Source organism: Salinivibrio sp. VYel1 (assembly GCF_009377945.1).
Taxonomy (GTDB): Bacteria; Pseudomonadota; Gammaproteobacteria; order Enterobacterales; family Vibrionaceae; genus Salinivibrio; species Salinivibrio siamensis.
This window is the reverse complement of record NZ_RSAM01000010.1, coordinates 1-57,671: the sequence shown is the minus strand read 5'-3', so window position 1 is coordinate 57,671 and position 57,671 is coordinate 1. Positions and strand designations below refer to the sequence as shown.

Annotated in this window: 44 protein-coding genes and 1 pseudogene (1 of these 45 running past the window's edge); 28 read left to right on the top strand and 17 right to left on the bottom strand. The window is 50.3% G+C overall.

Annotated features, from left to right (window positions below; all coding sequences use genetic code 11):
• From rbfA to rpsO, 3 genes are all read left to right on the top strand, one after another.
• A protein-coding gene (gene rbfA / locus EHW58_RS10740) for a 30S ribosome-binding factor RbfA (RefSeq protein ID WP_046075120.1) crosses the window boundary here: on the top strand, nt 1-340 show its 3' portion. The gene continues 53 nt to the left of window position 1, outside the view; 340 of the gene's 393 nt are visible here — the last part of the coding sequence; its start codon lies off the left edge, out of view; it ends in the stop codon at nt 338-340.
• Nucleotides 341-343: 3 nt separating this feature from the next.
• Nucleotides 344-1,300 carry a tRNA pseudouridine(55) synthase TruB gene (gene truB, locus EHW58_RS10735; RefSeq protein ID WP_046075121.1) on the top strand — a complete coding sequence of 319 codons (957 nt, stop codon included), beginning with the start codon at nt 344-346 and terminating at the stop codon, nt 1,298-1,300.
• Between the two features lie 153 nt (nt 1,301-1,453).
• The gene (gene rpsO, locus EHW58_RS10730; RefSeq protein ID WP_046075122.1) at nt 1,454-1,723 is read left to right on the top strand and encodes a 30S ribosomal protein S15; all 270 of its coding nucleotides are present in this window, start codon (nt 1,454-1,456) and stop codon (nt 1,721-1,723) included.
• Between the two features lie 138 nt (nt 1,724-1,861).
• Here the strand turns inward: rpsO and metE are convergent, their stop codons facing one another.
• Entirely contained in the window at nt 1,862-4,132 is a 2,271-nt protein-coding gene (gene metE, locus EHW58_RS10725) for a 5-methyltetrahydropteroyltriglutamate--homocysteine S-methyltransferase (RefSeq protein WP_152796351.1), read from the bottom strand.
• A 101-nt stretch (nt 4,133-4,233) separates the two neighbouring features.
• Between metE and EHW58_RS10720 the strand changes: the two genes are divergently transcribed.
• The 7 genes from EHW58_RS10720 to EHW58_RS10690 all read left to right on the top strand — a co-directional run bounded on the left by EHW58_RS10720 (nt 4,234) and on the right by EHW58_RS10690 (nt 18,363).
• Nucleotides 4,234-5,130 (top strand): LysR family transcriptional regulator, encoded by an 897-nt coding sequence (locus tag EHW58_RS10720; RefSeq protein WP_152796349.1) that lies wholly within the window; start codon nt 4,234-4,236, stop codon nt 5,128-5,130.
• Between the two features lie 222 nt (nt 5,131-5,352).
• A complete protein-coding gene (locus EHW58_RS10715) occupies nt 5,353-10,755 on the top strand; it encodes an Ig-like domain-containing protein (RefSeq protein WP_152796346.1) in 5,403 nt (1,800 codons plus the stop codon).
• A 63-nt stretch (nt 10,756-10,818) separates the two neighbouring features.
• Entirely contained in the window at nt 10,819-12,981 is a 2,163-nt protein-coding gene (locus EHW58_RS10710) for a type I secretion system permease/ATPase (protein ID WP_370517855.1), read from the top strand.
• A complete protein-coding gene (locus tag EHW58_RS10705; protein WP_227986309.1) occupies nt 12,981-14,375 on the top strand; it encodes an HlyD family type I secretion periplasmic adaptor subunit in 1,395 nt (464 codons plus the stop codon). The genes EHW58_RS10710 and EHW58_RS10705 overlap by 1 nt, the downstream gene beginning before the upstream one ends.
• 25 nt (nt 14,376-14,400) lie before the next feature.
• Nucleotides 14,401-15,792, top strand: coding sequence for a TolC family outer membrane protein (locus EHW58_RS10700; RefSeq protein ID WP_370517854.1), 1,392 nt, complete (start codon nt 14,401-14,403; stop codon nt 15,790-15,792).
• The gene (locus EHW58_RS10695; protein WP_152796345.1) at nt 15,789-16,391 is read left to right on the top strand and encodes an OmpA family protein; all 603 of its coding nucleotides are present in this window, start codon (nt 15,789-15,791) and stop codon (nt 16,389-16,391) included. Before EHW58_RS10700 ends, EHW58_RS10695 begins: the two co-directional genes overlap by 4 nt.
• A 37-nt stretch (nt 16,392-16,428) precedes the next feature.
• A complete protein-coding gene (locus EHW58_RS10690) occupies nt 16,429-18,363 on the top strand; it encodes an EAL domain-containing protein (protein WP_152796342.1) in 1,935 nt (644 codons plus the stop codon).
• Here EHW58_RS10690 and rimI read toward each other — a convergent pair.
• The 3 genes from rimI to EHW58_RS10675 are packed head-to-tail and all read right to left on the bottom strand — an operon-like array spanning nt 18,360 to nt 19,624.
• Nucleotides 18,360-18,821, bottom strand: coding sequence for a ribosomal protein S18-alanine N-acetyltransferase (gene rimI / locus EHW58_RS10685; protein ID WP_152796340.1), 462 nt, complete (start codon nt 18,819-18,821; stop codon nt 18,360-18,362). The genes EHW58_RS10690 and rimI overlap by 4 nt on opposite strands.
• Nucleotides 18,814-19,206 carry a DNA polymerase III subunit psi gene (locus tag EHW58_RS10680; protein WP_046075130.1) on the bottom strand — a complete coding sequence of 131 codons (393 nt, stop codon included), beginning with the start codon at nt 19,204-19,206 and terminating at the stop codon, nt 18,814-18,816. Before EHW58_RS10680 ends, rimI begins: the two co-directional genes overlap by 8 nt.
• A gap of 13 nt (nt 19,207-19,219) precedes the next feature.
• Nucleotides 19,220-19,624 (bottom strand): GNAT family N-acetyltransferase, encoded by a 405-nt coding sequence (locus EHW58_RS10675; RefSeq protein WP_152796338.1) that lies wholly within the window; start codon nt 19,622-19,624, stop codon nt 19,220-19,222.
• Nucleotides 19,625-19,958: 334 nt separating this feature from the next.
• Between EHW58_RS10675 and EHW58_RS10670 the strand changes: the two genes are divergently transcribed.
• Entirely contained in the window at nt 19,959-22,067 is a 2,109-nt protein-coding gene (locus tag EHW58_RS10670) for a bifunctional diguanylate cyclase/phosphodiesterase (RefSeq protein ID WP_152796336.1), read from the top strand.
• Between the two features lie 87 nt (nt 22,068-22,154).
• On the opposite strand, the gene nlpI is transcribed toward EHW58_RS10670, so the two are convergent.
• Entirely contained in the window at nt 22,155-23,033 is an 879-nt protein-coding gene (gene nlpI / locus EHW58_RS10665; RefSeq protein ID WP_046075133.1) for a lipoprotein NlpI, read from the bottom strand.
• Nucleotides 23,034-23,101: 68 nt separating this feature from the next.
• Nucleotides 23,102-25,240 (bottom strand): polyribonucleotide nucleotidyltransferase, encoded by a 2,139-nt coding sequence (gene pnp, locus EHW58_RS10660; protein WP_370517853.1) that lies wholly within the window; start codon nt 25,238-25,240, stop codon nt 23,102-23,104.
• A 416-nt stretch (nt 25,241-25,656) separates the two neighbouring features.
• On the opposite strand from pnp, the gene prfC reads away from it, so the two are divergent.
• The 8 genes from prfC to EHW58_RS10625 all read left to right on the top strand — a co-directional run bounded on the left by prfC (nt 25,657) and on the right by EHW58_RS10625 (nt 33,908).
• Nucleotides 25,657-27,246: a peptide chain release factor 3 gene (gene prfC / locus EHW58_RS10655; protein WP_046075135.1), complete on the top strand. Its 1,590-nt coding sequence runs from the start codon at nt 25,657-25,659 to the stop codon at nt 27,244-27,246.
• Between the two features lie 152 nt (nt 27,247-27,398).
• Nucleotides 27,399-27,545: a hypothetical protein gene (locus tag EHW58_RS15685; RefSeq protein WP_158010268.1), complete on the top strand. Its 147-nt coding sequence runs from the start codon at nt 27,399-27,401 to the stop codon at nt 27,543-27,545.
• Entirely contained in the window at nt 27,538-28,308 is a 771-nt protein-coding gene (locus tag EHW58_RS10650) for a TatD family hydrolase (protein WP_194163218.1), read from the top strand. Before EHW58_RS15685 ends, EHW58_RS10650 begins: the two co-directional genes overlap by 8 nt.
• 209 nt (nt 28,309-28,517) lie before the next feature.
• Nucleotides 28,518-29,804: a NupC/NupG family nucleoside CNT transporter gene (locus EHW58_RS10645; RefSeq protein ID WP_069362769.1), complete on the top strand. Its 1,287-nt coding sequence runs from the start codon at nt 28,518-28,520 to the stop codon at nt 29,802-29,804.
• A gap of 161 nt (nt 29,805-29,965) precedes the next feature.
• Nucleotides 29,966-30,136 carry a XapX domain-containing protein gene (locus tag EHW58_RS10640; protein WP_046075138.1) on the top strand — a complete coding sequence of 57 codons (171 nt, stop codon included), beginning with the start codon at nt 29,966-29,968 and terminating at the stop codon, nt 30,134-30,136.
• 366 nt (nt 30,137-30,502) lie between these two features.
• A complete protein-coding gene (gene deoC / locus EHW58_RS10635) occupies nt 30,503-31,279 on the top strand; it encodes a deoxyribose-phosphate aldolase (protein WP_046075139.1) in 777 nt (258 codons plus the stop codon).
• Between the two features lie 65 nt (nt 31,280-31,344).
• Nucleotides 31,345-32,676, top strand: coding sequence for a thymidine phosphorylase (deoA, locus tag EHW58_RS10630; protein ID WP_046075140.1), 1,332 nt, complete (start codon nt 31,345-31,347; stop codon nt 32,674-32,676).
• Between the two features lie 11 nt (nt 32,677-32,687).
• Complete coding sequence (locus EHW58_RS10625) at nt 32,688-33,908, top strand: phosphopentomutase (RefSeq protein ID WP_152796332.1); 1,221 nt, start codon at nt 32,688-32,690, stop codon at nt 33,906-33,908.
• 110 nt (nt 33,909-34,018) lie between these two features.
• Here the strand turns inward: EHW58_RS10625 and EHW58_RS10620 are convergent, their stop codons facing one another.
• Nucleotides 34,019-34,603 carry an AhpA/YtjB family protein gene (locus tag EHW58_RS10620; RefSeq protein WP_077578328.1) on the bottom strand — a complete coding sequence of 195 codons (585 nt, stop codon included), beginning with the start codon at nt 34,601-34,603 and terminating at the stop codon, nt 34,019-34,021.
• A 130-nt stretch (nt 34,604-34,733) separates the two neighbouring features.
• On the opposite strand from EHW58_RS10620, the gene serB reads away from it, so the two are divergent.
• Nucleotides 34,734-35,705: a phosphoserine phosphatase gene (gene serB / locus EHW58_RS10615; protein WP_152796330.1), complete on the top strand. Its 972-nt coding sequence runs from the start codon at nt 34,734-34,736 to the stop codon at nt 35,703-35,705.
• A gap of 82 nt (nt 35,706-35,787) precedes the next feature.
• On the opposite strand, the gene EHW58_RS10610 is transcribed toward serB, so the two are convergent.
• Entirely contained in the window at nt 35,788-38,145 is a 2,358-nt protein-coding gene (locus EHW58_RS10610) for a PilZ domain-containing protein (RefSeq protein WP_077606452.1), read from the bottom strand.
• 123 nt (nt 38,146-38,268) lie between these two features.
• Between EHW58_RS10610 and radA the strand changes: the two genes are divergently transcribed.
• A complete protein-coding gene (gene radA / locus EHW58_RS10605; RefSeq protein ID WP_152796328.1) occupies nt 38,269-39,645 on the top strand; it encodes a DNA repair protein RadA in 1,377 nt (458 codons plus the stop codon).
• A gap of 94 nt (nt 39,646-39,739) precedes the next feature.
• Here radA and EHW58_RS10600 read toward each other — a convergent pair whose 3' ends face one another.
• The 3 genes from EHW58_RS10600 to ettA form a co-directional block, all read right to left on the bottom strand.
• A complete protein-coding gene (locus EHW58_RS10600) occupies nt 39,740-40,744 on the bottom strand; it encodes a M23 family metallopeptidase (RefSeq protein WP_046075146.1) in 1,005 nt (334 codons plus the stop codon).
• A 49-nt stretch (nt 40,745-40,793) separates the two neighbouring features.
• Nucleotides 40,794-41,174 (bottom strand): PilZ domain-containing protein, encoded by a 381-nt coding sequence (locus tag EHW58_RS10595; RefSeq protein WP_046075147.1) that lies wholly within the window; start codon nt 41,172-41,174, stop codon nt 40,794-40,796.
• 233 nt (nt 41,175-41,407) lie between these two features.
• Nucleotides 41,408-43,075 carry an energy-dependent translational throttle protein EttA gene (gene ettA, locus EHW58_RS10590; protein ID WP_077458796.1) on the bottom strand — a complete coding sequence of 556 codons (1,668 nt, stop codon included), beginning with the start codon at nt 43,073-43,075 and terminating at the stop codon, nt 41,408-41,410.
• A 225-nt stretch (nt 43,076-43,300) separates the two neighbouring features.
• On the opposite strand from ettA, the gene sltY reads away from it, so the two are divergent.
• Together sltY and trpR are read left to right on the top strand one after the other, a co-directional pair.
• Complete coding sequence (sltY, locus tag EHW58_RS10585) at nt 43,301-45,307, top strand: murein transglycosylase (protein ID WP_227986308.1); 2,007 nt, start codon at nt 43,301-43,303, stop codon at nt 45,305-45,307.
• A 41-nt stretch (nt 45,308-45,348) separates the two neighbouring features.
• Nucleotides 45,349-45,669, top strand: coding sequence for a trp operon repressor (trpR, locus tag EHW58_RS10580; protein WP_046075150.1), 321 nt, complete (start codon nt 45,349-45,351; stop codon nt 45,667-45,669).
• 57 nt (nt 45,670-45,726) lie between these two features.
• Here the strand turns inward: trpR and yjjX are convergent, their stop codons facing one another.
• Both yjjX and EHW58_RS10570 read right to left on the bottom strand, forming a co-directional pair.
• Nucleotides 45,727-46,242, bottom strand: a complete 516-nt coding sequence (yjjX, locus tag EHW58_RS10575; protein ID WP_046075152.1) for an inosine/xanthosine triphosphatase — start codon at nt 46,240-46,242, stop codon at nt 45,727-45,729.
• Nucleotides 46,190-47,086 carry a sterol desaturase family protein gene (locus EHW58_RS10570; RefSeq protein WP_152796326.1) on the bottom strand — a complete coding sequence of 299 codons (897 nt, stop codon included), beginning with the start codon at nt 47,084-47,086 and terminating at the stop codon, nt 46,190-46,192. The genes yjjX and EHW58_RS10570 overlap by 53 nt, the downstream gene beginning before the upstream one ends.
• Nucleotides 47,087-47,252: 166 nt before the next feature.
• On the opposite strand from EHW58_RS10570, the gene eutB reads away from it, so the two are divergent.
• The 5 genes from eutB (at nt 47,253) to EHW58_RS10545 (ending at nt 53,304) form a co-directional block, all read left to right on the top strand.
• A complete protein-coding gene (eutB, locus tag EHW58_RS10565; RefSeq protein ID WP_077578333.1) occupies nt 47,253-48,233 on the top strand; it encodes a hydroxyectoine utilization dehydratase EutB in 981 nt (326 codons plus the stop codon).
• Nucleotides 48,234-48,271: 38 nt separating this feature from the next.
• Entirely contained in the window at nt 48,272-49,219 is a 948-nt protein-coding gene (locus EHW58_RS10560) for a cyclodeaminase (RefSeq protein ID WP_152796324.1), read from the top strand.
• A 266-nt stretch (nt 49,220-49,485) separates the two neighbouring features.
• Entirely contained in the window at nt 49,486-51,393 is a 1,908-nt protein-coding gene (locus EHW58_RS10555) for a S8 family serine peptidase (protein WP_227986307.1), read from the top strand.
• A gap of 13 nt (nt 51,394-51,406) precedes the next feature.
• Nucleotides 51,407-51,811 (top strand): hypothetical protein, encoded by a 405-nt coding sequence (locus tag EHW58_RS10550; protein WP_046075156.1) that lies wholly within the window; start codon nt 51,407-51,409, stop codon nt 51,809-51,811.
• Nucleotides 51,812-52,059: 248 nt separating this feature from the next.
• Nucleotides 52,060-53,304 (top strand): dicarboxylate/amino acid:cation symporter, encoded by a 1,245-nt coding sequence (locus EHW58_RS10545; RefSeq protein WP_152796322.1) that lies wholly within the window; start codon nt 52,060-52,062, stop codon nt 53,302-53,304.
• A gap of 61 nt (nt 53,305-53,365) precedes the next feature.
• Here the strand turns inward: EHW58_RS10545 and EHW58_RS10540 are convergent, their stop codons facing one another.
• From EHW58_RS10540 to EHW58_RS10525, 4 genes and pseudogenes are all read right to left on the bottom strand, one after another.
• Nucleotides 53,366-54,271, bottom strand: coding sequence for a hypothetical protein (locus tag EHW58_RS10540; protein ID WP_152796320.1), 906 nt, complete (start codon nt 54,269-54,271; stop codon nt 53,366-53,368).
• 639 nt (nt 54,272-54,910) lie between these two features.
• Nucleotides 54,911-55,021, bottom strand: a pseudogene (locus EHW58_RS16040) (oxidoreductase); the annotation flags it as partial.
• A gap of 369 nt (nt 55,022-55,390) precedes the next feature.
• A complete protein-coding gene (locus tag EHW58_RS10530) occupies nt 55,391-56,089 on the bottom strand; it encodes an aspartate/glutamate racemase family protein (protein ID WP_152796316.1) in 699 nt (232 codons plus the stop codon).
• A gap of 73 nt (nt 56,090-56,162) precedes the next feature.
• Nucleotides 56,163-57,002, bottom strand: coding sequence for an AraC family transcriptional regulator (locus EHW58_RS10525; RefSeq protein ID WP_152796315.1), 840 nt, complete (start codon nt 57,000-57,002; stop codon nt 56,163-56,165).
• Nucleotides 57,003-57,671: the final 669 nt, after the last annotated feature.

Here is a 57,671-nt window from a genome sequence, read left to right as displayed (position 1 = left end):
AATTGCACTGATACTGCAGCGCGAGATTAAAGATCCGCGCATTGGTATGGTCACTGTCTCTGATGTTCAGATTTCACGTGATTTGGCGTACGCGAAGGTTTTCGTCACGTTTTTAACCGTTGACGAGCAAGCACCGACAGAAAGCCTCAAAGCCCTCAATGAAGCGAGTGGTTATATCCGCTCTTTGGTTGGAAAGGCCATTCGTTTGCGTGTGACCCCAGAGCTGACGTTTGTGTTTGATGAGTCACTCACTGAGGGAATTCGTATTTCCAACTTGGTAAGCAAAGCGGTGCGCAGCGATGATGAGCGCCGTGGTGAAGATGACAAAGGTGAGGAGTAACAGATGGCGCGTCGTCAACGTCGTCGAGGTCGTCCAGTCGATGGTATTATCCTGCTAGATAAGCCCACGGGCATGACCTCTAATGATGCCTTACAAAAAGTAAAACGCATCTTTTTTGCCGAAAAAGCAGGCCATACGGGCGCACTTGATCCACTCGCAACCGGTATGTTGCCCATTTGCCTGGGCGAAGCCACCAAATTCTCCCAGTTTCTGCTCGACTCTGATAAGCGTTATCGCGTGGTCGCAAAGCTGGGTGAGCGGACGAACACCTCTGACGCCGATGGCGACGTGGTGGAAACCCGAGATGTGAAAGTTAACCTAGGCTTACTCGAGCGTTGTATTGCTAAGTTCCGGGGTGAAACCCAGCAAATTCCTTCTATGTTCTCGGCGCTGAAGTACCAAGGGAAACCTTTGTATGAATACGCGCGCCAAGGTATCGAGGTGCCGCGTGAAGCGCGTACCATCAAGGTGTATCAGATCGAATTGCTGCGCTTTGAAGGTGACGAGATAGAAATGGAAGTGCATTGTTCCAAGGGCACTTATATTCGCACTATCGTCGACGATCTGGGTGAAATGTTGGGCTGTGGGGCGCATGTGACGGCCTTACGTCGTACTGGCGTATCAGCCTACCCAACGCGCCAGATGGTGACGCTTGAGCAACTGGAAAGCTTGCTCAATCAAGCCAGAGAGCAAGAGATCCAGCCTAAGCAGTTGCTCGATCCTTTGTTGCTGCCACTCGATACCGCGGTGCAAGACTTACGTGAAATTAACTTGCTGCCGGTGATGGCCAGCTATGCATTGCAAGGGCAAGCGGTTCAAGTGCCCAATGCTCCCACGAGTGGTTTTGTTCGCTTAACGGCGGGCGATGAGCGTCACTTTATTGGGGTGGGAGAAATTGACGCCGATGGCTTGGTAGCACCGCGTCGTTTGGTGGCCAGTCGCCAGCCCGACGCACGCTAGAAACATGATGCCTTCGCGCGTGTTGACGGCAAAAAGAGGCGTGGATAGATTGCTACCTTAGACGAAAGTCAGTAGAATACGCGCCTTCGGGCACCGGCTGAATCAGAGATTGGCTGGTGCATGATAATCACACACTCTTATTAGGAGAGCATTATGTCTCTGACTGCAGAAGCAAAAGCACAAATCGTTGCTGATTTTGGTAAAACTGAGAACGACACTGGTTCACCAGAAGTTCAAATCGCCCTTTTGACCGCATCAATCAACGATCTGCAATCGCACTTCGCTGAGCACAAAGGTGACCACCACAGCCGTCGTGGCCTGCTACGCATGGTTTCACGTCGTCGTAAGCTGCTGGACTACCTGAAAAAGAACAACGTTGACCGTTACTTGGACGTTATCAAGCGTCTAGGCATCCGTCGCTAAGATTCTGGAGAAAAGGGAGCTCAGGCTCCCTTTTCTTTTGCGATAAAAAAACGCGCCACCGGAGTTATCCGTGGCGCGTTTTTTTATTTGATGCTATCTTGATTCTTCGCCTTGCTGACGTAGCGCCATTGACGCTGGTTATTGGCGAAGTGTTTTTGCTGCGGCGACCATGTTTTCTAGGGCCGGGATCACTTCATCCCATTGCCGGGTCTTTAATCCACAGTCCGGGTTCACCCACAACCTTTCTTCGGGGATCCGCGCAGCGGCTTTGTTCATCAAGCCCACAATTTGTGCTTGAGTGGGCGTATTGGGGGAATGAATATCGTAAACGCCTGGGCCGATGTCATTGGGGTAATCAAAGTGATCAAACGCGTCCAGCAGTTCCATATCCGAGCGTGAGGTTTCAATGGTGATGACGTCAGCGTCCATATCCGCAATCGATGCAATAATATCGTTAAACTCGGAGTAGCACATATGGGTGTGGATTTGCGTCTCGTCATTCACGCCATTAGCCGCAATTTTAAACGCACTGATGGCCCAGTCGAGGTAGTGTTGCCATTCACTGCGACGCAGCGGTAGGCCTTCACGCAGGGCTGCTTCATCAATCTGAATGATCTTGGTGCCAGCTTTCTCGAGATCTTGCACCTCTTGGCGGATCGCCAGTGCCAGTTGGTTGCAGGTTTGCGCTCGCGGCTGATCATCGCGGACAAACGACCAGTTGAGAATCGTCACCGGTCCGGTAAGCATGCCCTTGAGCGGCTTATCGGTGAGAGATTGTGCGTACTGCGTCCATTCTACGGTCATTGCTTTCGGGCGTTCGATATCACCAAATAAAATCGGCGGCTTCACACAGCGAGAGCCATACGATTGCACCCAACCGAACTGGCTAAACACATACCCATCCAATTGTTCACCAAAGTATTCCACCATGTCATTACGCTCGGCTTCACCGTGGACCAAGACATCGAGCCCGAGAGCTTCTTGTTTGTCGACCGCATGGGCGATCTCTTTGCGCATAATGTCCTGATAGGTCACCGCATCAATCTCGCCTTTTTTGTATTGCAAGCGCGTTTGGCGAATGGTGCTCGTCTGCGGGAATGAGCCAATGGTAGTGGTCGGGAAGCGTGGCAGTTTGAGCTGCTCGTGTTGCAAGCGAATGCGTTCTGCAAACGGGCGTTGTCGCTTACCCAGATGCGGTGTAATCGCCGCCAATGCAGCTTGCACATTAGGGTTGTGCACGCGTGGTGACTGCTGACGACTCTCAATAGCCTGGCGGTTGTCGGCCAGTGCTTGTTGAACGCTTTGCTTGCCATGGTTGAGCGCGCTGGCAAGTACATCCAATTCATCAAGCTTTTGATGGGCAAAGGCGAGCCAGTTTTTTACTTCAGGATCGAGCTTGTGTTCGCTGGTCAAATCGACGGGCACATGGAGCAATGAACAAGAGGGGGCGAGCCAGAGACGATCGCCCAGTGCTTGGTGAATGGGTTCAAGCCAAGCTAGCGTGGCATTAAGATCGGTTTTCCAAACGTTACGGCCGTTAATCACACCAAGAGACAGGACTTGGTGATCGCCAAGTGCTTCTTGGTACGACGCAACATCCCCTCGGCCACGAATCGCATCCAGGTGCCAACCGTCAACGGGCAAGGATTGCGCCAATTGACGATTTTCAGCTTGCTCGCCGAAGTAGCTTGCCAGCAATAACTTCACGTTGGTTTGGCTTAGCGTCTGATACGTGGTTTTTATTGCTGTTTGCCACGCAGGGGCAAGCTCAGTGACCAAAATAGGCTCATCGATTTGAACCCATTCAACACCTTGTTCTGCCAGCGTGCTCAGGAGCGATTGATAAACTGGCAAGAGTTCATCAAGCAGATCCAGCTTGTTAGAAGCATCTTTTTCTTTACCTAACCACAGATACGTGACGGGGCCGACTAAAACAGGTTTAGCCTGAACACCGGTTTGTTTGGCTTCTTCTATTTGCGCCAATAGACTTTCAGCATGCAAGCTAAAGGTGGTTTGTGCTGTGAATTCTGGCACGATGTAGTGATAGTTGGTGTCAAACCATTTGGTCATTTCACCAGCGTGGACACACTGGCAGCCAGTATCGTTCGCCGAGCGGCCACGGGCGACGCGGAAATAGTTATCGAGGGTGTTATCTTGATGATCAGCCACACGATCAGGGACATTGCCGACTAAAAAGCTGGTGTCGAGTACATGGTCATAAAAAGAAAAGTCACCCGCTGGAACGGCATCGAGCTTACCTTGTTGTTGCCAATGGGTACGGCGTAGAGCCGCCGCAGTATTGGTTAAATCTTGCTGTGATGAATCGCCACGCCAATAACGCTCGAGTGCAAATTTGAGTTCACGTTGTGCGCCGATACGTGGAAAGCCGAGATTATGATTTTTAGCCATCTATACGTCCTCCTTTAAGTTGAGTTCAGCATAGGGCTTTCCCGTTATGAACTAAAGTGGCATTATTTCATTAATCGATGAAATTTTGTCATGGAGTGGGTATGTTAGAACGTCACCATTTGCATATTCTGCGTGCAATTAAAGAGCAAGGATCGCTTACCGCCGCGGCAGAGACGCTTTATCTCACCCAATCTGCCATTAGTCATGCGATGAAAAAATTAGAGAGTCAGATAGGCGTTAGCCTGTGGAAAAAATCAGGCAGACAATTACATTTCACTCAGGCTGGTGAGTACTTGCTGACCCTCTCTGAGCGTATGCTCCCTCAATTTGAGCATGCCGAGCAACAACTTAAACAATTTGCACAAGGTCAGCGCGGCACCCTGCGCATTGGCATGGAATGTCACCCCTGCTATCAGTGGCTGCTTAAGGTGGTTGAGCCTTTCTTGCACCAATGGCCGGATGTGGATGTTGACGTGAAACAAAAGTTTCAATTCGGTGGTCTAGGGGCATTATTTGGTCATGATATTGATGTGCTCGTCACTCCGGATCCCTTGTTTAAACCAGGTATTGAATACGTCTCCGTGTTTGATTACGAATTAGTGCTTGTGACTCATCCACAGAGCCCGCTGGCATCGCAGTCTCATGTCGAACCCCATCAGGTGACACAAGAAGTGCTCATCACCTATCCTGTTGACCAAGCGCGTTTAGATGTGTTCACGCAGTTTCTCGCCCCGGCACATTGTGCGCCACGCAAACACAAAACCATTGAAACAACAGATATTATGCTACAAATGGTTGCGGCAGGCCGAGGCATTGCGGCCTTACCGAAGTGGCTGGCAAAAGAGTACCAACAACAACTTAACTTACATGTTCTGCGTATGGGAAAAAGCGGCATCAATAAAGCCATCCATCTAGGAATACGTGCTGGAGAGAAAGAGGATTATATCGAGGATTTTATTCGGCAGGCGAGTGTGACCAGTATTCATCACAAGCTGTGATGCACATGGCACAAGAAAGTGGAATAACCTCTTCTTTGCGAATAACTTTCGTGTCATCGCACTGCCGTAGTTTAAGTCTCGTTGTTGTCTCATTTTTGAGCCGTATAAAGCGCACATTTCCTAGTAAAATCACTTTCGGATAAGTCTAATTAGACCGATAATGTATTAAGGTTCGCTTTTTCTGAAAGCAGATCACACTTTGTTTAGCTAAAGAGTCCGGCTATGAAATCAATCTCGCTATCTCGCAACGTAATTGTCGAAAATATTCAAGGAAACGCTGTTCTTCTCGTCAATGGCGCGCCCATGACGGTCTCTGAGGGTATGTCTTTCCCGGCAGGGACGGAGCTCGTATTGCCTGACAACAGTGATGCCGTTATTGCATTGAGCAATGGCGTATTGCTCACGTTGGAATCGCAAGACGGCGAGCCTGGCTCCTTGATTGATAACTTGCCACAAGACGTGCAAGACGAAATAGCCGACATCCAACAACAAATCTTGGAAGGTGATGGCGAGATCACCATTCAAGAAGATCAAGCAACTGCTGCTGGTGGTGAAGCAACAGGCAGTGGCTCATGGAGCTATGTCAACTTGGAGCGTGATGGAAGCGAGACCATCGCAAGCTCTGGATTTGATACCGACTCGGTGGCGACCAATGCAGGCACGATTGGTTCTAACGAAGAAGATGGTTTGGGGCGCTTAATAGATACCACTGCTCCTAATGCCCCTGGGGTAACCATCCTCAACGATGCAAACAATGACGGTGTGATTAGCAGCCAAGAAATTGGCGACGGTATTCGTGTATCTATCGACTTGACGGGCACCAACGCCAACCCAGGTGATGTACTAACGGTGAACGGACAAACCTTTACCGTGACAGAAGATAATATTACCGATGGTTCTGTCATCGTCACTCTCCCAGACACACCCGAAGACGGTGAAACCCTCACCGTAGAAGCCACCATTACCGATACCTCCGGCAACACTTCAGCGCCGGGCAGTGATAGTGCGGTAATTGATACTAGCGCAGAAGCGGGCACGGTCAGCGTGAACGACATCACCAACGATGACGTGATCAACGCGCAAGAAGCGGGCGAGACCATCACGGTCACCGGCAGCGCGAGCGGCGGCGACATCGCCGCAAACGATCCGGTCACCATGACCATCAACGGCACCGAGTACACCACCACCGTGGATGAAAACGGCGAATGGAGCGTGGACGTGGCCGGCAGCGACCTGGCGGCGGACACCGAGTTCGAGGTGGTCGTGAGCTCGACAGATGACGCGGGCAATACGGTAGAGAGTACCGCGACGTCTGTTCATTTTGTCGGCCCAGAGATCGAGGTGACGGCGGCGGCTCAGTTCAATGAAAACGACGCCGACACCGACACCGTCGTGGCCACCTTCAGCGCCAGTGACGAAGAAGACGGCACGCCAAGCGTGGACTTCACGCCAGGCAGCAATGATGACGGTTACTACGCGATAGATGGCACCGACGTGGTGTTGACGCAAGCGGGTGTAGACGCGATCAATGCGGGCGAGACCTTGCCAGCGGTGAGCCTAACGGCGACCGATAGCGACAATGCGACCGCTTCTGACAGCGCAACGCCAACGTATGCGGCACAAAACGATGCGCCAATTGCAAGAGGCGATATCGTTTCGGATATAGAAGATACGACGCAGAGTGGCAATGTGCTCACCAATGATTCAGATGAAGAGGGCGGCCTCACCGTCACCACCTTCACCATTAATGGTCAAACCCACGCCGCTGGTGAGCCAGTCATCACGATTGCTGATGTCGGTAAAATTACCATTGGCGAGAATGGAGATTATACCTTTACACCAGCAGAGCATTGGAGTGGTGACGTACCGGCTATCACCTACACCGTTCAAGATGAATATGGTGATACCACGCAAGCGACACTCAATATCAGTGTGACGCCTGTGGCTGATGCGCCTGAGTTATCAGTAGGCGAGCTTGATCTGGACTTTGTATCCACATCTCTTAACGAATCAATTTGGAATTCGGTTGATGTGGGTAGTCCAAATGGTGCAGGTCAAGGTGTTGATGCCGAGACGCTGATCAATGCCGTGAATGGCGCTGGAGAGCCAGACTCTGAGTCAACGACCAACGACGCTTCTGTCGACTCCAGTTCGGGTCTCGATGCGAGCCAGGCCATGGTGACTTCAGGATTAATCTATCTAGAGGCAGGCAAGGTATACAGCTTTGGTGGTTACGCTGATGACAGTGGAGTGATTGTTATTGGTGGGCAAGTGATCGCTGAGGGCCGATTTGGCATCCAAGGGACGTCTCCAAACGGCGTGAGTGGTCATGGACAATTCAGCGGCGAATTTACGCCATCAGAAAGTGGCTACTATTCGTTAGACGTTTATACCCACAACCAGAATGGCCCTGGTGGCTTTGACATTGAGGTCGCCGTAGGCAATGGCGCGGCTATTGACCTAAACGCGAGCAACTTTAATCTCGCGCCAAATGCCGATGCGTTGGAAGATGGTGGCTTAGGTGTTAAGGGGTATCACGGTGATGGAGACGGGGGTTATTACACCCTCAATGCTCCAGGAGAAGGGCAGGCGGGTGAGCCTATTAAGTTACCTGTCATCAGTGCCAGCCTTGTGGATCAAGATGGCTCTGAGGAGCTGACTCTCACGTTAGATAGTATTCCTGCGGGATCAACATTGTCCGACGGCAATCAAGAGATGGTTGTCGACAGTGGCTCTATCTCTCTTGAGGGATGGGACTTGTCTAACCTTTCTATTTCGGTGCCTGAGCAATTTGAGGGCGAGGTTAACCTTAAAGTCACGGCAACCAGCACAGAGACTGTAAATAGTGACACGGCGAGTGTGACGGAATATATTCCAATTTCTGTACTGCCGATCTCGAACGGTTTGTCGGTCTCTGCTTCATTGTCTGAATTGCCTGACGGCTCTCATCCAGCGGATGGATTAATTAATTATGCTGAGGAGCATAACGGTGGATCATCTGAGGACTATGCCCAAATCGTCATTGACACTAGCATCGGTGGTGGATCTGTAACACTCACCGGTGGCGCCGGTGACGATCTCATAATAGGGGGAACGGCAGACGGCAGTTATGATCTACATGGAAAAGGCGTTACCGATTCATCCAGCGGTGATAATGTCTTTGTGTCGCGCAACCCTAATGCCACAACTGCATATTTCGGCGGTGATGGAAATGATGTCGCCTATCTACAAGGTAGATATGACGATTATCAACTGCTACTGCCGCAAAATAATGCTGTCTTGAGCTTGTTATATCAGGAGAATGTTGGCTCGAGTCATAACTTTTATTCCGTGGAAACCATCTACTTTGCCGATGGTAAATATCAAGTAGATAACGGCGAGTTGACCAAAGTTGCGGATATTGTGCAGCTGGATGTTGATGTGACGTTGAACGATAGCGACGGCTCTGAACAAGTTACATCAGTGATTGTATCGGGGCTGCCCGAAGGAGGCAGCGTACCAGATGGCGAGCAGCTTGATTCGGGTGATTGGCAAGTGCCGATTGATGCACTGCAGCCAAATTCTGGCTCAGATGCTGGTTTCTCTGTCACGCTTGAGTTGCCTGAAGGAAGTGCGCCTGATTTATCAGTGACTGTTGGTGCGACAGAAGTTGATGAAAACGGTGATCCTGTCGATTTGCCTGAGTATGCCACTACCCAGCCGGGTATGACGAGCTTGCCGGCATCCTCTCCGAATGCTGATAACCAAGTGAGTGGTGGCTCTGGCGATGATGTCGTGATGGGAGATACCGGTGGCTTCACCATTGAAACGGTGCCAGGTCAAGCTTATAACATTGCCTTGATTATCGACCGCTCAGGGAGTATGGATGAATCGATCACCGGTAATGGTTACAGCGAGCCGAGCCGCCTCGATGTAGTAAAAGAGTCACTGACGAAATTAGTGGATTTACTGGCGAACCATGATGGCCCGGTTAATGTGAATCTCGTTGCGTTTAATAGTGAGGCAACGGGTAACAGTTTTAATTTAGAATCCGACAGTGTTGATGAATTAAAGGCGCAAATTGCGCAAATGTTGGCTGAGGGTAACACCTATTATGATGAGGGCTTTAAAGAAGCGTCTGGATGGTTTGAAAGTGTCAGCCAGGCTAACACTGAAAACCTCGCCTTCTTCTTGACTGATGGTGAACCCAATAGCGATCCGTCAAATAACGAAGAGGCATTCGAGACACTCGCCAACTTGGCTAGCGTGAACGCTATAGGTATTGGCGATGGGATCTCGGTGTCTACACTTGCGAATTACGACAATACTAATTCAGGTGGAAATGAGTCCTTATTCGACTTCTCATCAGGCAACCTTAATGGTGACATTCGTAGCGTGGGAGCAGGAGACGAAATTAAAGTCGATCAATCGGAAAATAGATTAGTATTCACCGATAGTGATTATAGTGGATTACCTGACTCCAGAGATGATCAACCATCATGGGTTAGTGACAAGTTTACCGTAAATAAACCTGGCTTGGTGACCTTGGACGTCGATATTTTCGGTGGCGAGGGCCAAGTTGTTGTCGACATTGTGAGTGCTGACGAAAGGCAAGTCTATGATTTTGAATATAAAAATACGAACGGGAATATTTCACTAAATGTTGAGCAAGCGGGAAGCTATAAACTAAGAGTATGGTATGATCATCAGTATAATATTTTTGACTCTAGCTCATCAGCATCCCTGAGCGGTTTCACGTTTGAGCCATCAGGCGTTGATATCGTTCACTCTGGCGACGAATTAGATATTGCGTTGCAAGGTGGAGAAACCATTCGTCATATTGCCGGTATGGGGAGTGACCAAGTCACTGGAAATGAAGGTGATGATGTGCTCTTTGGTGATTCGGTGAATACCGACAACTTACCGTGGGGTATCGATGGAAATCCAGAAAGACCTGCTGACCTACCCGATGGCGCGGGACTTGAGGGGCTGAAAGTCTTCCTTGAAGCGTCGCAGGGGCATGAGCCTTCTGATATCGAGCTGTATCAGTACATCAAAGACAACCACGCGTTGTTTAATGTCGACGGTGATACTCGCGGAGGCGACGATACTCTCGAAGGCGGAGAGGGTAATGATATTCTCTACGGCCAAGGCGGTGATGACACACTCATTGGTGGGCGAGGTGAAGACACCTTAATTGGTGGAGCCGGTAGCGATAAATTCCAGTGGTCGTTGGATGATATGCCATCGTCTGCCGATGGCGATGGGACGGAAACCGATGTGATCATTGATTTTGACAACCAAGGTGATTCACAAGATACCCTCGCGTTTGTCGAGGACTTAACTCAGCTCATTAAAGATGGTCAAGTATCTATCTCATGGCAAACCACAGACAGTGGTGAGGCTGAGGGCACGTTAACTATCGGTATTGATGCCGACGGCGATAGCCAAATGGATCAACATATTGATATTGATATTGAAAGCCTGAGCGTCGTCACCAACGGTGGTCAACAAGAAGTCGTGATCAACACCTTGATTGGTGGTCAAGAAGGAGAGCTACGATTGACGCAAGGTGATGATCATGCTGAACTTTCAGTAGGAGACAGCCAAGACCTCGAAATCAAAGTGGATACGGCGGACTGGTGATCGCCATCAGGCAGCGGCTATGATGTTGCTGCCTGTTATTTTTCGGTCAAAAGAGAGATGTAAGTGACTGACCAATCAAGTAATAATCAATCCGTGCAATGGAAGATAGCCGCGGGTGAGCAGCCTACCGACGATCCCTTGCTGGATTGCTTGGTATTGCTTACCGAACACTATGGCACACCCTGCTCGGGCGATGCGTTAGTCGCGGGCTTGCCGATGACCAATGCGTTACTCACTCCGGATATGTTTCCGCAAGCGGCAGGACGTGCCGGTTTGGCCGCACGCTTGTCACGTCGCAACCTGGATAATTTAGGGCCACTGCTCTTACCCTGTGTGCTCTTGCTCGCCGATCAAAAAGCCTGTGTATTACGAGAGATCGATAATGAAGCGGGTACCGCGTTGATTCAGTTACCAGAAAATGGTGGCGAACAAACCATGCAACTCGAAGCGCTCGAGTCGATGTACGTGGGCTACTGCTTTTTGATTAAGCGCCAGTACCGCGGCGATCAATCAGTCGACTTACATCTGCATGACAATAAGATCCATTGGTTTTGGCAAACGGTCAAAGACGCAGCACCTATCTATCGCGATGCGTTATTAGCCTCTGTGCTAGTGAACCTATTCGCGCTGGTCTCGCCGCTTTTCGTGATGAACGTCTACGACAAAATTGTCCCTAATTTGGCGTTTGAGTCCTTGTGGGTGTTAGCCAGTGGCGCGACGCTTGCTTATTGTTTTGACTTTTTAATGCGCAAGCTTCGTTCATATATGATTGATATGGCGGGTAAGAAGGTCGATATTATCGTCTCCTCTCGCCTGTTCGCGCGGCTGATGGGCACACCGCTCGTTAACCGAGGAAACAGTGTCGGTGCAACCGCAAAGCAATTGGGTGAATTTGACTCAGTGCGCGATATGCTGACGTCAGCGACCATCACGACCTTGGTGGACCTCCCGTTTGCCGTCTTTTTTGTTGCCATTATCTATTTGGTGGCCGGGGATCTTGCGATCGTCCCTGTCGTGGCGGGTTTATTGATCTTAGGGTATACCGTCTCGGTGCAGCCTAAACTACGTGCGGCCATTGAAGAGAGTAACAAGTACGCGTCCGAGCGCCATGGCCACTTGATCGAAAGCCTCTCGGCACTAGAGGGCGTTAAAGCCAGTGGTGCGGAAGGGATTGTGCAGCGTAGTTGGCAACAAATGACCGCGCATACAGCTAATTGGAACTTTAAAGTTAAACAAATCACCAATAATGTCTCTTACATTGCTACCTTTATCACCCAAATGATGGCAATCGCGGTGGTGATCCTGGGGGTATACCGGGTGGCGGACGGGGATATCTCCATGGGCGGGATCATCGCTGCAGTGATGCTTTCCAGCCGGGCGGTGTCACCGATGGCGCAAATGGCCAGCTTGCTCAATCGTTGGAATCAAACCAGTACGTCACTGCGGCAGCTAAATGCGATGATGGAGCAAGAGGACGAATTTGCTGACAAAGGACACTTGGTCAGTCGCAAGCGCTTAAAAGGCGAGCTCAGTGCGGATAATCTAGCTTTTAACTATCCAGAGACAGAAAAGCCTGCCCTATATCCGCTTAACTTTCGGATTCAACCGGGAGAGGTGATTGCCATCTTAGGGAAGAATGGCTCAGGAAAAACGACCTTACTGAAGCTGTTAGCGGGGCTTTTTCAACCTAACCAAGGTAGCTTACGGTTTGATGGTGTGGATAGTCGCCAGATACATCCATCAGACCTGCGTCGCAACGTGGGCTATTTGGCCCAAGATGTGACGCTGTTCCACGGCACTATTCGCGAAAACATCATGTTTGGAACACGCCAAGTGACCGAACACCAACTGATGCGTGCGGTTCAGCTGTCAGGCGTGAGTTTGTTTACTGCGCAAGATCATGAAGGTTTAGACAAACAAGTTGGGGAGCGCGGTGAAAGACTGTCTCGCGGCCAACGGCAAGCGGTTTCCTTGGCGCGAGCATTACTTAACGAGCCCCCCATGCTCGTCATGGATGAGCCGACGGCCAGCCTAGATGCACATGCCGAAAACCAGTTTATTAAAGCGATGGAAGTCGCGGCGAAGTCGCGCACCTTGGTCATGGTGACACACAATATGGCCCTCCTTAACATGGCGCAGCGTGTGATTGTGATGGATAAAGGTCGAATTGTAATGGATGGCCCGCGCGATAAGGTATTGAGCAAGCTCAATAAAGGAAGTGTGTAATGGGCAAAATGGTTAAAAAAACGAGTCAACCCACCGATCTCGACATGGTTGATGACGTTTATGGCGCCATGATGACAGACACGCCGCTCAAGTACAGAGCCGTCGTTTGGGTGGCTTTGCTCCTTATCGTCAGTTTTATTGTTTGGGCCGCTTTTGCTGAGCTTGATCGTGTGACGCGCGGCAATGGCAAGGTGATTCCGCCGTCTCATGTTCAGCTTATTCAGAGCCTAGATGGTGGCATCTTACAAGCCATGTATGTGGATGAAGGTCAACTGGTTGAAAAAGGGATGCCTCTAGCGCGTATTGATGACACACGCTTTCGCTCTGACCTTGCTCAACAAGAGCAAGAGGTCGATAGCCTGCGCGCGTCGGTGACGCGGATGTATCATGAGCTTGAGAGTGTCACGCTACAACCGGCCAGTAAGCCGTGGCAACAACAAATCGATGTCACCATGCGGCCGATGACGTTTCCTAATGAATTAACCAGCAGAAAACCGAATTTGGTTGCACGACAAAAATCGGAATACCGCAGTCGACTTGAGAGTCTCAGTAACCAATTAGAAATCCAAGCGCGTCAAATTGTACAAAAAAAGCAAGAGCTGGAAGAGGTCGCCTCTAAGATAAAAACCTTAAACAACTCGATGTCAATTATGCAGCGTGAGATCAATATCACACGTCCTTTAGTGGAAAAGAAGATTGTCTCAGAAGTGGAACTTCTCAAACTAGAAAGACAGATCAATGATATGGACGGTGAGCTGACCAACTTAAAGCTTTCGCGGCCAAAGATAAAAGCCTCATTGGATGAAGCGATATTGAAACGCCGCGAAGCGGCTTTGCAATTTATCAGTGAAACACGCGCTAAACTGAGTGAAACAGAAGCACGTTTATCACGATTAACAGAAGCGAAAGTAGGCGCTCAAGACAAGGTGAATAAAGCGGTTATCACCTCTCCGGTTGATGGCACGGTGAAAACAATACATATCAATACCCTCGGTGGGGTTGTGGATCCGGGCGAAGATGTGATTGAAATTGTGCCAACAGAAGATCAGCTGCTCGTCGAAGTGAAAATTTTGCCAAAAGATATCGCCTTTCTTCATCCTGGCCTGCCAGCGGTGGTGAAAGTAACCGCCTATGACTTTACTCGTTACGGCGGCCTGGACGGCACCGTCGAGCACATCAGTGCGGATACGACGCAGGATGAAGAAGGCAATAGCTTTTATTTAGTACGGATAAGAACGGAATCATCACACTTAACCAGGGAAGATGGTACGCCTATGCCGATTATCCCCGGCATGTTGACGTCCGTGGATATTATAACCGGGAAGCGTACCGTGCTTGAGTACATACTCAATCCTATCTTACGAGCAAAAGAAAACGCACTACGTGAGCGCTGAGAAATAGACTAGTAGGAGTAACAACGTGCTGAATTTCTCGCATGTGGTCAATAAAAAGCGTATCGCGACGCTTACCCTGGCAATGAGCTTAAGCTCGCCGGCCGTGATGTCGCAAACCCTAGAGCAAGCGGTGGCGCGCTCTTTGGAATCTCATCCGCAAATTCGCCAAGCGTTTGCACGATATAAAGCCAGAGAACAGGCTGTCGAACAAGCACAAGCGGGGTATTACCCTACCTTGGATGCAACCGCGGGTATGGGCTGGGAGCGCACAGATTCACCAGGCACTCGCCGAGATACCACCACCGACGATGAGGTTGATTTGACGCGCCGTGAACTGGGCGTGTCGTTGCGTCAGGTACTTTTTGATGGCTTTCGCACACAAAACGAGGTCTCTCGCACCGAGAATGAAGCCACTGCTGAACAGTGGGCACTGATAGCAACCGCTGAAGACAAGGCTTTGGAAGTGGCACGCGTGTATTTAGATGTGCTTGTGGCTGATGAAGTGGTGACGTTGGCGGAGAAAAACTTGGAGAATCACCAAGAGATTTACGATGCCATAAAAGAGAGCAACGAAGGTGGATTTGCTAAAGCCAGTGATTTATCGCAGGTAACAGGGCGTTTAGCGCGAGCTAACGCTAATTTAATGTCTGCACGTAATAATCTAGCGGACGCGCGCAGTGCGTTCACTAAAATGGTGGGTGTAGCCCCTGAAGATCTTCACCTGCCGAGGCCAGATGAATCCATGTTGCCTTCGTCATTAGATGCGTTGCTGGCGCGCGCACTGGAGACACATCCAAGGCTACGCTCGGCACAAGCGGATATTGCGGCGGCGAATGCGGCTCGTGACGGCTCGCGTGCGGCTTACTTGCCTGAGTTCAATTTAGAAGTAGACGCTAACTGGAACGATAATGTGGGGGGAGAAGACGGTGCCGGCCCGCCAGATGTTGGCGGAGAGAATAACAATATCCAGGCAATGGTGCGTATGCGTTACAACTTGTTCAACGGTGGCGCTGACCGAGCGCGTGAACGACAAACGGCCTATCAAACCATTGAGGCGCGTGAAATCAATGAAATGGCGCATCGTGATGTCATTGAGGGCGCAAAGTTGGCTTGGAATGCTCGTACCTATCTTGAACAGCAACGCGATTTTATGCGTCAACATGTCGAGGCGGCGACCGATACGCGTGATGCCTATCGCGAAGAATTTCGCTTGAACGCCCGTACTTTGTTGGATGTGCTGGATTCGCAAAATGAGCTGTTTGAAACACGCCGAGAGTATCTGAGCAAAGAAGCGGACGAACGTTATGCGCAGTATCGTATTTTGAACGCAACAGGGCAGCTTTTAGCCTCGCTACGGGTCGATGTGCCTGCAAGTTGGGATACAGAGTCTTTGACGGGCCAGGAGCGTGAACAATGAAACAGCTAAGCATCGTTTTAATCACTGGACTATTGCTTGCTGGCTGTGCCCGGCAAACTGTTGAACCCATGGAAGACACTGTGACGCAAACTCGTGATTTAACGGATAGCGATAAAGACGGCGTGATTGCCGCTCGCGATCAATGTGGTGACAGTGTTGAACAAGCCAAGGTGAACAATGAGGGTTGCCCAAGTCAGCGAATCGAGCAAGAGTCGTTTGAACTCAACGTTCAGTTTGCGACTGCGTCTGCCCAAGTTCGCGAAGATCAGTATGCAGATATTCGCCGTCTTGCTGACTTTATGCGTCGCTATCCCCAAGCAACCGTGACGATAGAGGGTCATGCGAGCAAGGTGGGCAATGCAGAATACAACATGGCGCTGTCTCAGCGACGGGCGGAAGCCATTGCCAATGTGTTAGTGACACAGTTCTATATTGATAAAAACCGCGTAGATGCGAAGGGATTTGGGGAAACGCAACCGCTGATTGATGACGAGAGTGACCGAGCGAATGAACAAAATCGCCGTGTGATAGCGTCTGTGTCAGGCGAGCATGGGGTAACAGAGAAACGATGGACTATATATTCGTCAGAAGAGCAATAGTTCAGCGAGATAACCTAAACATGAAAAGAGGCGTGGAATGACGCTCCATCAACGTGTGCTCTCGTTTGTCATCACCACTGCCGTGGTCATCCTTTTGGTGACCACGGCAGTGGTCTTTCATTTTGGTGTCGAACAGATAGAGCGAGAGCAGCAACAACACTCAGGTTTATTAAGCCAGTCACTCGCAGAGGCGTTACCTGTGGTGCTTGAACAGGGTGATACGCAAAGGCTCAATAAACTGGTTTCTCACTTTATCACGATGCCTCAGGTGGAGAAGATTATTGTCAAACCTATGCTCTCGGGAGACCGTCAAGTGTGGGAGTCTGACTCACCGAGCCTGGACGCACCGGGATGGTTTACACAACTGACGGGGCTCACAACCCGTACCCGCTCAGTCTCAGTGACTAATGGTTGGACTCAGTTAGCGCAATTGACCATAGCGATAGGGCCACAGCGAAACATTGAGACCCTGTGGAGTCGGCTTTTACAGCTGGTCCTAGGGTTAATGGCAGTGAGTGTACTGATAAGCTTAGGGGCGTCGGTCATGTTCCTTAGCGTGACTGCACCGCTGGGTGAGCTACGAAAACGGTTGAAAGCATTAGGTCATGGTGATTTTCATCCCGCGCGGGCTAGGACGCGTGTCAATGATTTGGTGGCCTTACAAAGTGCGTTTAACCTTGCCGGTCAGCAAGTTGTCAAACTTCAGCAATCGCAGCAAGAAGAATTGGCACGCTTGCGCGATAAATTGATGGTTGATCCTGTCTCAAGATTACCTAACCGAGGCTACTTCCAGCATCAGTTACAAAGTTACATAAAAGACGGCGTGGGTTGTACGCTTGTGCTCATCGAAGTCTCTTGGTTATCGCGACTGCGCGCACGTTATGGTTACCAATATCGTGATCAGTGTTGGCGCTTGCTGGGAGAAGCGTTAACACAAGGGGAGCTGGCACAAAGCCATCAATTAGTGGCGCGTCTAAGTCATAACGAGATCGCGATACTGCTGACGATTGATGAAGAGCGCATAGTGCGTCGCTACTTGAGGCAACTATTGCGCGCCATAAACCAAGAGCTGGAGCATATTGCTTTGCCTGCTAACCAAGGGTTTCATCTTGGTTTAGCGCAAACCCGTACGGATGATACGGCCAGCCTGATGGCCAAAGCGGATAATGCTTTACAACAAGCTAAGCGCCAAGGTGACGTCTATTTCTGGCCCTCTGACGAACAAGCTGACAGTCGTACTCGAGAGCAATGGCGGCAGATATTACTTGATGCGCTGAATAAAAATCCACTCGCGCTTTATGCCCAGCCGGTTCGCCATCGCGATAATCAACATAACTGGCACCAAGAGGTGTATGCGCATCTTTGGGTTGATGAGAGTTGGCTGGCCGCGGGGCAATTGTTGAACCGTATCTCGATGTACGCACTGGGTGAAGAGTTTGATAAGCATGTGTTGGCTCGGGTCGATGAATACGTAAAAGCCAACCCTGTTACGGATAAGTTAGCGGTCAACCTAACGTTAGAAAGTGTTAAAAGCCAAGCCTTCCATGATTGGCTGCAAAACTTTTTGTTGAAAACCTACTTGGCCAATAAATTGACATTTGAGGTGGCAGAAAGGACAGTGCATCAAGACCTAGAAGCTTGCCAGGCGTTGTTTCAACTCATTCGTGATCAAGGCTTTGAGGTCGGCGTGGACCACTTTGGGCGCGATATGGATAACGTCGAATACATAAAAAATGTTGAGCCTGACTACGTGAAGCTCGATATTGGTTTTGGCCAGCCGTCGAGTGATGTTGACGATGTGTTTATTCGTATGTTGGTGAATATTGCCGCGTCTCGGGAAATAAAGGTGATTGCCACGGGAATCGAGCAGTCAGAGCAGCATCAGTATTTTCATCAGTTGGGCTGCCAAGGGTACCAGGGATATATTCTTCCCCCCCTTCGCCTTGATAATGAGCACGAGTGTCGCGACTAAGTCAGTCGCTTTTCCATTATCCAAGCATCTTCACGGTGACCGTCGGCACAGCGGTAATATTGTTGCCGGCGGTGAACTACTTGGAAACCATGCTTTTGATAAAGTGCTTTGGCAGGTATGTTACTCTCTCGTACTTCTAGCCAAATACTGTCCGCCCCAACATGACGTAGTGTCGTTATCATCCCGTTTAAAAGTACCCATCCCCATCCTTGCCCCTGATAATCAGGATCGATGGCGATATTCAACAGCTCTCCCTCACCCGCGATACAGCGTGCATAAAAATAACCGATGATGGTTGAGGGCGTAGTGGCCAAGCGCAGCACGTAGTGATAGTCAAACTGGCGAGGCGAAACCGCCAATTGTGACGCAGACCATGGAAAGAGGTGGGCGCGCTGCTCGATAGCGCTGATCCTCTCAATATCGTCATGATCGAGTGGGGTAATCTGGTAATCACTCATACTGACAAATCTGACGCCAAAGATCGCGCTTAGCCATCGGGTTATCGTGCATCTGCGCTAAAGGAAGTGAATACAAGCTCTTGACGCCATCGACAATGATCTCGGGCGAGTCAATATACCAACACCAGCTAAGATGATGATCACCCAACGCAGCCAAGGCGGCATGGGGGAGTTGACGAGCTTGATCAGCGCTTAGTTTGATACTTTTGAGAATATTGCCAAATAGCCATGCGTCTTGATCAGTGAGTACGTGATCGCAGACCAACAATAATTGGCAGTGGTCAGGCAATTGAATCACCTCTTGCTCTCGGCCGTAGATTTCTGGGTGTCGCAATTGCCACACATCGAGATCCATGGCTTGTAAACGTTGGATATCCGTTAACATGGTTTGGTGACTCTTACGTTGAAGTCGCGGCGGCGAGTTGTTTATACCACCAAGTATCATCCGGGTTTAAGGGGGCAAATTCTGCCTTTTCGGCAACGTCACTGGGCGCAATTTTTAACAGGCTATAGCCCAGTTCAAACAAAGTAGACTCAGCCTCGTCTAACAGTGGCATCACCAAGTTTGCATCTGGGCTATGCCATAACGTAATTTCTTGGGTGTTATTGGCGGTTTGAGCGTCGGTGATGGCAATGTGCCCTAATATCTCTCCCATATCATCAGTTGCAAGGAGAGAAAGCGAGATCTGCCCCGTTTCGCGCAGCTGTTGGAGCTGATCGGCTTGCATGGGGCGCATTAGCGTCTCTCGCCACCAACCGTCTAGTCGAACCAGGTCGGCGGGCGCTTCTGTACGTATCATCATCACAGAGGTAGTGGTTATTAAATGGTGTAGCCAGAATAACGGATTCCCGATCCCGTGCAAGAGGAGACTGTCGTTTGTGTTTGATGCTTACGCAGCTAAATGCATAAATAGTCAGCAAATTGTGCAATATGGCGACACAGTCTCCCCTGTTTGCTGATTTTGAGTCCTTTATCTATTTTTACAGTAAAATATGCGGTATATAGTGAGAAAAGCTTGAACCCATGACGCGTGCCTCATAAAGTGCTACTGACAACAAAGTTAAAAGTGTCTAATATATGAGACGCTTGTCTCGACAATGAGATGGTCGAGAGTGATTCCCAGATGTGAGCTTTTCATGCCAATATCGTCGTTAAATGATTGGTTCTACTGCTTAACCGATAACAGTCCGTTTCTTTTTGCCATTCTCGACAGCAATGATTGCTATCTTTACGCCAACCAACGCTACAGCGAGCTGTCTGGCCTGGCCTTGCCGTCGTTAAAAGGGTTATCCGATATCGATACCCTAGGTGAGGCGTTTTATCAGTCGGTCAAACCGCATTATGACAAAGCCAGACGGGGTGAATGCGCCGAGGGAGAGGTGCTTCTTACTGACAACTACCATAGTGCTAGCTTTCACTTCAGTGTTGCACCATTACCAAATGTCGCTGATGAAAGTGGTAAGCCCTGCGTGATCTTTCATGCCGCAGATACATCCGAACGCCAAGTATTAGCCAGTGCGCTCGAAGAGGCGGAGGAAAAATACCACCATCTTAGTCAACTTATCGATGACGGCTGCTGCGTGGTTGAAGATGGCTGTATCTTATCAGCGAACCCTGCGGCGGCTGGGCTACTGGGCGTCGGTAGTATCGACGCGCTGATGGGTGAACCTTTATCAGACTATCTTGTGGTGGCAGAGGCAACGACCACCACTATTGACAGCCTATTGCGTGCGCCCCATGGGCAAGGTGTGTCGGTGGTGAGTGCAAAAAACAGCGCGCCGCTGACCGTGTGCCAATCACCGATCCATCTTTTGGGCAAAAAAGCGCATATGCTGCGCCTACAGCCGACAATCACTGACTCGTCGGTTAAGCGCTTAAAGCCCACCGAAAAAGAGGATGTCAGCAAAGTCGGTGAGCAACAATCCGCTTATACGGATGCATTAACAGGTCTTTATAACCGCTACGGGTTCAGTCGAGAGCTGGATAGGCTGATCAAGGCACAAACGCCATTGGCCATGTTGTACCTTGATGTCGATAATTTTAAAAATATCAATGATTCTCTCGGACACCATGTCGGCGATCGTGTGCTTCAGGATATTGCTCAGCGCTTACGCGCCTTGCTCTCGGCAGATACTATCATTGGCCACTTAGGCGGTGACGAGTTTGCGGTGTTGCTTCCTAAGCCTGCAACGAAAGATGCACCTGATCAGTTGGCTGACAAAGTGGTCGGGGCCATTAGTCAGCCTTTTGAATTGCATTATTTTAGTAAGTACTTGGCGTGTTCAGTGGGGATGGTGCGTTATCCCGACGATGGTAAAGACGCCCGCCAGCTGCTGCAAAATGCGGATACCGCGATGTATGAGGCCAAAGAGCAAGGTCGAAACCGTGTGGTCGCCTATCATGACAGCATGAGTAAAGAGGCACGGATGCGGCTGTGGTTGGAAATCGAGCTACAAAAGGCCTTACAAAATAACGGCCTGGAAGTGTGGTATCAACCTAAGGTCAGTGCCAGTGATTATCGTATCAACGGTGCTGAAGCCTTAGTGCGTTGGAAACACCCAGTTGAGGGCTATATCAGTCCTGGGCGTTTTATTCCGGTCGCAGAGCGCTGCGGACTGATTGAAGCGCTCGGCCGTCATGTGATGCGCGAGGTCTTCCAAAACGTGCGTCGCTGGCGTCAACAAGGCATATTGCCGGGACGGGTAGCGATTAACTTATCGCCAGAGCAATTTAGCAGCCCCAAGCTAACTGAGCACATGGAAAAGCTGATTAAAGCCACGGGGGCGACACCAGAAGATATTACTTTTGAGTTAACGGAAAGCGCGGTGATGAAAAACGATGAGCATGCGCTGAATATGCTCAATGCGATCAAATCACTGGGCTTTGCCCTCTCGATTGACGATTTTGGCACCGGCTACTCATCCTTGTCTTACCTTGCCCGTTTTCCGCTTGATGAGCTTAAGATTGACCGTGCGTTTATTCACGATATGGATGCCTTGAGTAAACAGGTGACGCTGGTGGAAAGCATTATTCATCTCGGCCGAGCCATGGAAATGACCGTGGTGGCAGAGGGGGTCGAAACCCGTCAGCAGGCGTCAGTGCTCACTAACCTGCACTGTGACACGATTCAAGGGTATTATTTTCACTCGCCCATGCCTAAGCATGAGTTTGAAAAGCTATTGCTGAAAAGTAAGCCCCACAAGCAACCACCACAGGCCTTGGCGCCCAGTACGCAGACAAGCTAACCGGATACCTGTTGGTATTACTCATGATCAAAAATAGAGCAGTGATCCTGCTCTATTTTTATGCTTGAGGCACTATCGAGTGAGGCGCTATGGTCGACGGTAGGCGAGTCGGTTGAGCTCAAGTAACGCATAGCGGTGTTCGACAAACTCATACACGTTGCCCGACATGGCAAGCTTATACAATGCCACGGCGCGATCGTTGTCGCCCTGGAATTGATAGCGTTTAGCAAGGTAAAAGTAAGCTTCACATAAACGTTCTGCTAGCAGTTCATTGTCTTCACCTTGCGAGGCAAGTTGCTCCAGCAGCTCACGCTCACTGAGCTTACCGAGGTACATATCGACAAGCTGCCAACCCCAACCCGAAGCTTCTGCATTCGCTTTTCGCGTTGCCAGCGCTTGTTGCGCCTTGGTTTCCCCCTTCCAATCGCGTTCCACTAAATAAAGCCAAATGAGGCGATAAGGATCGTCGCGATCTTCTTGGTAGTGATGGAGTAAGTCTTGATGGGCCAGGCGATAGCGACCGCCGTAGTACAAGGCGATCCCACGATTACGCGCGGCATAGCTGTGGCTATTATCCAGCTCTAACGTTGAGTCAAAGGCCTCGTAGGCAGCATCATAGTGGCCGTTTTGAGTAAAATAGACCCCAAGAATATTGAACACATCAGGTTGATCCGGCTTTAGTGAGAGAGACTGGTTAAAGTCCAATCGTGCCAAATCGCGCATCCCCAAGCTGTCGTGCATCAGTCCACGCTCATAATGCAATTGGGCGCGTGCGTCGTCACTCAAATCATTGCGCGCAAGCAGCTGATCAATCCGTGCTAGGTGCACTTCCTGCTGCAGGGTAGGCTGTAAAGGGACGGCCATAGGAGGAAATGTCCACTGGCTGGTGCAGCCTGTTAATAGTAACAGCGCCAGTATCGCCAGAGGCTTGTAAAACACCGCCCGTGGCTGAATAAAAAAGGTCATGAAGGCGCATCTCCGTGTAAAAAAAAGGGGGCCTCAGCCCCCTTTATATCATGAATGACGATATGACTCTAAGCGTCAGTGCTTGGTGCTTCTTCTGCTGGCGCAGCATCAGCAGCGGGGGCTTTTTCTGCCGCCGCTTCTTTCATGCTCAAGCGGATACGACCTTGACGGTCAACTTCCAGCACTTTCACGTCCACTTCTTGGCCGATTTCGAGATAATCAGACACCTTCTCAACGCGTTGATCAGCGATTTGAGAAATGTGAACCAGACCATCTTTGCCGCCAATTACTGAGACGAAGGCACCGAAGTCAACGATACGCTGAACCTTACCGGTATAGATACGGCCCACTTCGACTTCTGCAGTGAGTGCTTCGATGCGTGAAATGGCATCTTTGGCAGCTTCACCGTCGGTGGCCGCAATTTTCACTGTGCCGTTGTCGTCGATTTCAATGGTGGTGCCAGTTTCTTCGGTAAGCTGACGGATCACGGCGCCACCTTTACCAATGACATCGCGGATCTTATCTGGGTTGATGCTCATGGTGTGGATACGAGGCGCGAACTCAGAGATATCGTCGCGTGCCGAGCCGATGGCTTGGTCCATCACATCCAGGATGTGTAAACGTGCGCCTTTAGCTTGGTTCAATGCGATTTGCATGATCTCTTTAGTGATCCCTTCGATTTTGATGTCCATCTGCAACGCAGTGACACCGTCATCCGTCCCAGCCACTTTAAAGTCCATGTCACCTAAGTGATCTTCATCACCCAAGATGTCAGAAAGCACAACGAAATCGTTGTCTTCTTTCACCAGACCCATGGCGATACCGGCCACTGATTTTTTCACAGGTACACCGGCATCCATCAGCGCCAAGGAGGTGCCGCAGACAGAAGCCATTGAGGAAGAGCCGTTGGATTCTGTGATCTCAGATACCACACGCAGTGTGTATGGGAATTCATCTTGGCTTGGTAGAACCGCTGCAATACCGCGCTTCGCTAGGCGACCATGGCCGATTTCGCGGCGCTTTGGTGAGCCAACAAAACCGGTTTCACCGACACAGTAAGGAGGGAAGTTGTAGTGCAGCATGAAGCCTTCTTGGCGCTCACCCATGATCGAGTCGATGGTTTGCGCGTCACGCTGAGTACCGAGTGTGGCGGTGACCAATGCTTGTGTTTCACCACGGGTAAACAAGGCGCTGCCGTGAGTACGTGGTAATACGCCCGTACGCACGTCGAGGGCACGGACCATGTCTTTTTCACGGCCATCAATACGGGGTTCACCCGCAATGATACGGCTACGCACGACTTTCTTTTCCAGGTCGCCAAGCATGCCTAGGATTTCACGCTCATCCAAGGTCTCGTCTTCGCCGAGTAGTGCAGCCACCACTTCCTGCTTCACCTGACCAATTTGCTCGTAACGGGCCATTTTTTCAGTGATTTGGTATGCTTGAGCCAGTGGGCCCTGTGCCATTTCAGCCACACGGGTTTGTAGCGCAGCGTTAACTTCCGGCGCTTGCCAATCCCAAGTAGGCGTACCCACTTCGGCGGCAAATTCTTTGATTGCGTTGATCGCGGTTTGCTGTTGCTCATGACCAAACATCACAGCTTGCAGCATTTGCTCTTCGCTTAGGCGGTCAGCTTCAGACTCTACCATCAGCACCGCACCTTCGGTCCCGGCCACAACGAGGTCAAGTTTACTCTCGTCTAGCTCTGCTGGGCTTGGGTTAAGCACGAGTTCATCATTGATGTAGCCGACGCGTGCAGAGCCGATAGGGCCGTTGAATGGGATGCCTGAGATGGCCAGTGCTGCCGAGGTACCCAGCATGGCAACGATATCAGGGCTAACCGCTGGGTTAACAGATACGACGGTTGCGATGATCTGTACTTCGTTTTTGAACGAGTCCGGGAATAGCGGACGGATAGGGCGGTCAATCAGACGTGCGGTCAGTGTTTCTGACTCAGAAGGGCGGCCTTCGCGCTTGAAAAAACCACCTGGGATTTTACCTGCGGCGTAGGTACGCTCTTGGTAGTTGACCGTCAATGGGAAGAAGCTTTGGCCTTCAGCCGCTTCTTTTTTACCGACGACAGAAACGAATACCGAGGTATCGTCCATGCTGACCATGACAGCACCATTGGCCTGACGTGCCATCACGCCTGTTTCCAATGTCACTGTATGATTGCCGTATTGGAATGTTTTTACGATTGGATTCACAGATTATTTCCTTGTTGCTAAGGGATAAACCCGTTGGTTTATCTCACTAAGTGTTGGCTTTCAGCTGCTCACCATCGCGACTAATGACAGCACGCTGCGCGGCTGTTTGGCCTTCGTGGGCGGTATGCTGTCAATAGTCGCGACCTTATGGTCGACGTTGTTGACTGTGTTACAGCTGAAAGTGGCGCTAATTATACACGTGCTTGGCCGATAACGACACCACGAGGCGGTCAAATGGCAACATTTGTGATGTGTTTGGCAAGCAATATTGACCCTAAAGGATGCAGATAACACGGCGAAGTCAGATTTGTGAATTGAAGCTGACTACAAGATCAGCGAAAATACGCCACCTTTGTGAATGACCTCCTCAGCTGGCGCCTGATTGCCGCCTGAAGCCAACAAGAAGATAACCTGCTATGTCAAATACACTGCTGCAACAGGAAGTTGATAAACGCCGCACGTTTGCGATTATCTCGCACCCAGATGCGGGTAAAACCACCATCACCGAAAAGGTGCTGTTATTCGGACGTGCCATTCAAACGGCAGGCACCGTGAAAGGGCGTGGCTCTAACCAACATGCGAAGTCTGATTGGATGGACATGGAAAAAGAGCGTGGTATCTCTGTCACCACCTCGGTGATGCAATTTCCTTACAACGACTGCTTAGTGAACCTGCTTGATACCCCAGGGCACGAAGACTTTTCGGAAGATACGTACCGGACACTGACTGCTGTCGATTCGTGTTTAATGGTGATTGATGCGGCGAAAGGTGTCGAGGATCGTACCCGTAAGCTGATGGAAGTCACCCGTTTACGTGATACACCGATCATCACCTTCATGAACAAACTTGACCGTGATATCCGCGACCCAATGGAGCTGCTTGATGAAGTAGAAAGTGAGCTCAATATTGCGTGTGCGCCGGTATCTTGGCCGATTGGTTGCGGGAAAGGTTTCCAAGGTGTGTATCACATTCATCGTGACGAAAGCATTCTATATCAATCTGGCCAAGGCCATACCATCCAGGAAGCACGTATCATCAAAGGCTTGGATAATCCTGAATTGGATGATGCGATCGGTGCAGACATTGCGCAAGATTTGCGTGATGAGCTGGAACTGGTGATGGGCGCGTCTCATGCGTTCGACCATGAGCTGTTTTTAAGCGGTGAACTCACGCCTGTTTTCTTCGGTACCGCACTGGGTAACTTTGGAGTGGATCATATGCTGGATGGCTTGACTGAGTGGGCACCCAAGCCCATGGCGCGCCCGACCCATGACCGTGAGGTCAAGGCTGACGAGGAGAAGTTCTCGGGATTTGTGTTTAAAATTCAAGCCAATATGGACCCACGTCACCGTGACCGGATCGCGTTTATGCGCATTGTTTCCGGCAAGTATCAGCAAGGAATGAAACTGCGCCATGTACGTTTAGGTAAGCAAGTGAATATTTCCGATGCGGTGACCTTTATGGCAGGGGATCGGTCACGGGCTGAAGATGCGTTTGCTGGCGACATTATTGGCTTGCACAACCATGGCACCATTCAAATTGGTGATACCTTTACGCAAGGAGAAGATCTGAAATTTGCGGGGATCCCGAATTTTGCCCCAGAGCTCTTCCGTCGGATCCGCCTCAAAGATCCATTGCGTCAAAAGCAGCTGCTTAAAGGTTTGATTCAGCTGTCTGAGGAAGGTGCGGTACAGGTGTTCCGTCCGTTGCAATCGAACGACTTAATTGTCGGAGCGGTTGGTGTCCTCCAGTTCGATATGGTGGTAGCTCGCTTGAAAGCTGAATACAACGTGGATGCCTTGTATGAGCCGATTAATGTGGCCACCGCGCGTTGGGTGGAGTGCAAGGATGAGAAGAAGCTGGACGAATTTCAGCGTAAAAACCAAGCGAACTTGGCTTTGGATGGTGGCGACAACTTGACGTACATTGCGCCGACCATGGTTAACCTGAACCTTACGCAAGAGCGCTTCCCGGATATTGATCTCAGAGCGACCCGCGAACACTAATCGGTAGAGGGCGAAGACTGAGTCCCCCCGTGTGGCGAAAAACACGCACCAGGGAAAGGTAACGCTCTCCAAGTTCGCCCCCATGCTATACTGCCGTCTGTAACCAGACGGCTTTTTAATGGCATAAGGTTTACAAAGCAAGGATGCCAATAATGATGATTGCGCGTATTAAACGTTGGGTGGCACGTTACGATGCCTGGTGTCAGCGAATGGGGCTGGGCGAGGATAACCGCCGAAGCTGTGTGCCTATCAAGCGCTCAGAAAATACACCCCCCACACAAACGTCTCAGCATGATTGATACCCATTGCCATTTTGACTTTTCTCCGTTTCGAGACGCCCCGGAGCGATACTGGCAGGCGGCACGCGAAAGCGGTGTGATGCGGATGGTGGTCCCCGGTGTTAGCGAGAGTAACTGGTCAGCAGTGCTGTCGTTGACTGAACGCTTACAAGGCGTTTACGCGGGGCTAGGGCTGCACCCATGTTTTCTCGATGTTCACACTGACACCAGCCTAGATAAACTTGATCAGGCACTGGCCGCGCGTCCTGCGCGCTGTGTCGCTGTCGGAGAAGCCGGGCTCGACTTTTTTTTCGCGAACCAGGATGCCGCTCAGCAGCGCCAGCAAGCGCTATTGGAGGGGCAGCTTTGGCTCGCACGCCACTATGATCTCCCCATTATTCTGCATAGCCGCAAAGCGCATAACCAATTATTACGCACCGTTAAAGCCTACCCAGGCGTACGCGGGGTGTTACATGCGTTCAGTGGCAGTGAACAGCAGGGTAAACAGTTTATTGATGCGGGTTTGATGCTCGGGGTTGGCGGCACCGTAACCTATTCTCGCGCGCAAAAAACTCGCCGCGCCATTGCACAGCTACCTTTGGAGCACCTCGTCCTTGAAACCGATGCCCCCGACATGCCTTTGGCAGGATTTCAAGGAAAACTGAACACACCCTCTCAGGTATCACGGGTTGCTGATGTGGTGGCAGCGTTAAAAAGCTGTGACAGAGATCATCTGGTGGCTGAAACATCAGACAACGCTGAAAGATTGTTTGGCTTTGATTGAGCGGGAACGGGCAAAAGACAAACGTTTGCGGTTGCATAAGCTCACAAAACTAGATCAAAGTCATACTTATTGATGCATTACAAAATAGTTTTACAGCGAACTGTGATTGGAATATTACTTTAATGTGACTGTGATGCGTATAATCTCTCCCGGAAACCAAATTCCACTTTGTCGAGACGCCAACTTTTTACTTTGAGGATGCCAATACTATGAGCCTGCTGATGAGCGTGATCGGGATGGTTGTACTGCTAGGGATAGCTGTTCTTCTTTCCGATAACCGCAAAGCCATTAACCTCCGTACCGTGGGTGGCGCATTCGCTATCCAACTCTTTTTCGGTGCTTTCGTACTGTATGTCGATGTCGGACGCGACATTCTGTACGGCGCATCACAATACGTTGCTAACGTCATCGCATACGGTGACGAAGGGATCAGCTTCATCTTTGGTGGGCTGGTTTCTGACAAAATGTTTGAACTGTTCGGCGGTGGCGGTTTCGTCTTCGCACTGAAAGTTCTGCCAGTTATTGTCTTCTTCTCATCACTGATCAGCGTGCTTTACTACCTGGGTATTATGCAGGTTGTGATCAACGTGCTCGGTGGTGGTCTACAAAAAGCACTGGGTACCTCACGTGCCGAGTCTATGTCAGCAACCGCTAACATCTTTGTCGGACAAACCGAAGCGCCATTGGTGATCCGTCCATTCGTACCTCGCATGACACAGTCAGAGCTGTTCGCGGTCATGTGTGGTGGTCTGGCGTCGGTTGCTGGTGGCGTACTGGCCGGTTATGCCTCTATGGGTGTTCCGCTTGAGTACTTGATTGCGGCATCATTCATGGCCGCACCTGGTGGTCTACTGTTTGCGAAAATCATCAAACCTGAAACCGACGAGCCGGTCGAGCAGATGGCTGACGCGACCGCTGAAGGCGCAGAGAAGCCAGCGAACGTGATTGATGCAGCCGCAGGCGGCGCTTCATCAGGTATGCAACTGGCGCTTAACGTTGGTGCTATGCTACTTGCCTTCATTGGTTTGATTGCCCTGATTAACGGCATGCTAGGCGGTATCGGTGGCTGGTTCGGTTACCCAGACATCACGCTGGAGCTGATCTTGGGTTACCTGTTCGCCCCGTTTGCATTCCTTATCGGTGTGCCATGGGAAGAAGCGGTGGTCGCAGGCTCTTTCATCGGTCAGAAGATCGTGGTTAACGAATTCGTGGCTTACTTGAACTTCACGCAATACCTTGGTGATGGTGCGCAAGTTGTTGCAGCAACAGGTATGGAAATGACAGAGAAAACCAAAGCGATTATCTCGTTTGCTCTGTGTGGTTTCGCTAACTTGTCGTCTGTGGCTATCTTGCTGGGTGGCTTGGGTGGCCTCGCGCCAAACCGTCGCCCAGAAATTGCACGCTTCGGTGTAAAAGCGGTGATCGCCGGTACCTTGTCTAACTTGATGGCAGCGACCATTGCGGGTCTATTTGTTACCTTAACCTTGGCGGGCTAATCGTCTTATCGCGATAGCACATCATGTTAATCAAAACGCCACACAGGCTGCCTGTGTGGCGTTTTTTATTGGGCTTACGTTATGAGTATGCTTCAACCACCCGTCCTTGCTGAGGGGTGTATACTCATCAATAGAGGCTTGTGACAACATAAGGTAAAACCATGCAGGAAGTTCTTCTCGCCCTCGTGGCCGGTTTTTTAGTGGGCGTATTGTTTAGTGCGATCAAACTCCCCATCCCCGCACCGCCTGTCTTATCCGGGGTGATGGGCATTGTCGGGGTGTATTTGGGCGGCGTCGGCTATCAGTGGATTGTGGCGCGTTTTTTCAGTTAGAAAGATTGGTTCCACCGCGCAACAGTGTATTTTTCAACATGAACGGTAAAATCTAGTTTTGCTGAAACGGCGTTGGTAAAATAAGTGAACGCCGTCAAAGTTTGCTGGCGCCACAATCCTTATTTTCCTCTCATGGTTAGCAACAAGGTGTGGCTAGCCCAATCAGAAACGTCCAACGGCGAAACCGCAAATACCCAGGTATTTGCACGCGGCAACAAGGATGGTTGGTTGAAGGCGGCGCGATGTCCAGCCTCAAACTTCATGGAGCCAAGTCCGCTGAGCAATGACCGGAAAACAGAACCGGTTGTTAATACAGTGGCCAACCCTATACCTGTTTGGCAAAAGAATGAGGACTGGAGATAACCAATGAACGAATTACAAACCGCGGCCCTACGCGCACTAAAACTGATGGATCTGACGACACTGAACGATGATGATACCGATGAAAAGGTGATCAGCCTGTGTCAGAACGCGAAAACCGCCGTTGGTAATACTGCAGCGATTTGCATCTATCCGCGCTTTATCCCTATCGCCAAGAAAACACTGCGCGAACAAGGCACGCCAGAGGTGCGTATCGCCACCGTGACCAATTTCCCTCACGGTAATGATGATATTGATATTGCGGTGGCAGAAACGAAGGCAGCCGTCGCTTACGGCGCCGATGAGGTTGATGTGGTGTTCCCGTATCGCGCGCTGATTGCAGGTGATGAACAAGTAGGTGCTGAGCTGGTCAAACAATGTAAAGCCGCGTGTGGCAGTGATGTATTGCTTAAAGTGATCATCGAAACCGGTGAACTCAAAAGCGAAGCACTGATCAAACGCGCCTCTGAGATTGCCATTGATGCAGGCGCTGACTTTATCAAAACCTCCACGGGGAAAGTGGCGGTGAATGCCACCCCAGAAGCGGCGGAGATCATGCTCAACGTGATTAACGATAAAGGCGTGGCTGAGACTGTTGGCTTTAAACCTGCGGGCGGTGTACGTACCGCTGAAGACGCACAGCAATACTTGGCAATGGCTGACCGTATTCTTGGTGAACAATGGGCTGATAGCCGTCACTACCGTTTTGGTGCTTCTAGCTTACTGGCAAACCTGCTGCACACCTTGGGCGAAGGTGAAAAAGCAGCTGAAGGCGGTTATTAACTGTCGATTGTCAATCGATACCCAGGGCAAGGTAGGCCTTGCCCATTTGCCGGTAAGGAGGAAGCATGATCTTACCTCAAGAGATTATTCGTAAAAAACGTGACAACCTTGCGTTGAGCAAACAAGAAATCTACGCGTTTATTCAAGGTGTCGCCGATGAGTCGGTCTCAGAAGGGCAAATTGCCGCGTTTGCGATGGCGATTTACTTTAATGACATGACCATGGATGAGCGAGTGGCACTGACCTGTGCGATGCGCGACTCTGGCATGACCTTAGATTGGTCTCACATGCAATTTGATGGCCCTGTGGTTGATAAGCATTCAACTGGTGGGGTGGGCGATGTCACCTCACTGATGCTGGGGCCCATGGTTGCTGCCTGTGGGGGATATGTGCCGATGATCTCAGGTCGCGGTTTGGGCCACACTGGCGGCACGCTGGACAAACTGGAATCCATTCCCGGTTATAACATCATGCCAAGCAACCAAGTGTTTGGTGATGTGACCCGCGATGCCGGTGTGGCGATCATTGGGCAAACCGGCTCATTAGCGCCTGCGGATAAACGTGTGTATGCCACCCGCGATGTAACGGCCACGGTCGACAACATATCTCTGATCACCGCGTCGATTCTGTCGAAAAAGCTGGCCGCAGGCCTGGATGCTTTGGTGATGGACGTCAAGGTTGGATCGGGTGCGTTCATGCCGACGTATGAAGACTCAGAGGCATTGGCCAAATCGATTGTAGGTGTGGCAAACGGTGCCGGCACTAAAACCAGTGCGTTGTTGACGGACATGAACCAAGTATTAGCATCGTCGGCCGGCAACGCATTAGAAGTCAAAGAAGCCGTTGACTTTTTGACCGGTCGTTACCGTAACCCACGTTTGTACAATGTGACTATGGCGCTATGCGCCGACATGTTGGTGGTCAGTGGATTGGCAACCGATGTGAATCAAGCAAAACAAAAACTGGATCAGGCACTGGATAGCGGTCGTGCTGCCGAGTGTTTTGCCAAGATGATCGCAGGACTAGGTGGCCCGGCAGATTTTGTTGAGTCGCCGGATCAATACCTCGCGACTGCATCTGTGATCAAACCTGTCTATGCCGAGCAATCAGGCATTGCCAGTGCCATGGATACACGGGCATTGGGCATGGCTATTATAGAAATAGGTGGCGGCCGTCGGGTTGCCAGCGATAAAATTGATTATGCCGTTGGGTTGAACGAAATGATTCGTCTGGGGCAACAAGTGGATGAGCACACCCCGCTCGCCATGCTCCATGCTCAGACTGAAGAGCAATGGCAACAAGCGGCGAATGCGGTGCGAGCCGCAGTGAAAGTCGCTGATGAGGCGCCGAGTGCAACACCAGACGTTTATCGTCGCATCAGCTTACAAGACGTCTAATGGAGGCGATCATGAAACGCGCAATTGTATTAGTTTTAGACTCATTTGGTATTGGCGCCACTGAAGACGCCGTCAAATTCGGTGACCAAGGTGCAAACACCTTGGGCCACATTGCTCAAGCGTGTGCGAAAGGCGAAGCGGATAATGCGGATCGTCAAGGCCCCTTGTCTTTGCCTAACATGACCAAGTTGGGCTTGGGTAAAGCGTGTGAAGAGTCGTCAGGTTACTTCCCAGAAGGCTTGGATTCACATGCAGAGATTATCGGTGCTTACGCACATGCTAAAGAGCTGTCTTCGGGTAAAGACACACCGTCTGGTCACTGGGAAATTGCCGGTGTGCCTGTCTTGTTTGAGTGGGGTTACTTCTCAGACTTGACGAACAGCTTCCCACAAGCGCTGCTTGATCGCATTGTTGAACGAGCGGGCGTACCTGGCTATCTCGGTAACTGCCATGCATCGGGCACGCAAGTGCTGGACGATCTGGGCGAAGAGCACATGAAAACGGGTAAGCCGATTTTCTATACCTCGGCGGACTCGGTGTTCCAAATCGCGTGCCATGAGGAAACCTACGGGCTAGATAACCTGTATGAGCTGTGCCAGATCGTGCGCGAAGAACTGGAAGACTATAACATCGGTCGCGTGATCGCCCGTCCTTTCATCGGGCCAGCAAAAGGTCAGTTTGAGCGTACCGGCAACCGCCGTGACTTGTCTGTCGAGCCACCTTCTCCTACCGTGCTACAAAAGCTGGTGGAAGAAAAAGGCGGTGATGTGATCTCGATTGGTAAGATTGCAGACATTTACGCGCATTGCGGTATCACCAAGAAAATCAAAGCCACAGGCTTAGAAGCGTTGTTTGATGCAACCAAAGACGCGATCAAAGGAGCAGGCAACAACAGCTTGGTTTTCACCAACTTTGTTGACTTTGACTCGGCGTACGGCCACCGCCGCAACGTTGCCGGTTATGCCGCGGCACTGGAGTACTTTGACCGTCGCTTACCCGAAATCATGGACATGCTTGAAGAAGACGATGTGTTATTGCTAACGGCTGACCATGGTTGCGATCCAACTTGGCCTGGTACTGATCACACCCGTGAGCATATCCCTGCATTGGTCTACGGCAAAAAAGTGCCAGCGGGCTCACTCGGTCGACGCGAAACGTTCGCGGATATTGGTCAGTCCTTGGCGGAATACTTTGATGTATCACCAATGGATTACGGGAAGTCGTTCCTGTAACGCGTTGACCACTTCCCTAGATAAAAAGAGATGGCGAACGGCCATCTCTTTTTTTATCTCGGTTTATTGCCCTGATCGCCGTGTCTTTGCCGCTTTACCAATTTGCCGTTTTACCAAGATAAACGCGCAGAACGACGAGTGAGTATTGCCATCAATAGCGCTCCCAATAGGAGTGCGAGGCCGATGAGGAAGCGAAATTCGGTCATGTTCGATTGCAGCTGCTTTTTGGCTTCATTGATAACGGAGTGATGCTCAACGGTGAGGCGGAGAAAACCGACAATGTCGCCATCACGGCTGATTGGTGTCATCAGTTGCTGTCGTCCTTGGCTTTCCAACCCCAGCGGAGTGGTCAACCCAACGGCTGTTTCCAACGGTAAGGCGTTGGTTGAGCGCACGACAGGGCTGCCGTTGAGCTGATAGAAACTGGCATCGCGAATTAACGGCTCGGTTGCCAGCTCATCAGCCATGGCTTGTAAAGGCTGGTAATTCTTATCCACTAAGGCATCATAGGCTTGCACACCCACTTGGCGGGTCATTAGCTGGGCTAATTGGTCCGTTTGCTGGTATAGCGCTTGGTACTGACGCTGGCTGAGTGTGGTGCTGTAAAGCATCAAAGCGGCAATAGTCCCCATGGTCATGAGCAAAAGACTCCACCAAGTCACCCGCCGTAGTGTTTTGCGCGAAATTGAAAACATACCTTCCTCAAAGCCAGATAAACAGAGTCAATTAGCACTGGAGCTTACTACGGTTTTTATGGTATCACAGCCTCATTGTGATTGATTCATTCACCAAGCTTGCTTGGAAACCGAAAGGAAAATATTGACCATGGATAAGGCCAAACCGTTGGCAATTCACCGTTCACCGCAACTCTACTGTCGCTTTCCTTCCATCACCACGCCGTTTTTCTCTCGCCACCGGCATGGCGGGTGGATTGTGTTTGCTAAAGCCATCGACCCCCGTCAGCTCGACGATATCCGTTTTTTTACCGGTGATGACGTTGAGGTCGTCGACGGCTGGCGTGTTGGGCCGTATGAGGTGTTATTGATCCGCGGTGAACTGACGGATGAACATCGTACCGTGATTGAGGCACTCGCGCTTGACTGCGCCGATTTACAGGCCCTGCCGGATTTAAGCAGACCTGGTTTGGCAGTGTTTGACATGGACTCCACCGCAATAGAGATAGAGTGTATTGATGAGATTGCGGCACTCGCTGGGGTTGGAGACGCGGTGTCTGCGGTCACCGAGCGTGCCATGTTGGGCGAACTTGATTTTGAGGCAAGCTTACGTCAACGCGTGGCGGCGTTGAAAGGCGCTGACGCGGCGATACTTGAGACAGTGAAAGCGCAGTTGCCGTTGATGCCAGAAATGGTGAGCTTAGTGGCCAGTTTAAAAGCCCACGGCTGGTATGTGGCGATTGCTTCTGGCGGTTTCACCCATTTTTCTGATCATCTTCAACAGCGATTAGGCTTGGATTATGCCGTGTCGAACCAGCTTGGATGCCGTGATGGTCAACTCACCGGCGAGGTAGACGGGACAGTGGTGGATGCGCAACGAAAAGCGGATGTGTTAACCATGTTGGCACAAAAGTACGATATCGCGCCAGAGAACACGTTGGCTGTAGGCGATGGCGCCAATGACTTGGCGATGATGGACGCTGCGGGTCTCGGCATTGCGTATCATGCTAAACCCAAAGTGAATGCGAAAGCGCAAGCTGCGGTCAAACATGCGTGGTTGGGGGGGGTGTTGTGCGTGCTCTCTGCCAGTATTCGAAATCGCATTAGTTGGCAGCCACGCTAATAGGGTAAAGGGTGTGGCACCCACTCGGTGCCATCCTCTCTTTGCTGTTGCCTCGGTCGATATCGTCGTATGTCGCCTGCGGTTATCGTCCCAGGCGCATTAGCACTTCATCGGTCACATCGACCAACTCACCGTAGGCACACAAGGCAACAAATTCGTCTTCTAGCTGGCGTGCTTTGTGGGTATCGCGTTTGAGTAACGTGGATAACTGGGTGGCATCAATATCTTGTTCAGCATGGGCTAGCGGTGTCATCCGATTGCGTAGCACCGCGAATGCGCCGCCTTTTTGCGCCAACTGGATGAACTTACGCCTTGCGTCGTCTGATTCAAATTCACTATCGGCAAAGGTATGGACGGCGCGCACCTTATCATCTTGCATGTCTATCCAGACAAAGTATTCGCGCACCAGCTCTTTAAGAGGCTGCGAGGGGCGAGTGACTTCATGAGTGCGGGTGAGAATCTTATCCCCGAACACCGGATAAAAAGACAGTTGGCGACCGCCGCCTGCGCGCTCGAGAAAGCGGTGCAAACGGCTGGGGGGCAGGTTGATACCCACTGCGGGCACCGAGAGTACACCGTTGTCGCGTCGAATAAAGTAGGGTTGTACGGTTAAGCGCGTAAGCAATAATTGGTGCATGGCCCAAACCAAGGGAGGGTCGGGTAAACGCTCATCCAGCACGGTCAGTTTGTCGAGGTTGTGTTCAATCAAGCGGCGAAGGTACTGGCGACGACGGGTGTTGGGCGCTTCAGTGGTAAGCTTGAGTTGGATATTGTCTCGTTTGGGACTCACTCGAATGACTTGATACGGCATATCGACGAGAGGCGCACGAGGGTCAATATTGACAAACGCATCGAGTGATACAGACACCAAGTCATCTTTCGCACCTTGAAAAGGCTGCGCCAGTTTCAGGTTCAACCCACCCGAGGAAAAATCGACCAGTTTTCCCTTCAGCGCTCCCTGTTCTGAATGCACCAGTGATACCTCAGAGCGATAGGCATAACGTGGTTCACGACGTTGTGGTTGACGGTCAGAAGAGATGAGCTGGGCAAGACAAACTGGATTACGTTGGTGCAAAAAGCGTCGCAAGGCTTGACTGGATAACGACGGTTTGGGGTGGGTTAAATAACTCTCCTTGCTTTCGGTATGAGTCACATCTTGCACCAACGCGACATGAGTCAGGGTTTTGAGCGTATTCAGCCAATCAGGCGACACATCTTGTAGCCGTTCAATGTCACCCGCGTTTATGGCTGACATGGTCACCTTAAACACCCGCCATGAATGGCGCTTGGCACCCAGTTGCCAGAACAGGTGGCGCTCATCTTCGCTCATTTCGCTGGGCGAAGCGGAATAGAAAAAACGCTGTTTGTTTTTCTCTACATAAAAGCAATATAACAATAGCTGGCTGGTTGACGCCCCTTCCACTTGCAGCAGTGACAAGCGCTGTGCATCGAAAATATGATTAATGACAGGTTGATTGCGGCTGTCGTGCCAGTAATCCCATAGCTCTCGATTTTGCCGCGTTTGTAATACGTACTCTAACTTGTCTTGCGCAAAGTAAAGCGGTAGCACGCTGGTGTGATGCAAGAAGGATTGTTCATAGCTTTGCAGCTTGAGAGTGAGTAGCTTGTCCTCCCCATCTTGTTTGCCACGAAAGTCGGGCGAGGCCATTTCTGCATCGAGGGCCTGCTTAATCGCGTCACTGCTGGTGTCAAGCCGTAAGCGTAGCCAAGCACTGCTGGTGGACTCTTTGTTTTGATCGACGCCAATAATGCGATAACTCAGCCCTTGTTCCAGATCGGGGTCTTGATACTTTTGCGCCAGTGCTGTGAACCGAACGATGACTTCAGCGCTAGGCGGGTAATCGAATGCCGCGGGGACACGTACTCGGCAGCCTGAGTTAGACAAGTCGCTGGTGACCCCATGTACCTCATAGCCGGTATTCAGTGTTATTAATACTTGGGTAGCAAAATGGATGCGGCTTTCACTACGCGCTAAATAACGTCCAAAGGTGAGTTTCTCGGGTAATAATGCCGCCTGGGCGCTATCACTGACTGGGCCTTTTCCTTGTTGCTGCGTCTGCTTTTCTTGTTCGTGTTTGACGCGAAAGTTATTAGGGGTATTGTGCAAATCTTCCCACAACCCTTGAGTCATTTGCCCGTTGTATAAAGGCAAACGCTCGTAATAGCGGTTAATCGCGACATCATCCAGCCAATGCTTGTTGCCGTTGAGCTCGTATTGATGACACTCACCATCCACTTTGCCACGCAGGTCGATGGTACGGTTGCATGGCGTCATCAAACGTCTGATCTCCATTTTGATCAGAAGTTTGGCAGAGCTTGGCTCGTTGGCGGTTAGCTTATCGAGCAGCACCTCAAATTTTGGGGTTTGGGACATCGGAAGCAGTTGCTCAATCAGTCCCTGGTAATCATCCTGCTTCATGGCAAAGTCTGGTAAAGTATTGTCCTTGTATATTAACGGCACGCGTCGGAAAAAGTGTCGGAATAATTAATAAGATAGCAATCATTTTGTGAATTAGCTGACATCATACGTCTTGGAGAGCGAATGGCAAAAACAAAACGAGCCTACGTATGTAACGACTGTGGCGCGGATTTTCCCCGTTGGCAAGGGCAGTGCTCAGCCTGTGGCGCGTGGAACACCATTACAGAAGTAAGACTGGCAGCATCGCCCCAGGTCGCGCGCAATGAAAAGTATGCCGGGTATGCAGGTAGCGCAGAAGGACAAGTACAAACCCTGCAGGATATCGATTTACAAGAAGTGCCACGCCTGAGCAGTGGTTTTAAAGAGCTGGATCGTGTGCTCGGCGGGGGGATCGTCCCTGGTGCCGCTATTCTGGTTGGTGGTAACCCAGGCGCGGGGAAAAGTACCTTGCTGTTGCAAACCATGGTCGGGCTCGCACACCATTTACCGACCTTGTACATCACAGGGGAAGAGTCATTACAGCAAGTGGCGATGCGCGCTGATCGGTTGGGGCTTGCCAAAGATCGCTTGAAGCTGTTGTCAGAAACGGGCGTAGAAACCATCTGCCAGGTGGCCAAAAAAGAACAACCGAAAATCATGGTGATTGACTCGATACAGGTGATGCATGTCGCGGATGTGCAATCCGCGCCCGGCAGCGTGTCGCAGGTGCGGGAGTCTGCCGCAGCCTTGACCCGTTATGCCAAGCAACACAATGTGGCGATTTTCATGGTGGGGCATGTGACGAAAGATGGCACACTGGCTGGCCCCAAGGTGCTGGAGCACTGTATTGATTGTTCGATTTTACTCGATGGCTCCAGTGATAGCCGTTTTCGTACGCTGCGCAGCCATAAAAACCGCTTTGGTGCGGTCAACGAACTTGGCGTGTTCGCGATGACAGGGCAGGGTTTAAAAGAGGTCAGTAATCCCTCCGCTATTTTCCTTTCACGTGGTGAGGAGCAAACTTCCGGTAGCTCGGTAATGGTGGTGTGGGAAGGCACTCGCCCTCTATTGGTAGAGTTACAAGCCTTGGTCGACTATTCACAATTGGCCAATCCACGCCGGGTGGCGGTGGGGCTAGAGCAAAACCGTCTTGCCTTACTTCTGGCCGTCTTACACAAACACGGCGGGCTGCAAATGTCTGACCAAGATGTGTTTGTGAATGTGGTTGGTGGGGTTAAAGTCACCGAAACCAGTGCCGATCTTGCCCTGCTGTTAGCGCTGATATCGAGCTTTAGGGATCGCCCGCTGCCGAGAGAGCTGGTGGTCTTTGGTGAAGTCGGTTTAGCCGGGGAGATCCGCCCTGTTCCAAGTGGACAAGAACGTCTGATGGAAGCGGCAAAACATGGCTTTAAAAAAGCAGTCGTGCCCAAAGCAAACTTGCCGAAACAGCGTATTGAAGGGATGACGGTTTATGGCGTTAGCAAACTCTCCGACGCCCTGGATGTGTTAGAAGACTTGTAGTCGAGCGCAAGTACCAATAGCGAAGTGGTGGGCGATGATACGGCCAGTTAACCGAAGAAAGGCGCTCGGTTTTATCATCGCGCGATGGCCTCCATTACATGGAGGCTTTCGTCGGTGTGGTTTGCACATCGGCCTCACGCTGCTGCGCGGTGCTCAGTGGCGGCTCAGCGTCTGGCATATTGGCGACTTGTACCTGAGTTTCGACCAAATTTTCCACCACCGCGACTAAATGTCCCCAACTGACGCGCTTCTCGTTTTCGAGCAAGGTATCAAACTGCTCGGCACTCCACTTAATAAACCGGCGCGGGTTAAGCGCCCGTCCTAAAAAACGCACTTCGTAATGCAAATGAGGGCCAGTGGATAAACCTGTGTTGCCTGACCAAGCAATCAAGTCCCCTTTTTTCACGAATTGCCCACTGCGTACGTTGAACTTATCAAGGTGGGCGTAGAGGGTCATAAAGCCAAAGGCATGGTCTATTTTTACAAAGTTGCCATAGCCTTTGCGACGGCTGGGTCTGACGTATTCCACCACGCCATCTGCGGGCGCATAAACCGGCGTACCAATGTCTGCGGTTAAGTCTAACCCCATATGGAATTTTTCTTTGCCAGTGACCGGATGCGTCCGTGAGCCATAACCGGAGGAGCGCCGATAACTCTGGATGGGTTTACCGTTGGGGATGAGCTGTAGCATGGTATAGCGCACGGCAGAATTGATCGCCGCCACATCAAGCCGATGGGTCAGCGAGGCATCTTTGGCGACCGATTGTAGCCCTAACATATCTTCTACCGTCACGACGCGTTGGGTGAGAGCGGTTAGCTCGACATCTTTGTTTTCGATGGTTTGTGACAGCTCATCGCGTTTTTGTTGCAGCATGGCCACTTCGTTATTCAATGCAGCACGCTCTTCACGTAAACGGTTAACGGCGGCTTCAGCTTCAGTAGAACGCTCGGAGAGTAAATAGAGGCTGGCGAAGGTCACGGTGAGAACGGCCAACAATACCAACGCCAACGTCTGCACTACCTTTTTGCGGGTAGGGCAAAGCGTATAATGCTTCACACCGTTTGGGTGTGAGATGGCGATGTGGATGTGATCTGTCATGACTGGTTACTGCTGGCCTGCGTTTGGTACCGCCCATGACTACACGGAACTAAGACTCGGGCTCCGTCATAGGGTCGGTCAACTGCGCTAGCTCGCGATGAAGGAGCTCATCGTTGCCAACGTTAAGTTCAACAAGCCTTTTTAAATGACTGGCACTATCAATGTCAATGTGATCAATATAAAGATGGAGGTAATTCTCGCAGTTATTGACGAGAATGCAGTCCATGTCTAATTCTACGTCAGAGTCATGCAGATAAAAGATCAGCGAAAACGTTGTCTGTTGTGGGTTGGCTTGCCAATTATCTGGGCGAGACAAAAGCACCCCTTTCAAAGAAAGGTCGAGTACATGTGCGTGCCACGACTGTTCATTTTGCTTGAGTATCGCGGGGGCACGATACATCACGCGGGAAAATTTTCTACGCTCTGGCATGATCGCATCTCCTCATTCCTTTGCTTAAAGTGTAGGCGATGCATGGCGGGCGACCTAATAATCTGTGTGGGCGTATCGATTCTGAAACATTTTTTGATGTCTTGGCGTTATTAAACGGATGGAATGCGGTTTGTGGGTGGGGAAGTTGGCCATATGACTGCGAGGGCGCGAGGCGCCTATTACATCGCCCCGAAAGAAAAAGGGCAGCGTTGGCTGCCCTCATGAGTGCGGCGTTACTTGGCAACGCGCTTGTATTTGATGCGGTGTGGCTCAGCCGCTTGTGCGCCCAGCGTTTTCTTCAACCAATCGGTGTATTCGGCAAAGTTACCTTCGAAGAAATTCACTTGGCCTTCATCACGATAGTCCAGAATGTGGGTGGCGATACGGTCAAGGAACCAGCGGTCGTGCGAGATAACCATCGCGCAGCCTGGGAACTCGAGCAGAGCTTCTTCCAAGGCGCGTAGGGTTTCAACGTCCAGATCGTTGGTTGGCTCATCGAGCAGCAGTACGTTTCCGCCTGCTTTCAATAGCTTGGCCAGGTGGACGCGGTTGCGTTCACCGCCGGACAAATCGCCGATACGTTTTTGTTGATCGCTTCCTTTGAAGTTAAAGCGAGAGACATAAGCACGCGCAGGCAACTCAAAGTTATTGATGCGAATAATATCGGCACCTTCCGAGATCTCATCGTAAACGGTTTTGTTGTCGTCCATACTGTCACGGAACTGATCCACCGAGGCCAATTGCACGGTGTCACCGACCTCTACTGTGCCCGCATCCGGTGTTTCGGTACCACTGAGCATTTTGAACAGTGTTGATTTACCCGCACCATTGGGGCCAACGATACCGACGATAGCGCCTTTCGGAACGCTAAACGACAGATCGTCAATCAAGACGCGATCACCAAACGACTTGGTTAGGTTGTTAACTTCAATGACTTTATCACCAAGGCGTGGGCCGGGTGGGATAAACAGCTCATTGGTCTCGTTACGGCGTTGGTAATCGGAGGTGTTAAGCTCTTCAAAGCGTGCCATACGCGCTTTTGATTTGGCTTGACGGCCTTTCGGGTTTTGACGTACCCACTCAAGCTCTTTCTCAATGGTTTTCTGGCGGGCTTTTTCTTGTGAGGCTTCTTGCTTCAAGCGGACATCTTTTTGCTCAAGCCACGATGAGTAGTTGCCTTCCCAAGGGATGCCTTCACCACGGTCAAGCTCAAGGATCCAACCAGCAGCGTTATCGAGGAAGTAGCGATCGTGCGTAATCGCCACAACCGTGCCGGTATAGTCGACCAAGAAACGCTCTAGCCATGCCACTGATTCGGCATCCAAGTGGTTGGTTGGCTCGTCGAGTAGCAGCATATCGGGCTTCTCGAGTAGCAAACGACAAATCGCCACACGGCGGCGCTCGCCCCCAGACAGGTTTTTGATTTGTGCATCCCACTCGGGCAGACGCAGGGCATCGGCCGCACGCTCTAACGCATTATCAAGGTTATGGCCATCTTTGGCTTGTATCAGTGCTTCAAGCTCACCTTGCTCTTGCGCCAAGGCGTCGAAGTCGGCGTCAGGATCGGCATAGGCCGCATAGACAGCGTCGAGACGCGTCAATGCATCCTTCACATCCGAGACCGCTTCTTCAACGGTTTCACGCACGGTTTTGTCTTCGTCTAGCGCAGGCTCTTGCGGGAGGTAGCCAATTTTAATGCCTGGTTGCACACGGGCTTCACCCTCAATCTCGGTATCGATACCGGCCATGATGCGCAATAGACTCGATTTACCGGCCCCGTTGAGGCCTAGTACCCCAATTTTGGCGCCTGGGAAGAAACACAAAGAAATATCTTTAAGAATTTGGCGCTTAGGTGGCACGATCTTGCTCACCCGCGACATGGTATATACGTACTCAGCCATTTCTGCTCACGCTAATTGTTGTGGTGTAAAAGACGCTATTCTAACGTTAACTTTGCCAAGTTTAACAGTGATTGTCATATTCGCTGGGTAATATAGCCCATGAGCGGCAAACCATTTGCTACAGAGCGAGGGAATTTGCTGATGGGATTGTTGTCTATTCGTTGTCACACATTTTGGATGTGAAACATTCGTCACGGTGTTAATTGATTAGGAGCGACCTTTAACATGGAACGATTCATCGCTTTGTCCGGGCCTTTGCGCAATGCATCTTACGCAGCGCGTCGTGGTGTCCGTGCCTTCTCCCGTTCACTGCTACCAGGACTTATTCTAGGGGCCGCTTTTTCTCCTTCTTTCACGCTGGCGTCGGCCAGTCCAGACAGTGGGCAAATGACGCCTGCACAGCGTCAATATGAGGCGGCCATTGATGCGATTGAGCGTGGTGAATTACGTCAATTTCGCCGCCTCAAAGCCAAGTTGCGTGATTATCCACTTTATCCATATTTAGATTATCGTGATTTTACTCGCAACCTTGCAGAAAAGTCGCATGACTCGGTGACCAACTTTATTCAGCGTTACACCACTATGCCGTTTGCTAATAGTTTGCGCGCCGATTACCTCACACTATTAGCAGATCGAAAAGATTGGGCAACCTTGGTCGCTTTCCAACCCGATGTGCCAAGGGGAGAGCGTTATCAATGTCAGTATTACTATGCTCACAGCCAATCTGGTAACCGTGCGTTGGCGCGCAGTGGTGCCAAGTCTCTGTACTTATCCGGTCAATCGGTCGACAGTGCATGTGACCCCTTGTTTGATTACCTCTCCGAGCAAAAGCAACTCACTGGCGATTTAATCTTGCAGCGGATGTTGCTGACCTTTGAAGGGCGCAATCGCAGTTTAATGCGTTACCTACAAGGACAACTTCCCGACACCCACCAAGCGACGGGAAAGCAAATCATTGATCTTTACGACAAGCCTGATCAAGTTGCTGACTTTTCCAAGCGAAGCAAAGTGACCCCCTTTAACCAAACGCTTACTCGTCTCGCGTTTGAGCGATTGGCGCGCAAAGACGAAGCACAAGCCATTCGTCATTTCCGCCGTACCGTAGAAGGGCAACATTTCGATAAGGATGAACGACAAGCCATTGCCGATTATCTTATTGGCCAACTGATGAATGACGATGAGCCTGCATTAGCTGCGTGGCGCGATCGTATGCTGAGACAAAGCGACGATGATGGTCTGCTCGAGCGACGGTTTCGCTTGGCGCTGGTGGAGGGTGATTGGCACGTATTGAATCAATGGCTTTCACTGCTCAGTGATGAGGCGAAACAGTCATTAAAATGGCGATATTGGCAGGCGCGAATTCAATTAGAGCTTGGCGACAGTCACGCGGCGAACCAGGCGTTTGAAACCATGTTGGGTGAGCGTAATTTTTACAGTGTGGCTGCCGCTCAGCACCTGGAAAAGCCGATTCATATCCCTTCGCGTACCGCCGTGTTGAAAGAGGCGGGACTGATGCCTGTCAATGATGTGCTGGCGCGAGTCGATGAGCTGATTGCGCTTGATAAAATCTACGCGGCTAAGCGCGAGTGGTATTATGTGTTGCAGCGCGCCAGTGATGAGCAAATTGCGCTACTGGCCGCCTATGCCAATAAACAGCATTGGTATCATCTCGCGGTACAAGCCACCATCGCTGGAAAAATGTGGGATCACTTGTCGTTGCGTTTTCCGCTTGCCCATCAGTGGTGGTTTGAATTTTTCAGTCGCGAGCGCGGGGTGGATAAAACCACATTGATGGCGCTATCGCGCCAAGAAAGCGCTTTTTTCACTCGTGCGGTCTCTCACGTGGGTGCAAGAGGATTAATGCAATTGATGCCGCGTACGGCACGTGAAACCTCTCGTCGATTAGGGTTTGATTATCAAGGGCCGGCCAGTCTTAGCGATCCTGGCGTGAATATTCGCTTGGGCAGTGGCTACTTGAAAATGATGCTTGATCGCTTCGATAGCAATCGCGTTCTCGCTTTTGCGGCATACAATGCCGGACCACATCGAGTGAGTCGTTGGCTGGCACGTTCGAAAGGGCACATGGATGCCATTGCCTTTATCGAGTCGATCCCGTTTTATGAAACGCGCCATTATGTGCAGAACGTGTTGATGTTCGATATTTACTATCGCCAACTTTTAGGTGAGCCCGTGCAATTTTTGCGAGCCCACGAGTTGGCACAGCGTTATTAATGTTACAATCGCGACCATCACGTAAAGAGCGAGAGGAACCCATGTCGCAATCGCCTGCATTTTCTGGTTGGCAAGATGTTATCGCGCTAGTGCGCCGTGCTGGACAAGATGATAATGATGATGCCTTGTTGACAGCGTTACTGACCCCCGATGAGCGAGATACCTTGGTGGCCCGGATTAATATCTTGCATGAGTTGTTAGAAGGAAGAATGAGTCAGCGCCAGTTGAGTCAATTGCTAGGCGTGGGGATCGCAACCGTGACACGCGGCTCTAATGAGTTAAAGCGGATGGATGACGAAACCAAAAACTGGCTGGCTGATTTATTGAAACGTGAAGCTGAACAGTCCACCTCATCGACCTAATCAACAAAGCCTTAAATAGACAAACAACGGCGCCACAGGGCGTCGTTGTTATTGGTGTTAGCGATACAAGTGTGGGTGCATAAACGGAATCAGCGCCATGATTAGCGCTTGATGGTAAACGCTTGAACGTGTAAGCCGATGCCCGGTGAGCATGCCAATGGCGCCCCCTTTTTGTTTTACATTTTCAGTGGCAAACATTCTGTCCATCACATCGCCAAGCTCTTCGCCTTGATGGAGAGCGTCTAACGCCTCTTGCGGCAGAGGCAGTGAGGCTGAGCACGCCTCGCCTTGCGTTGTCCCATCATCTATCACCATCCAAGCAAAGGTATGTTGGCCGTCTAAGCCGGCTTCTACTCCGACGTAAAAGTCTCCGTCATACTCCGCTTTGGCGTGACGAACGCGGTTACAGGCACCGGCATAGGTCTCTTGCGCGGTCATTGGTTGCTCTGCGACACCACTGGCAACGGAAACGCCCGTGAAGGTGAAAAGGGTATCGGGAAAAGCGTCACGAAAGGCAGCTTCAACGGCGGATAGTTTCGCGGGATTTTTGGATGTGACGATCACCTGGTTCATGCGCCCAGTGCTCCTTTTTATTCTGATAGGCGCGCTGCAGTATACGCCAACGGAGAGGTAAACGCAGCATTCCCCAAACACGACTAGCGTCCGTCGCTTGGCCGACTTCGTTTAGACCAATTCGCATGCCTTGATGCCCTTTACGTGGCTGTGGCACATAGCTATTAAACCAGCGATCCCAGCACGATAAATTAAAGCCGTAGTTAGCGTTACACTCATGAAACCGGGTGGAGTGATGCACGCGGTGCATATCTGGCGTGACGATAACGCGACGCAGCCAAGCGTCTAGACGCTTGGGGAGGCGCACATTACTGTGATTGAACATTGCCATCCCGCTGAGTAGCGTTTCAAACACGATCACGGCGACAACAGGTGCGCCAAGTAGCGCGACTAACACGCACTTAATGGCCATCGACAGCCAAATTTCCACCGTGTGAAAACGCGCGCCTGTGGTGACATCAATGTCCATATCGGCATGATGGACTAGGTGCAGCCGCCACAGCCATGGTACCTGGTGGAAGAGTTTGTGTTGGTACCAAATCGCCATATCCATCACAACTAATGTGGCCAGAACCGCGACCCATTCAGGGAACGAAAGCTGATTAAAAAAACCAAAACCCGAGGCGGCGGCAAGACTGGCCGCGCCCACCGCAGAAACCGGGGCGAGTACACGTAGCGTAAGAGTATTAAATACAGTCAATAAGATATTCCCTGACCAACGCTCTCGCCGCGTGCGAGTGAGCTTGCGCTTCGGCCACCGCCATTCGGCGACGAGCATTACCAACAGTACCAAGGCAAACAGGCTGAGCCTAAACCCGGCTTCGTGCGCTTCAATCCAATTCATAACCACTCCTCATTTATAGAGAGTTTACGCGATAAACCCTGCCAACGTTTAGCGCAAATGGTGAAAATAGAAGGTTGGATCCTGGGTGTCAGGCAACTAATCTGTTTACTAACAGTGCTGTATTTCTCCGTGCTGACTGACCAAGCAACGCGAACGAGGAGGGAGTGTGTCACCGAGCTTGCATGATGTATACCTTGCCCGCCAAGCGATACAAGCCGTGGCAGCGCGCACACCGCTTGTTTATTCCCCGATGCTGTCTCAGCGTTATCATGCCCAAATCTGGCTCAAGCTCGAAACAAGTCAGCCGACGGGCGCGTTTAAGTTACGAGGCGCGACCTATGCATTGAGTCGGTTGCCCAAGGCGCTGCGTGAGCGTGGTGTGATCACCTGCTCGACAGGCAACCATGGCCGTGCACTTGCCTATGCGGCCAAGCAGCTTGGGATCCCGGCGACCGTATGTCTCTCTTCGTTGGTGCCTGACAATAAAGTGGACGCTGTTAAAGCAATGGGCGCGCGAGTGTGGGTAGTGGGTCGCTCGCAGGATGAAGCCGAACAAGCCGCGCTTGAGGCCGTTTCGCGTGATGGTTTGTGCTATATCCCTCCCTTTGACCATCCCGATATTATTGCCGGCCAAGGGACCATTGGGCTTGAGATCCTCGAAGATGCGCCAGATGTTGATGTGATTGCTGCGGGCTTGTCGGGGGGCGGCTTGGTGGGAGGAATTGGCTTAGCGGCGCGTACCATCGCCCCACATATCGACCTGATTGGCATTTCCATTCGAGACGGGGCTGCAATGCATGAAAGCATCATAGCGGGGAAGCCAGTAGCTGTGCCTGAATCTGAATCGTTGGCAGATAGCCTCGGGGGAGGCATTGGCCTTAATAACCAATATACCTTTGCCCTGGTGCCCCAAGTGATGACGCAACATTATCAAGTGGATGAAGCGTATATCGCCCGTGCAATGATCGATATGTGGCAGTGCGAAAATAGGTGGGTAGAAGGTGCCGCGGTAGTGGGATTGGCCGCTGCGCGTCAACACCAGTTAGATTGGCAGGACAAGAAAGTGGTGATCGTGGTCAGTGGAAACAATGTGTCAACCGACACCCTAGCAGCGGTCACAGCATTAAGTGAGCAGGTGTGTCCTTAGCTCGTCGTTGAATCTTGATGCGTGTCAAAGGAGCCCGTATGCAGTTATATCACCGTCAGCAAATCGAATCTGTCGCCACGTTTAATCGGCACAGTCTCAGCGTGATTGAAAATGCGTTCAGTGCTTTAGGGCGTGGCGAGGTAACTATGCCACCAGTGTTAAGCATGGCCATTCACGAGCACAACGGCGAAGTTGATGTGAAAACCGCTCACATTCAAGGTGCTGAGCGGTTTGCGATTAAAGTCAGTCCCGGCTTTTTCGACAATCCGTCGATAGGTTTGCCGAGCCTCAATGGTTTAATGGTGGTTTTCTCGGCGTCTACCGGTGTAGTGGACGCCGTGCTGTTTGATGAAGGGTATCTCACGGATGTACGCACGGCACTCGCGGGGGCGTTAGGTGCCAAGTATTGCGCGCGTGATAATGCCAAAACGGTCACTGTATTAGGCGCGGGCACGCAAGCAAGGTTGCAAGTGGCCGCGCTGAAACTGGTTAGAGAAATAGACACGGTTCATGTTTGGGCGCGAGACAGTGCACAAGCAAAGCGGTATCAAGCGGAGGTTGAAGCTCAGCTGGGGGTGCGAGTGCTCCTCCACCAAGATGTGGCGCAGGCTTGTCAACAGGCCGATATTATTGTTACCACGACGCCGGCTAAACAGCCGATTTTGCATTGGCAAGATATTCCTCAGGGTGCCCATGTCACGGCAATGGGCTCGGATAGCGCAGAGAAGCGCGAGCTTGATCCTCATATTTTACACAATGCGGATTGGGTGCTGGTGGATAGACGTGCTCAGTCGGAGGTGCTGGGTGAGCTTAAAGGGCTGGCACTGTCACGATGTGTGGAAGAATTAGGAAACACAGTGGCATCGGGGCGTCCCATTGCGCGAAGTGATGCGGCGATCACCGTGTGCGATTTAACAGGGACAGGGGTACAGGATACCGCGATTGCAAATTATGTGGTCAGTGAATTGTGTAAGACGGAGGGGTGACCCATTGATTGATGCTGTCTTATAAAACAAAAAGGTATAACTTATTACATAATAAGTGTTTTCCACTTCACATTCCTTGCATGCCTATGTAACAAAGAGGTTAATTTTTGCAGGTTTTGTTCAACTAATCAGATCTTGTGCTCTAAAAATTAGGCATAAGATCACGTTTCTTGTAATAGCCTGTTTCTATTGAGGTTGTTTCTTTTTACTAATGATGGGTCTCTCATAATTGAGACACGTCTAGTTAGTGTAAAAAGGAATGATAAATGCACAAACACAGCTCTCTTGCGCTGATTATCGGCGCACTATTTCATACCTCAGGGGTATGGGCGATGGCCCAAGTGCCAGATCCTGTCGATCCTCCTACCGATCCAGACCCACAAGCTTGTGTCTCACTGGTTGGCAATAATAGCATCGATGGCAGCCGTACCAGTGAAGAGCGTTGCTTGCCCGGTGACGATCCCTTTACGGCCGAACAATGGCATTTGCTTAACCGTGGTCAAAATGCCTTTGCTCGCGAAGGAGGCCAACCTGGCAATGACCTCAACGTATGGTTAGCCCATCGTCAAGAAGTGCTTGGACAAAACGTTAACGTCGCCGTCGTCGATGATGGGTTAGAAATTGCGCATCCCGATCTGGCCGCTAACGTCCGCGCTGGAAAGTCCTATGACTTTGTAGAGCGTGATGATGATCCTACACCGGAGGGGTGGAGCAGTCGCAATACTGCCCATGGTACGTCGGTCGCGGGGATTATCGCGGCGGTTCGTGATAATGGTATTGGTGGGATGGGGGTTGCACCGCTTGCCAACCTGCAAGGCTATAACTATCTCGAATACCAAAGCCAGAATGCGTGGGAAATCAGCCATGGTCGCGAAGGCTATTCGGATGATGTCCGCGTATTCAACCAAAGCTATGGCGGCTCTGGTATCCGCAGTTATCCTTACAGTGATGATCCGATGAGCTATGATGGCCGTCAAAACGCCCAGTACAAAAAAATGAGCATGGAAGCCTTTGGCGGACTTGGCGCAGTTTTCATCAAATCAGCGGGAAATGGTTATAAGCGTACCTCATTTAATCGTGAGCGCTTCCGTCCAGCGGACGATAACCATGGGTTACCGTGGCAAAACAGCAACCAATCATCCAGCAATGCGAATTACTGGAACGTGACGGTGAGTGCGTTGAATGCCGATGGTGAGCGTTCATCCTATTCCTCAGTAGGCAGCAGCGTCTTCTTGACCGCGCCGGGTGGCGAGTATGGGACCGATAAACCGGCGCATATCACCACAGATTTGACCGGTTGTACCATGGGCTATAACCGCGACGATCGTATTCCTTATGAGTCACACGAACTACACGGTGGGACAGAGATAGACAACACCTGTGATTTCAACAGTGTGATGAATGGTACGTCTTCCGCCGCGCCAAATACCTCAGGGGCATTTGCGTTGATGATGTCAGCCTATCCAAATCTGTCGCAGCGCGATATTCGCCACCTATTGGCGACAACCGCGACACGCGTGGATGCAGACGATGCCGATGTTCTTTTAACCTATCAAACGGCACTTGGTGGCGAGCGCACGGTGACTGGCCTAGAAGGTTGGAAGCAAAATGCCGCGGGGCGTTGGTATAGCCCAACCTATGGATTTGGTTTGATTGATGTTAATGCGGCACTCGAAGCCGCGAAGACATATCAGCCACTTCCTGCACAAGTGTTCACCGATTGGGCGTGGTCTTATCACAACCAAGAGGGTGAAACTGGACTCGCGATTGCAGATGCTGGGGCGGTGGCGACAGCAGACAGTGTGCAAGTCGCTGATAACCTCACTATCGAGGCGGTACAAGTGCGGACTTCGATCGAACACAGCCGTATGTCTGATCTGCTCATCGAGTTAGAGTCGCCCGCAGGGACTCGGAGTGTATTGATGTCTCCACGCAATAGCATGCTATCGAATACGCTAGATAGCACCTACCCAGAAGGCTTTACTGACCACTTGATGCTCAGCCATAAGTTCAATGGTGAAGTATCGCAAGGGCAATGGACACTCTACGTCACAGATACAGACGGCAAGACGCGTCAATACAGCCTAGGGGGTGAGGTGAAGTCGATGGCGAATAACAGCGTGAATGGTAAATTGACGCAATGGTCACTGCGTGTCATTGGTCACCGTGGTTAATAGGAGACGAAGTATGAAAAAATTAATGATAGCCCTCGCCGTCATGGGTATCAGCCTTGGTGTAAGCGCAGGCACGGTACAGCTAAATGGCAAAGATTATGTGGTCGTCGAAACCGACAGCAACGCGCGTAATATGAGTGGCGAGCAAATGGGTGTCATGGTCGGTGATAAAGTCGCTGTATCGGCACAAAGCACACCATTAACGGTCACTGGCTCGATTTTGGTCAAAGTCAGTGAGGCAAGCGCCAGCCAGCTCGCACAAAAATACGGCCTCGACTTTGTCAGTTACCTTGATGGCGTGGCGTTGCTGGAAGCGACCCCAGGCACCAATGTTGCTGAGTTAGAAAAAGCGTTGAACCAAGAGTTAGAGACCCCTGTTAACCTTGAGCTCAATCCGCAAAATCAGCGTCCCCAATAAGCAAAAATAGTGCTTATCAACAAGCCCGTCTTTTTAGGCGGGCTTTTTATCATTGTCTGTCCCCATTTTGTAGCGAAAAGTGTGGCCAAATTTTCCAACCAACCATTTTGTTACTAGATATTCCAGATTGTTCATAGTTTTTACATGAGCCCCGTCTAACAGCTTGGTATGCTTTATCGCTTCTTAGCGCCAAAAAAATAGACAAATCATCATTATGCAGCTGTGACGCTGTGATTAGGGAAAAGACAATGTGGAAAACCATTAGACATTCTTTGCCATTGCAAATTGCAGTGGCGGCCGCACTAGCTTGGCTGGTGGGCACGGTATTCGGCCCCATTGAAAACGCAGAGCAGACCACTTGGTATCCACTGCTTATGCTCGCCAAGGTCAGTTATATCGGTCTACTCAAAGCCGTGGTCGGTGTGATGGTATTGCTCTCGCTACTGGAAGGGATCAGTAATATTGGCAATGTGGTTCGCCTTAAGCGCTTAGGTGGTGCAACACTTTTGTTTTACGGTTTTACCACCACCATTGCGATCACCATTGGTCTTGGCGCAGCGCTGATGATGCCCGAATGGCAACCGCTCACCAATGCACCGCCCGTGGATGAGAGCATTAGCTTTATCAACCAAGAGGCCGCGGGTGCCGGAGCCATTGCCACCAAACTTATCAATATGGCGTTGGTGAACCCGTTTGCCGCGGTGACTCAGGGTAACCTTTTGGCAATTGTAGTGTTCACCATTTTGTTCGGCATTTCGCTGATTGTCGCGCTGCCAGAGTCGCACCCACTATTCGAGACCATTCGCGGGCTGAATAAAGGCATTAACACTATGGTGGCAGGGATTATCAAGCTGGCGCCGTTTGCGGTGTTTGCAATTGTTTTCCAATTCTCCCATCAAGGGGATAACGATCTATTTGGCCAGTTATTCAGTTTCGCCGCCCTGGTGTTTGGACTCACGATGGTCCATGCAGTGATCGTGTTGCCGCTTATTGCACGCGTTGCTGGCGGCATTGGCTTTGTGAGCCTGTTTCGCGCCATTTCTGCACCGCTGGCGATGGCGTTTGCCACCTCATCCAGTGCTGCGACACTGCCCGTTTCGATGCAGGCTGCCAAAGACGAGCTCAAGGTCACTCCGTCGACCGCGAGCATGGTCTTGCCGTTGGGCGCGGTGATGAATATGGATGGCACAGCGTTATTTGAAGGCATTGCTGCAGTGTTCTTGGCACAACTGTTCGGGATTGATCTGTCAACAACCGGCATTGTGATGATCTTCATTATGGCGATGGTTTCGTCGGTAGGCGCGCCGGGCATGCCGTCAGGCTCGATGTCGGGTATGCAGTTGGTGTTGCTGGCTGCGGGGATCCCACTGGAAGCCATTGCTATTTTGCTGATCATTGAGCGCCCACTCGACACCTTCCGTACTGCGGTCAATGTACAAGGCGATTTGATAGGTGCCACGGTGATTGATAAGTGGCAAAAGCGTGTGAGTTAATCTTGCGGTTGTGTAAACACTGCAGGCAAAAGGCAGTGAATTTGCCTGCAGTGTATAGCGTTTACTTGATGGTGAAGCCTAAATAAGCTTCGAACTCATTATTGTCAAACGCGTTACGATCTTTAGCTGTACCTTTGGCATCCGTATAATTCCAACTTAATACCTCATAGGTTACCCCAGCATGCCAAGAGAAGTTATCATTAACTTGCTTTTTAAACTCGAGCTGAGGTTGGATGTGTACATCTGCCGTCGTTAGGTCTCTTTCTGGGAGATGATCGGCGTAAAGCATCGTCTCAACATTAAATGACACGTTGTCGGCAAGAGGAAGAGAGTAAGTCAAATAATCCTCGGTGCCAATTTGATATTGATATTCGTCGGCAGGATCGTGGTAATAGTTGAAGTTATACCAAGCGAGTTCGAGGTTCCAGTGCTCAGACAGATCGCCGAATAGGTAAAAGTTGGTTTCAAAACCACTTTTATTTTTCAAACTCTCATCATTATTATTGCCAAGCTGTGCCCATAATTCGATGCCGAATGAAAAATCTTTTCCACCAAGAATAATATCTTTACTAAAATAAGGCTGAAGGACATATTTCTTTGTATCCGAAGAGTCAGAGCCATTGCTGGCTTGCCATGATGCATCATAATAAAAAATGTAGTTCATTAATGCGTCAAAACTTCCCAGGGGGCTTATCCCTTGCGCAACGGCAAACTTTGTATCCCAACCCTCTTTCCTTGCTTCTCCTTCATTTTTAATGAAGTCTTTGTCGACATCAAAGAGAAAGCTGTAATCGTCGCTGAGTTTATAAGACCCTTTACCAATAGTGACTTCGGTTTTAGTGAGGCCTTTTTCATAATCATTAATCTTGACTTCACTAGTCAGTGAACCGAGCTCTCCAGCAAAGCTGGTGGCACTGGTAAGCGTGATTGCAGCGGCAACCGCTGTTTTTTGGATAGTATTACTCACTTTAAAGTATCCCTTCTTTAAAAAAACATCTGAGTACTGTCGCGTTTTAATTATTCCTCGTGTACGCATTACGCCATTGAACATAACGATATACGTATCGGCTTTTTATCCGATAAAAAACACTTAGCGACAGTCTATTCCTTGACGTTCGCTTATGTATTAGCGATATAAGCGTCATCCACTCGTATCGAGTGAATGTGGATTTATGCTAGCAATGCGTCAGTAACATGACAATGGTGTTAATAATGAGTTAAGTGTCAATTAGTATTTTTGCTCTATTTTTTATGCTGGAAGTCGCACCAATCACCATTCAGGTTCTGTTCAGCTCGAACAAACAACCAATAGAAGGGGTAAAAAAAGTACTAATTCCTATGTAAGTGAGTTTTAGTAATCGATTACTCGATAAGTGCTCTTTTTAGTAGTGACAAGCATCGTTTGTGAATTTTTATTCATTTATAGCAATAAAGAGAGTAGGCGGGTCTCTTTATAGTTAGGAGTTATATAAAAATGGGAAGCATAATTACCCAGGGATTAATCAGGCCATAGTGGAAGCAGGCTGAAGAGTAAGAGTGGTGATATTGTGTAATTATCACTTCACGCGGATGAGGAGGGAGCCAAGAATTTGCTGCCTACGGTATCCATGGCACCTGCCCCGTCGCTCGCACCGGTAACAAGTATCGTCCCGTCTATCGGTTGGGCATCAAGTAAGGCTTGGACACAGAGCATGGCGGTTAAGCCAGTGTTACTAACATCATGACTTGCTTGAGAGTAACGACGTACCACTTTCCCAGTTTGTATCACAGGTATGTAGCTCACTGGCATACAAAGCGCTTAACGCTCAAGCTATAAAATTAAAAAAGGCCGGTAAATCAGAGATTTACCGGCCTTTTCCAAACGTTTGGGCTGGCGTAACTTGAATCAGAGTGGTAAGTTTATGTATTAATTGGATTTTTATGGTTTGACTTTGGCGTGGTGTACCATTGGGTGTATCTAAAGTACGGACTGTATCAAGAGTCCACAATGAGACACCCAATCAATGTATGTCTAGTCTATAACAGATTACTGTCGAGGAGTGACTTCTACTTGTCTGTGCTGTTTACTGGGTACGACTTCTTGTCGTTAATCCTCTCCAAGAGATCTTAGTACGGCAGAGTTCGCATGGATTGCTGTGGTATCAAACAGTGGCACATTAGTGTGCTTTTGCTGAACAAGTAGCGCAATTTCCGTGCAACCTAGGATCACCGCCTCCGCCCCTTCATGCTTCAGTTTATCTATTACCTTCAGGTAAGCATCACGAGATTGCTCAGTAATGATACCTTGACACAGCTCTTCGTAGATAATGTTGTGGACCGTGTTTTTATCTTCGCTACTTGGAACGACAACGCTTATCCCATACTTATCTGTAATTCGTTTTTTATAAAAATCTTGCTCCATCGTGAATCGTGTCCCGAGGAGACCAACTTTTCTGATGCCATCCAGGATGAGCGTTTCAGCTGTTGCATCAGCAATGTGCAGAATGGGAATACTGATGCGCGACTCAATCTGAGGTGCCACTTTATGCATGGTGTTGGTACATATCAGGAGAAAGTCAGCACCGCCAGTTTCAATCGATACTGCCGCATCTGATAGTATCTGAGCGGTTTTATCCCATAGTCCCTTGTGTTGGAGTTCCTCTATTTCAGCGAAATTAACGCTATACATACAAATCTTGGCCGAGTTCAAGCCACCCAAGCGTTCTTTGATGCCATGATTTATCGCTGTATAGTAGCTTACAGTCGATTCCCAGCTCATACCGCCAAGCAATCCTATCGTTTTCATCTTAGATCCTCACGTTGTCTCTATAATGATCAAAACTACAAGCGTCAGGTGGTAAGAGATAGTACGTTTTTGACTATCTGAGAAAGTGCCTTGCGTATTGACTCGGGGTTACACCGATGACTCGTTTAAAGTGCTTAGTAAAATGGCTTTGGTCGTGAAATCCGCAGAGGTTTGAGACGTCCGCCAGTTGGTATCCTTGTCGTATCAACTTCTCGGCATACCGGATACGTGCTTGTAGTTGATATGCATGTGGTGGAAGACCAAATTCCTTATTGAAGGCACGCACTAGATAATAAGGATTAAGGGAAACCATTTGGGCAAGGTCACTTAGAGAGATGTTGGTACTAGGAGAGTCGTCTAGAAAGTGCTTTACCATGCTTACTTTCTTAGTTGCCTTCTTCTCAACAGGGAGTTCGACCCTCCTTTTACCATGACTTCTCATCAAACGAGTGAGTAGCGCGTAGAGGAGCGACTCTCTTAACAACTTGTTTTCCGATCGCTCTAAGACAGAGAATACGTACCGGAACTGTTTAGCCAGTGCTGCATCATGCACTACTGCATCAGGAAAGTAGGGCGTATAGGTGTCAGTTCCGACGAGCTCATGGCTTAACCGTTCAAAGTGCTCTGGTAAAGGATATAGCGCTTTGTAGGCCCAGCCATCGTCGGTGTTGGCTTGGCCATTATGAATATCATCCGCGTTGATTAAAATGATACTCCCAGCAGGTGCAAGATTATTACTGCCGCTTCTAAGGAACTTTTGGGTACCTCGTTCGATAACGCCAAAGGTGTAACCCTCATGGCTGTGTCGAGAAAAACATTGCCTATGGTAACTCGCGTCAAGAATACCTATACCGCCAAGTTCCTGATGGTAAAGATAGTTTGCTGATTCTTTACAAGCACCAAGCTTTTTCATTTCGCCGCCTAGGCCTCCATGTGTAGAGCATTATAAGCTAATCCTATACGTTCCCCTCGAGCCTGTATTGTACAAAATTGACTTAGACTAAAAGCGCTCAAAAATAAGAAATTGAATTTAATGATAAATTTACAGTGGAAGAGTCATATACTCACAACATTTAAGGTAATGCTTGTAAGACATAGTGCCAGGTAGTGATACCAGCTTTGTGTACTCAAAGACACGGCTGTCTCTTGTCAAGTTGATGTGCAGGAGGTAAGCAGATAGCAGATCTACATTTTATTAACGACTAGTGATAGCCATAAATAATGTTCAATGCTTATACGCTACCTTCAGCGAAAACCCTATAAACGCTCCGTCCAGAATCTTCAAAAACAGTCGCGCATCGATGTTATGACGATAGTATAGGACTCGTTATTCCTTTAAGGAATGCCCATAACTCTTTTATAACCAAAGGTAATATGTTTTATAACCTAGCTATAGAGATGGTGCGGAATGGCGAACCAAAAAAGCAAAGGAGCTTCTCAACGAAGTCTTATGAGGGGCGTTGTTTCCTAAATCATTGAACTTATCATCCGAGCTGCGATCAGATCATCAAAGCCTCAAACAGGTCACCGATGATGAGCAACGCCAAGTACAAAATCAGCAATTGGAAGCAATACAATCAAG

Excerpts from the sequence above, each read along its gene's own strand:
- truB (WP_046075121.1), top strand. The coding sequence starts at position 344 with ATGGCGCGTCGTCAACGTCGTCGAGGTCGTCCAGTCGATGGTATTATC.
- rpsO (WP_046075122.1), top strand. The coding sequence starts at position 1,454 with ATGTCTCTGACTGCAGAAGCAAAAGCACAAATCGTTGCTGATTTTGGT.
- metE (WP_152796351.1), bottom strand. The coding sequence starts at position 4,132 with ATGGCTAAAAATCATAATCTCGGCTTTCCACGTATCGGCGCACAACGT.
- EHW58_RS10720 (WP_152796349.1), top strand. The coding sequence starts at position 4,234 with ATGTTAGAACGTCACCATTTGCATATTCTGCGTGCAATTAAAGAGCAA.
- EHW58_RS10715 (WP_152796346.1), top strand. The coding sequence starts at position 5,353 with ATGAAATCAATCTCGCTATCTCGCAACGTAATTGTCGAAAATATTCAA.
- EHW58_RS10705 (WP_227986309.1), top strand. The coding sequence starts at position 12,981 with ATGGGCAAAATGGTTAAAAAAACGAGTCAACCCACCGATCTCGACATG.
- EHW58_RS10695 (WP_152796345.1), top strand. The coding sequence starts at position 15,789 with ATGAAACAGCTAAGCATCGTTTTAATCACTGGACTATTGCTTGCTGGC.
- EHW58_RS10690 (WP_152796342.1), top strand. The coding sequence starts at position 16,429 with ATGACGCTCCATCAACGTGTGCTCTCGTTTGTCATCACCACTGCCGTG.
- rimI (WP_152796340.1), bottom strand. The coding sequence starts at position 18,821 with ATGAGTGATTACCAGATTACCCCACTCGATCATGACGATATTGAGAGG.
- EHW58_RS10680 (WP_046075130.1), bottom strand. The coding sequence starts at position 19,206 with ATGTTAACGGATATCCAACGTTTACAAGCCATGGATCTCGATGTGTGG.
- EHW58_RS10675 (WP_152796338.1), bottom strand. The coding sequence starts at position 19,624 with ATGATGATACGTACAGAAGCGCCCGCCGACCTGGTTCGACTAGACGGT.
- EHW58_RS10670 (WP_152796336.1), top strand. The coding sequence starts at position 19,959 with ATGCCAATATCGTCGTTAAATGATTGGTTCTACTGCTTAACCGATAAC.
- nlpI (WP_046075133.1), bottom strand. The coding sequence starts at position 23,033 with ATGACCTTTTTTATTCAGCCACGGGCGGTGTTTTACAAGCCTCTGGCG.
- prfC (WP_046075135.1), top strand. The coding sequence starts at position 25,657 with ATGTCAAATACACTGCTGCAACAGGAAGTTGATAAACGCCGCACGTTT.
- EHW58_RS15685 (WP_158010268.1), top strand. The coding sequence starts at position 27,399 with ATGATGATTGCGCGTATTAAACGTTGGGTGGCACGTTACGATGCCTGG.
- EHW58_RS10650 (WP_194163218.1), top strand. The coding sequence starts at position 27,538 with ATGATTGATACCCATTGCCATTTTGACTTTTCTCCGTTTCGAGACGCC.
- EHW58_RS10645 (WP_069362769.1), top strand. The coding sequence starts at position 28,518 with ATGAGCCTGCTGATGAGCGTGATCGGGATGGTTGTACTGCTAGGGATA.
- EHW58_RS10640 (WP_046075138.1), top strand. The coding sequence starts at position 29,966 with ATGCAGGAAGTTCTTCTCGCCCTCGTGGCCGGTTTTTTAGTGGGCGTA.
- deoC (WP_046075139.1), top strand. The coding sequence starts at position 30,503 with ATGAACGAATTACAAACCGCGGCCCTACGCGCACTAAAACTGATGGAT.
- deoA (WP_046075140.1), top strand. The coding sequence starts at position 31,345 with ATGATCTTACCTCAAGAGATTATTCGTAAAAAACGTGACAACCTTGCG.
- EHW58_RS10625 (WP_152796332.1), top strand. The coding sequence starts at position 32,688 with ATGAAACGCGCAATTGTATTAGTTTTAGACTCATTTGGTATTGGCGCC.
- EHW58_RS10620 (WP_077578328.1), bottom strand. The coding sequence starts at position 34,603 with ATGTTTTCAATTTCGCGCAAAACACTACGGCGGGTGACTTGGTGGAGT.
- serB (WP_152796330.1), top strand. The coding sequence starts at position 34,734 with ATGGATAAGGCCAAACCGTTGGCAATTCACCGTTCACCGCAACTCTAC.
- EHW58_RS10610 (WP_077606452.1), bottom strand. The coding sequence starts at position 38,145 with ATGAAGCAGGATGATTACCAGGGACTGATTGAGCAACTGCTTCCGATG.
- radA (WP_152796328.1), top strand. The coding sequence starts at position 38,269 with ATGGCAAAAACAAAACGAGCCTACGTATGTAACGACTGTGGCGCGGAT.
- EHW58_RS10600 (WP_046075146.1), bottom strand. The coding sequence starts at position 40,744 with ATGACAGATCACATCCACATCGCCATCTCACACCCAAACGGTGTGAAG.
- EHW58_RS10595 (WP_046075147.1), bottom strand. The coding sequence starts at position 41,174 with ATGCCAGAGCGTAGAAAATTTTCCCGCGTGATGTATCGTGCCCCCGCG.
- ettA (WP_077458796.1), bottom strand. The coding sequence starts at position 43,075 with ATGGCTGAGTACGTATATACCATGTCGCGGGTGAGCAAGATCGTGCCA.
- sltY (WP_227986308.1), top strand. The coding sequence starts at position 43,301 with ATGGAACGATTCATCGCTTTGTCCGGGCCTTTGCGCAATGCATCTTAC.
- trpR (WP_046075150.1), top strand. The coding sequence starts at position 45,349 with ATGTCGCAATCGCCTGCATTTTCTGGTTGGCAAGATGTTATCGCGCTA.
- yjjX (WP_046075152.1), bottom strand. The coding sequence starts at position 46,242 with ATGAACCAGGTGATCGTCACATCCAAAAATCCCGCGAAACTATCCGCC.
- EHW58_RS10570 (WP_152796326.1), bottom strand. The coding sequence starts at position 47,086 with ATGAATTGGATTGAAGCGCACGAAGCCGGGTTTAGGCTCAGCCTGTTT.
- EHW58_RS10560 (WP_152796324.1), top strand. The coding sequence starts at position 48,272 with ATGCAGTTATATCACCGTCAGCAAATCGAATCTGTCGCCACGTTTAAT.
- EHW58_RS10555 (WP_227986307.1), top strand. The coding sequence starts at position 49,486 with ATGCACAAACACAGCTCTCTTGCGCTGATTATCGGCGCACTATTTCAT.
- EHW58_RS10550 (WP_046075156.1), top strand. The coding sequence starts at position 51,407 with ATGAAAAAATTAATGATAGCCCTCGCCGTCATGGGTATCAGCCTTGGT.
- EHW58_RS10545 (WP_152796322.1), top strand. The coding sequence starts at position 52,060 with ATGTGGAAAACCATTAGACATTCTTTGCCATTGCAAATTGCAGTGGCG.
- EHW58_RS10530 (WP_152796316.1), bottom strand. The coding sequence starts at position 56,089 with ATGAAAACGATAGGATTGCTTGGCGGTATGAGCTGGGAATCGACTGTA.
- EHW58_RS10525 (WP_152796315.1), bottom strand. The coding sequence starts at position 57,002 with ATGAAAAAGCTTGGTGCTTGTAAAGAATCAGCAAACTATCTTTACCAT.